The organism is Micrococcus sp. IITD107 (assembly GCF_041927415.1).
GTDB lineage: Bacteria > Actinomycetota > Actinomycetes > Actinomycetales > Micrococcaceae > Citricoccus > Citricoccus terreus.
Map to the genome: position 1 here is coordinate 1 of NZ_JBHFFN010000007.1, position 57,671 is coordinate 57,671.

Below are 57,671 nucleotides of genomic sequence, written 5' to 3' on the forward strand. Positions count from 1 at the left end.
AGCACACTGCGTCCTGCGGCGCCGAGCACCACCCCGGTCGCCAACATCACGGGCGCACGCTTCTCCGCTGCGGGCATGATCTCGACGTACCACGTCCGGGCCCAGGGCATCGACTACTCCAAGCCGGTCGGAGCACTGTTCTACTTCGACGGCGACTACTACGGCAGAGCGGCCTCCATCACCGAGAATCCCACGAGCCAGGACTTCACCGCCCTGGCAGCCGAGGCCAACCGGCGCAATCTGGTCTTCATCGCCCCGGTCACCCCGTCATCCGCCACCTCGGCCAACGGCTACACCTGGTGGGAACGGGTGAATCAGAACGGCGACTGGCAGCGCGCCTTCGCCCGGGACATCCTGGGCAGGAACCCCTCGATCAGCCCCGACCGGATCCACTTGATGGGATACTCCGGAGGCGCCGAATTCATCTCCGGTGAGCTGTCCAAGGACCGCCCTGAGACCTGGATGCGCACCGGCTCGGCGATCATGGTCGCCGGCGGCGGCCACTTCAACGGGCCGATCCCCTCCACCACCCCGTCCGCAACATTCCGTCAGAGCGTGGACCTGCGCTGGTACGCGGGTTCGCTGGACGTGGCCGGACAGACCAATCCACCCACCTGGTCGGCCCTCAGCGCGGCACAGAAGGGGTCCGCTGCCTACCGCGCCGCAGGATTCTCCCGTGCCCGGCTGGTCACCCTGCAGGGACTGGGCCATCACGACTACGTGCTGCACAGCATCATGGCCCAGCACTTCAACGCGATCGGGGTCCAGCGCCTGCGCTGATCAGTCTGAACGCCGGACTCGGGTCTCAGCGCGCGAGCGGGAACCGTCGCGGGTCCAGCGCCTGAGCCGCCCATGCCGGGCACCAGTCCCCCACGGCACCGTCCACCAGCAGGTCGGTGGCCACGCGGGCCAGTGCCGAACAGGTCTGGAAGCCGTAGCCGGACTGACCGGCCAGCCAGAACAGCCCGGGCACCTCTGGGTCCCGTCCCACTACGGGCACGCCGTCCGGGGATTCGGTGCGCAGCCCGGTCCACGCGCGCTGAACGGGACCGATCTGCAGCGTGGTGTCCTGGCGGATCAGCTCGATCACCGCCTCCACCTCGGCCAAGATCGGCTGGGCGTCCTCCGCAGGCGAGGGGACCGCCTCAGACGGGGAGATCAGCAGGTGCTCCCCTTCAGGCCGGTAGTAGTACGCCTCATCGGCTCGGTCCAGCAGCGGATGCTCCGGCGCGAGTGGCTCCGCCAGGGTCACGACGGCGGCCGTTCGCCTCAGCGGGGTCAGCTCCAGGGGCGCTGCGCCCGCCAGGGAGGCCACGTGGTCCGCCCAGGCGCCGGCCGCGTTGACCACGACGCGTGCGTGGATCCGCTCAGTGCTGGTCTCCGTCTGCACGGTCACCTCGAACCCGTCCCCCGCAGGACGCGGCTCGATTCCGGTCACCCGCGCACCGGTCCGCAGCTGTGCGCCGGCGGACCGGGCCCGTTCGGCGTGCCAGTGGATCAGCCGCGGGGCGTCGCTGCGCACGGCGGTGGTGTCCAGTCCGGCGGCCTCGAACCGTTCGATCCGCAGCTCCGGCGCCAGCTCAGCCAGCTCATCCAGGCTGATCCGCCGCATGACCTCTGAGGCTCCTGCAGCGACCTGCTCCTCGGTCCCAGCCATCAGGAACCCACTGGGCCAGACCACGGGATGCGCCAGCTCTGCCTGGGTGCGATCCAGCTCCTCCAGTGTGAGCCGCGTCAGCTCGCGCACGGCATCGGGTCCGTAGGAGGGGATCAGCTGCTGGGCGGACCGCCCGGAGGTGTGGTGGGCCAGGATGGGTTCGGCCTCGAGCAGCAGCACGTCGGCCCGCTCATCGGCTGCCCGCTCACGCTCAGCCAGGTGCGCGGCCAGACTCACCCCGGCCACGCCTCCCCCGATGATCAGGTGCTCCACCCTGGTCGTGCTCACGCCCGGGCCTCGATCACTCCGCACCCTCCCGCGCCGTGATGAACGCCTGCACACAGGCCTCGATGTCCTCCTCGGTGTGCGCCGCGGAGAGCTGGACCCGGATCCGGGCCTGTCCCTTGGGCACCACCGGGTAGCTGAATGCGGTCACGTACACGCCTTGGTCCAGCATGCGGTCGGCCACCCGGGCGGCCTCCACGGCATCGCCGAACATGACCGGGATGATGGCGTGCTCGCCGTCCAGCAGCTCGAAGCCCTCCTCGGTCATCCGGCGGCGGAACAGGGCGGCGTTGGACTCCAGCTGCGCGCGCAGGTCCGCCGAGCCCTCCAGCAGGTCCAGAGCGGTCAGCGTGGCGGCCACGATCGAGGGGGCCAGCGAGTTGGAGAACAGGTACGGCCGAGCCCGCTGCCGCAGCATCGCCACGATCTCCGCCCGTCCGGACACATAACCGCCGGAGGCACCGCCCAAGGCCTTGCCGAAGGTGCCGGTGTAGATGTCCACCCGGTCCGTGACACTCGCATGCTCCGGCGTGCCCGCTCCGGTCTGCCCCATGAATCCCACCGCGTGGGAGTCGTCCACCATCACCAGGGCCCCGAACTCCTCGGCGAGATCGCAGATCTCCTGCAACGGCGCGAGGTAGCCGTCCATGGAGAACACGCCATCGGTGACGATGACCACCCGACGTGCCCCGCCGCCGTCGTGCAGGGCCGTGGTCTTCTCCAGCTGGGCCCGCAGGTCGGCCATGTCCCGGTTGGCATAGCGGAACCGGGCCGCCTTGGACAGCCGGATGCCGTCGATGATCGAGGCGTGGTTCAGGGCATCGGAGACGATGGCGTCCTCGGGGCCGAACAGGGACTCGAAGACACCCCCGTTGGCGTCGAAGCAGGAGGAGAACAGGATGGTGCCCTCGGTGCCCAGGAACTCGGAGAGTCGGCGCTCCAGCTCCAGGTGGGTGTCCTGGGTGCCGCAGATGAACCGCACGGAGGCCATGCCGAAGCCGCGCTCGTCCAGGGCACGCTTGGCGGACTCGATCAGCCGGGGGTCATCGGCCAGGCCGAGGTAGTTGTTGGCGCAGAAGTTCAGCACGTCCCGGCTCTCTCCGTCCACGGGTCCGGCCTGGATGCGGTTGGACTGCGGGGAGTCGACCCGGCGCTCGCGCTTGGTCAGGCCGTCGGTCTCGATCTGCGCCAGCTCGGCGACCAGCTGGTCCTTCACGGTGTACATCAGATGTTCCTCCAGTCCAGGACGACCTTGCCGGTGCTGCCGGACCGGGCCGTCTCGAATGCCCGCTCCCAGTCCGGGGCGGGGATGACGTCGGTGACCACTCCGGCCACGTGTTCGCGCAGGGTGGGGTTCGAGGAGAGCATGGCGCTCATGGCGTACCAGGTCTCGAACATCTCCCGGCCGTAGATCCCCTTGATGGTCAGCATGTGAGTGACCACCTTGGTCCAGTCCACCTCGATGGGCTGATCCGGCAGGCCCAGCAGGGCGATCTTGCCGCCGTGGTTCATGTTGTCGATCATCTCGCGCAGAGCGCTGGGCCGGCCGGACATCTCCAGCCCCACGTCGAAGCCCTCCAGCATGCCCAGCTGCCGCTGCGCCTCGGAGATCCGGGTGGTGGAGACGTCCACGGCCAGGTCGGCGCCGATCGCCCGGGCCAGTTCGAGCCGTTCGGGGGAGACATCGGTGATGGCGATCTTGCGCGCACCGGCATGACGGGCCACGGCAATGGCCATCAGCCCGATCGGCCCGGCACCGGTGATCAGCACGTCCTCGCCGACCAGTGGGAAGGACAGGGCGGTGTGCACGGCGTTGCCGAAGGGGTCGAAGATGGCGCCGAGCTCGGCGGTGATGCTCGGATCCTGGTGCACCCACACATTGGACTCGGGGATGACCACGTACTCGGCGAACGCCCCGTCCCGCTGCACGCCCACGGAACTGGTGTTGATGCACATCTGGCGGCGTCCGGCCCGGCAGTTCCGGCACATCCCGCACACCACATGGCCCTCGCCGGAGACCTTGTCCCCCACCTTCACGTGGGTGGCCAGGTAGCCGACCTCGACGACCTCCCCGTAGAACTCGTGCCCGGGGATCATGGGGGCCTGGATCATGGCCTGCGCCGCAGGGTCGTAGGCGAGGATGTGCAGGTCAGTGCCGCAGATCCCGGCGGTGTGCACCCGGATCTTGACGTCATGGGCACCGCATTCAGGCTCGGGCCGGTCGGTGAGCTCGAACCCGGCGTGGGGTCCGGACTTGTACAGGGCCTTCATGGGGCGGCGGTGCCTCTCCGCAGGGGCGCCGCCGGGGTGGTGCAGCGCCGGGATACAGGGAACGACGACGGCCAGGCAGGTGTGTGCCCGACCGTCGCCTTCACTGTAACCGCCTTCACACACGCGCTACGAGTCAAGGACCTCGAGCATGCGTCCTCCGGCGCGGCGCAGCTCCTCCGGACGGTGGGGGTCCAGGTAGATCAGGGCATAGTGCACAGCCCAGCCACGAGCACGGGTCCAGAGCGCCTGGTCGTCCTCATCCGTCAGCTCTCGAGCCTGCCCGTACGCCGCCCGGAACCGTTCCCGTCCAGCACTGGTGAAGTGGTCCCAGGACTGCCCCAGATCAGAGGCGGGGTCTCCGACGCAGAGGTCACCGAAGTCCACCAGCTGGGGGCTGCCTGGGCCCTCATCCTGAGGGGCCGCGGTCAGCACGGTGTTCCGCGGGTGGGGATCGCCGTGCAGCCACCGGGGCGGTCCTTCGTGCGGTCTCGCGTCCAACGCCTGCTGGATCAGGTCACCCAGGTGTCCCACCTGTCGTTCTCCCAGCTCGGCGGTCCGGTCCCGGAGTCGCTCCCGCACCCGGTCCAGGACGGTCTCGATCCCCTGGCCCCGCCCCACGGGACTCACCGGGGCTCCCGCAGCTCCGGGCACATGCAGGGCGGCCAGCGTCCTCGCGAACGGCTCGGCATAGGCGTCTCTGGTCTGCGTGAGCAGCTCCCCTGCGGATCGGCCGGCCGTCCACGGCACCACCGCCCAGCGGTACGGATAACCGGGGCCGTCCGGGCTCGTGGCCAGGGGCACCCCGGTCCACACGGCAGCCGGCACCCGCACACCGGTCTGCAGCCCCAGCACTGGAAGCCACTGGATCTCCTGCCCCAGCAGTCGCTCCCCCATCTCGTGTCGAGGCAGGCGCAGGGCCAGCTCATCACCGAGGCGGACCATGGTGTTGTCCCATCCCTGGACGATCTCTCCGACCTTCAGCTCCCCCAGGTCCGGATGCTGCTCCTGAAGCAGCCTCCGGACCAGCGTCGGGGTGATGACCGGTTCACTGCCCACTGCTGGGCCTCCGGGATCCGCCGACCAGGTTCTCGGCGGCGCGGATGACGCCCTCGATCGGCCCGGCCGACCACGGTGCACGGCGCACCCCGGTCCGCCACAGCAGCGCGACCATCACAGCTCCCAGCATCAGCGTGCCCAACACGAGCCAGGAGTCGTCGTATCCCCCGCTGACCTGCCACGGCCCCGGATGGCGCGCCACCCACCCCAGGAACGCCGTGTGGGCCACGTACAGGGTCAGCGTCATGGACCCGGGCACGGCCAGCAGCCGAGTCAGCCCGAGCGGCAGCAGCGGCACCACAGCGGCGCACCCGGCCACCACCGCCACCACGAGCGCAGTGTTGAACACCACCTCCGCCTGCTCACCGGTGTAAGGCACCAGGAAGCTGCCACGCTCCCACCGGATCCACACCATCACGACGACGGCCACAACGGTTCCCGCTGTGCAGACCACCAGGGCGCGGGGCCGGGAGGCCTTCCCACCGCGTCCGTGGGTGAGGCTGTCGAGGACCAGGCTGCCCACCAACGCCCAGAGCAGCAGGCTGGGCAGTCGGTAGTACGGCCCGGCGGCCAGATCCTGGATGCCACTCGCCAGCGCAGGATCAAGCCCCGACTGTGTCAGGGACAGCGCCAGTCGGCCGGCTCCCCAGGTCGACTGCAGCAGCGGGACAACTGCCATCAGGAGGGCGGCGAGGCCCGCTCGGACCATCCAGGGCAGTCCTGCCAGCAGCGCTGCAAGCAGCGTGACGACAGCCAGAAATCCCAGGATGTCCACCACGCCGGCACCGAACTGGACGTTGAGCAGTGTCAGTGCCACCAGCACGGCACCGCGCCACAGCGACCTCAGCAGTGCTGGGCCGAGACCGGTCCTCCCTGCCTCCAGCCGCGCGGAGACCCCGATGAGCGCGGCGAACAGTGCCGCGGTCAAGTGCTCGGTGAGGTTCAGGACCCCGGCCGGGCCACCGGACGGCGCCGTGTGGGCGACGAACATGGAGAACAGGGCCACGCCGCGAGCGGCATCGATCCACTCGATGCGCTCACGGCGCGGCCCTGTACGGGTGCTGCCCATGTCAGCGGGCGGCTGTTGCCGAGGTCACTCCTGGACGCCCAGCTGCTCCAGGACGATCTCGCGCACACGCGCGGCATCGGCCTGGCCTCGGGTGGCCTTCATGACCGGGCCGATCAGTGCGCCGACGGCCTGCAGCTTGCCGCCCTTGATCTTCTCCACCACACCGGGGTTCTGCTCGATCGCCTCCTGTACGGCGGTGGTGAGGGCGCCGTCGTCGGAGACCACGGCCAGACCCTTGGCCTCGACGATCTGACGAGGAGTGCCCTCCCCGGCGACGACGAACCCGAGCACCTGCTTGGCGATCTTGTCGTTGATGGTCTTCTCACCGATCAGCGTCTCGATCTCCACGACGTGCTCCGGAGTCACGCCCAGGTCGGCGATGTCCTTCTCCGCGACGTTGGCCAGGCGGGCGATCTCACCCATCCACCACTTGCGGGCGGCGGACGCGGTGGCGCCGGCCTCCACGGTCGCAGCGATCTCCTCGGTCACACCGGCGTTGACCACGTCGCGGAACTCCTCGTCGGAGTATCCCCACTCCGCCTTCAGGCGCTTGCGGCGCTCGGCGGGAGGCTCGGGCAGCTCGGCGCGCAGTCGCTCGATCCACTCGGGCGTGGTGTGGACCGGCACCAGGTCCGGCTCCGGGAAGTACCGGTAGTCGTCGGCATCGGACTTGGGACGACCCGAGGTGGTGGTGCGGGTGTCCTCGTGCCAGTGACGGGTCTCCTGGACGATGCTGCCGCCGGACTGCAGCACGGCGGCCTGACGCTGGATCTCGAAGGTGACCGCGTGGGCCACGGCCCGCGTGGAGTTCACGTTCTTGGTCTCGGTGCGGGTGCCGAAGGTGGTGGAGCCCTTGGGCATCAGCGAGACGTTGGCGTCGCAGCGGACGTTGCCGCGCTCCATCCGGGCGTCGGAGATGTCCAGGTTCTTCACGATGTCCCGGATGGCGGTCACGTAGGCACGGGCCAGCTCCGGGGCACGTTCACCGGCGCCGACGATCGGCTTGGTGACGATCTCCACCAGGGGCACACCGGCGCGGTTGTAGTCCACCAGGGAGTAGGCGGCGTCCTGGATGCGGCCGGAGGCACCGCCCACGTGGGTGAGCTTGCCGGCGTCCTCCTCCATGTGGGCGCGTTCGATCTCCACGCGGAACACGGTCCCGTCCTCCAGCTCCACGTCCAGCCAGCCGTCGAAGGCGATCGGCTCGTCGTACTGGGAGGTCTGGAAGTTCTTCGGGGTGTCCGGGTAGAAGTAGTTCTTCCGCGCGAACCGGCAGGTCTCGGCGATCTGGCAGTTCAGGGCCAGGCCGAGCTTGATGGAGTACTCCACGGCCTCGCCGTTGACCACCGGCAGGACGCCGGGCAGGCCCAGGCACACCGGGGAGACGTTGGTGTTCGGGACGTCTCCGAAGGCGTTGGGCGCCGGGGAGAACATCTTGGTCTGGGTGTTCAGCTCCACGTGCACCTCGAACCCCAGGACGGGGTCGAAGGCGGCCATGGCCTCGTCGAAGCTGAGCACTTCGTCGGTGACGGCTGCCATCAGCGATCTCCTCCTGCGGTCTGAGAGTGGTCGGTGGCGGCGAGGCGTTCGCTCTGCTGCCAGATCGGTCCGCCCCACTGCTGCTCGAGACGGGACTCCAGGGCTGCTGCGGCGCGGTACATCACGGCGTCCCCGCGAACGGGCGCCAGGAACTGCACGCCCACCGGCAGGCCCTCGGAGAGGCCACCGGGCACCGAGATGCCCGGGATGCCGGCCAGGTTCGCCGGGATGGTGGCCACATCATTGAGGTACATGGCGAGTGGATCGTCCAGCTTCTCGCCGAAGGCGAAGGCGGTGGTCGGCGAGGTGGGTGAGATCAGCACGTCCACCTGATCGAACGCGGCCTCCAGGTCACGCTGGATCAGGGTGCGGACCTTCTGCGCCGAACCGTAGTAGGCGTCGTAGTAGCCGGCGGAGAGGGCGTAGGTGCCCAGGATGATGCGGCGCTTGACCTCTTCACCGAAGCCAGCCGCACGCGTGGCGCCCATGACCTGCTCAATGGTGCCGCCGCCGTCGGGAACCACCCGGTTGCCGTAGCGCACGCCATCGAACTTGGCCAGGTTGGAGGAGACCTCCGAGGGCATGATCAGGTAGTAGGCGCCCAGGGCGTAGCCGAAGTGCGGGCAGGAGACCTCCTGGACCACCGCACCGGCATCCTCCAGGACCTTCACGGCCTCCTGGAAGCGCTCCAGCACGCCGGCCTGGTAGCCCTCGCCCTGCAGCTCCTTGACGATGCCGATCCGCAGGCCGGTGATGTCCTGCTGCTGGGCCGCGGTGAGCAGGCCCTCCAGCGGCTCGGGCAGAGAGGTGGAGTCGCGGGGGTCGTGTCCGCCGATCAGCTCCTGCAGGGCGGCGGAGTCCTGGACGGTGCGGGTCACGGGTCCCACCTGGTCCAGGGAGGAGGCCATGGCGATCACGCCGTAGCGGGAGACGCCGCCGTAAGTGGGCTTGGCGCCGACCGTCCCGGTGACGGCACCGGGCTGGCGGATGGAGCCGCCGGTGTCCGTGCCCAGGGCCAACGGGGCCATGAACGCCGCCACGGCAGCGGCTGAGCCGCCTCCGGAGCCACCGGGGATCCGTGCCGGGTCCCAGGGGTTCAGCGTGTTGCCGAAGGCGGAGTGCTCGGTGGAGGAGCCCATGGCGAACTCATCCAGGTTGGTCTTGCCCAGGATCGGCAGCCGGGCCGTGCGGATCTTCTCCACCACGGTGGCGTCGTAGGGGCTCATCCAGCCCTCGAGCATCTTCGAGCCCGCCGTGGTGGGCTGTCCGATGGTGACGATCAGGTCCTTGACGGCGATCGGTACACCGGCCAGCGGGTGCAGGGCATCGGCCTCGAGTCCGCCGGCGGCGCGGATGGCGTCCACCTCGGCGGCCACGGCCAGTGCCTCGTCCGTGTTGACGTGGAGGAAGGCATGGATGCCGCTCTCTCCCCCGTCTACCTCGGCGATCCGGTCCAGGTGCGCCTGGGTCAGCTCCACTGAGGTGATGGTGCCGACCCGCAGCAGATCGGCCATCTGCAGGGCGGAGAGCCGGATCAGCTGGTCAGGGGTGCAGTTCTGCTCAGTCATGTCTGCTCCGCTCACTCGCCGTCCAGGATGGCCGGGACCTTGAACTGTCCGTCCTCGGCATCGGGGGCCATGGCCAGGGCCTGCTCCTGGGTGAGCATCCCGTGGGGGGTGTCCTCGCGGAACACGTTGTTCAACGGGATGGGGTGCGAGGTGGCCGGCACGTCCTGCGAGGCGACCTCGCTGACGGAGGCGATGGCGTCGACGATGACATCGAGCTCACCGGCCATCCGGTCCAGCTCCTCACCGTCCATCTGGATGTGGGCGAGCCGCGCCAGGTGGGCGACGTCCTCACGGGTGATGGCAGACATAGATCTCCTGTGGTCTCCTGCTGCGGATGGTGTGGTTCGGTGACTCAGTCTAGTGCCGGTGGGTCACACCGGACGCCGGTAGACCGGGAAGCACTTGTCCGGTTGACCGGGGGTGAGGGTCATGATCTCGGAGAGGCACCAGTCGCGCTCCGGGGTGCGCACGAATCCCTCGGACTCGTAGAGCCGGTGGGCTCCCAGCATGGTCTCCATGGTGGTGAGCACGACGGCGGAGATCGCCTCGTGCGCCTCGGCGCGGGCGATCACGGTGCGCACCAGGGCGCGGGCCACTCCCTTGCGGTGGTGATCCGGGTGGACGGCGAGCATCCTGAACTCCAGCTCCCCGTCCTGGGCGAGCTCGGACATCTCCATGCCGGGCAGGCTCAGGACCACGGATCCGGCCACCACGGGGGTGCCGTCCGGTCCGGGGACCTCGGCGACCAGCACCCGGGCAGCGGCCGCACGCGTGGCCACATCGGCCAGGTTCTTCAGGTAGTGGTCGCCCTCCTGCAGGTGTCCGCCGTCGAGGTAGGCGCGGACGGTGAGCTCACCGATCGCCCCGAAGTCCGCTTCCACGGCGTCACGGACGGTGACGTGTCCATGCTGCAGGATCGACTCGGTGGGACGGGGACCGTGCAGGTCGATGGGTGTGCTGTTCATGCTCTCTCGGCGGGGGTGGCGGTGCGGATGGTCTCCACGGCGGCGGCGGTGTCGGTGGCGACCACGTGACCGGCGGAGGTGACGAGGGTGGGGACGGTCTCGTTGCCGTCGTTGTAGCCGCGCAGGCGTTCAGCGGCCTCCGGCTCATCCCAGATGTTCACCCAGTACGGGCTGTTGCGCAGTTCAGGTCCCAGGGCTCGGATCAGTGCGCCGCAGTAGGGGCAGCCGGGCCGCCAGTAGACGACGGCTCCGCCCTGGGCGAGATGGGCGTCCACCCCGGCGACGGGGCGGGATTGGATGGTGGCGTCCACGAAGTACCTCACGGTGAAGAAGATGAACAGTGCCGCGATCAGCCAGCTGACCCAGTCACCCTGCAGGATGGCCTGGGCGAGGAACAGCAGCGCCCCGGCCGCGAACGCCATGGGGAGCAGGGCTGGAACCTTCAGCAGCCGTCGCATCACCCCAGTCTGTCACGCGGTGGCCCCACACCCGCACGCCCCACCCCCTTGGATCACGTGCCCAGCAGTTCGTGCGACACGCCGTGCCGGAGCCGAGTTGGCGTGATCGTGATCAGGGGTTGGGAGGGGTGAGGGGCGGCAGCAGGGACAGGTCGATGTCCCCGGCCACGGACCAGTCGGGGTGCTCGTTTCCGTTGGGGTGGGCCGGACGGTGCACGGGCACCCCGGCCTCCTCGGCGATGAGCGCTCCCCCGGCCCAGTCGTACTCCATGGTCCCGATCTCCGCATAGGCGTCCAGGGTGCCGTCGGCCACCATGCACAGGTCCAGGGCCGCCGAGCCGATCCTGCGCACGTCCCCGAACGCCGGCATGATCTGGGCCAGCACCCTCTGCTGGAAGGCGCGGCGCTCGGCGTCATACCCGAAGCCGGTGCCCAGCAGCCGTCCGGAGCGGCCGAGCACGGGACCGGCGAGTCGCACCGGCTCCAGGGGCTCACCGTCCTCTCCCGTCACCCCCAGTGAGGGGTCCAGCGCGGTGAAGGCACCCTGACCGGCGCTGGCCCACCAGATCCGACCCAGCACGGGCGCGACGACGGCACTCGCCAGCCAGCGCCGCTCACCGGTGTCCTCGGCCGGGCCTTCCACGGCCACGGAGGTGCAGAACTGCGGGATGCCCCGGATGAAGTTCGTGGTCCCGTCCAGCGGGTCGATCGCCCACCGGTACCCGGAGGGGTGCTCGGGGGCGGTGTGCCCGTACTCCTCGCCGCTGATCTCATCGTGCGGACGGTAGCCGGTGATGACCTGGCGGACGGCGTCCTCGGCCCGGCGGTCATAGTCGGTGACCCAGTCGGAGCCGGAGGTCTTGGTCTCAGCACCCAGTTCGTCCCGGGTGGCCGGGACCAGGGTGACCGGACGCTGGGCCAGCACGGCGGCTCCGGCCTTCGCGGCGCTCTTGGCCACCACCAGCAGCCCACTGAGCGTGCTCATGAGGTCTCCTCCTGCACCTCAGGCGAGGCGCCGTCGTCGGGAAGGTCTTCGTCTGTGCGGCCGCTGACCGCCTCGGCCCCGCCGGCCAGCAGAGCCTGGAACCCGGCCTCGTCCAGCACCGGGACGCCCAGGGACTCGGCCTTGTCCAGCTTGGAGCCGGCGTTCTCCCCGGCCACCACGAAGTCCGTCTTCTTGGACACCGAGCCCGAGGCCTTGCCGCCGCGCAGGATGATGGCCTCCTTGGCGGAGTCGCGGCTGAAGCCCTCCAGCGAGCCCGTGACCACCACGGTCAGGCCCTCCAGGGTGCGGGGCATGTCCGGGTCCTGCTCGTCCTCCATCACCACACCGGCCGTGCGCCAGCGCTCCACGATCTGCCGGTGCCAGTCCTCGGCGAACCACTCGATGACGGCGTCGGCGATGATCGGGCCCACACCGTCCACATCCGCCAGGCGGGTGCGCGCGGCCTCGGTGTCCTCCTGGGTGACCAGCTGGACCAGGGCGTCCATGGATCCGAACGCGGTGGCCAGCGAGCGCGCGGCGGTGGGACCCACGTGCCGGATGGACAGGGCCACGAGCACGCGCCAGAGCGGCTGGGTCTTGGCCTTGTGCAGCTCCTGGAACAGGCGCCGGGTGTTGGCGGTGGGCTCGGAGGGCTTCTTGGCGGTGCCCTGGGTCCAGAAGTAGGGCTTGAGCTCCCACTGCCCCGAGGGGACGAGCTTCCCGGTCTCCGGGTCCTTGGTGCGCTTCTCCCGCCAGACCTGGACCGCGGCGAGACGGGCCTGCAGTTCGTTGAGGTCCTCAGGGGTGTGGGGAGCCTTGGGGTCCTTCTCCTCCGCATCGGCCAGGTCGAACACCTGAGCGTCAGAGGTGATCACGCCGGGGCCCTCCGGCTGGACGCGTCCGCCGTTCTCAGCAGGGTCCGGGCCGGGGCCGTTGGTCAGCCAGGTGGCCGCCTCCTCGCCCAGGGCCTCGACGTCGAAGGCACCGCGGGAGGCCAGGTGCTCCACGCGTCCGGTCAGCTGTGCGGGGCAGGACTGGGCGTTGGGGCAGCGCAGGTCCACGTCGCCCTCCTTGGCCGGGGCCAGCTCGGTGCCGCAGGAGGGGCAGTGGGTGGGCATGACGAACTCGCGCAGCTCGTCTGCCCCCAGCGGGCCGTCTCCGGTCACGGTCTTCTTGCCCTCGCGCAGGGGCAGCACCGGCCCCACGACCTCGGGGATCACGTCCCCGGCCTTGCGCAGGACCACGGTGTCCCCGATCAGCACGTTCTTGAGCTTGACCACGTCCTGGTTGTGCAGGGTGGCCATGGAGACGGTGGATCCGGCCACCACCACGGGCTCCATCACCGCGTAGGGCGTGACTCGGCCGGTGCGGCCCACGTTGACCTCGATGGAGAGCAGCCGGGTGTGCACCTCCTCCGGCGGGTACTTGTAGGCGGCGGCCCAGCGCGGGACGCGGGAGGTGTGGCCCAGAGCGCGCTGCAGGGCGAAGGAGTCGACCTTGACCACGATCCCGTCGATCTCGTGGACCAGACCGTGGCGCTGCTGTCCGTACTGCTCGATGTACTCCAGGATCCCGGGCTTCTTGGCGGTGCCCTCGAGCGCGGTGAGCAGGGAGGTGTACGGGCTCACGGGCAGTCCCCAGGAGGCGAGCAGCTCGTAGGTGGCGTGCTGGCTCTGGGCGTCCAGTCCGGTGTGGGCGCCGATGCCGTGCACGAACATCTTCAGCGGACGCTTGGCGGTCTCCGCGGGGTCCTTCTGGCGCAGGGACCCGGCGGCGGAGTTGCGGGGGTTGGCGAACGGGGCCAGCCCGGCCTCCACGCGCTGTTCGTTGAACGCCCGGAAGTCGGCGGTGGAGATGTAGACCTCGCCGCGCACCTCCATCTCCTCCGGCCAGCCCGAGCCGCTCAGCTGCTGCGGGATGTCCCCAATGGTCATCACGTTGTGCGTGACGTCCTCACCGGTGGTCCCGTCACCGCGAGTGGCCGCGCGGACCAGCCTGCCCTCGCGGTAGAGCAGGTTCACGGCCAGTCCGTCGATCTTGACCTCGGCCAGCCACTGCGGGGTGGTACCGGGCGCGATGTTCTCGATCGACGCGGCGGTGCGCTGGTACCAGGTGCGCAGCTCCTCCACCGAGAACACGTCCTCCAGGGAGTACATCCGGGCCAGGTGGGTCACGGGCGCGAAGGCCTCGGACACCTCACCGCCGACCTCCTGGGTGGGAGAGTCGTTGGCGACGATCTCCGGGTGCATCGCCTCCAGGTCCTCGAGCCGCCGGTACAGGGCGTCGTACTCGGCATCGGAGATCTCCGGGGCGTCGTTCTGGTAGTAGGCCGTGCGGTGACGGCGCACCTCATCCACGAGGTGCTCGTACTCCTCCCGCAGGGACCCGGTGGGGATCTCCTCGGCATCCGGCTGGAGGTCCGGGTCCACGGCAGGGTTGACGGCGGCCGGTGCGTTCTTCGAGTCAGCGCGAGTCTGGTCTGTGGTCACCCGGTCAGCCTAGTGCTGGGCCCGGACACGGGAGGAGTCGCCGGGGCCCTCCGGTGAGCAGAACCATCCGTTCCCCTCCGAGAGTCCACGCGCTTCCGTTCAGCACAAGAGGTGGACCGCCCACGCTCGGACAGGAGTCCTCCAGTGGAGCTCAACACCGTGGAGATCATCGTGCTGGCGATCTGGGCGGCAGGGATCGTCTGCGGGCTGATCGCCGTCCGTCGGTTCGACGCAGCCTGGCGCGGCCCTCTGGTGTTTGCCGCCGCTCACGGTCAACGTGGGGCTGAATATCCGGGGTTGCGAGGCCGATGAACCCCCGATTCTCGGCCACACGTTAGAGGGCGAGGGCGAGGGGAGGCCAAGGGCAGGGACAATGGCGGGGGCTGCCCGTCCGGTCCAGTCAGACCCAGCGCACCCCGGGCCCCTCAGTCCTCTTCGTCCACCTGCTGGTCCAGCAGGGGCAGGTCCTCCGGAGTGATCAGGTGTGAGGTCACGGCGTGCTCCACCAGGCGGGCCCGGCGATTGGTGGCCAGTTTGCCGCCGCCGCCGCGCAGCCCGGCCACACCCACACGGTCCAGCTTGTCGCAGACATTGTCCAGCTTCCGGTTGAACCGGGTGATCGGCCAGCCCAGACGTTTGGCGGCATCGGCCGAGGATGGAACTGTGGAGAACCCGGTGCCGCCACGGCGAAGGATCGGTTCGGCCAGGGCCACGATCACCGCCTTCTGGGACGGGGTGAACACCACGGGCCCGATGGTGGTCTCCCCCACCGCGTCACTGCCGCCGCCCTGCTGCAGAAAGGACGGGGTCTTCAGATGCACCGAGAACTCATACGTGGTGGGGCCGGCGGTGAAGACCACGTTCAGCTGACCGAACACCAGCGGGATCCGGGACCCGGGCGAGACCCAGGCCTGCATGCCGCCGGAGGAGTCGGCCACCGTCGCCGAGATCATCGATCCCACATTGGAGAGCCACCAGATCCCGCCGAGCTCCTGGATCTCCATGAACCGCCGGTGCAGGTACGGGTTGTCGTCGATCTCCAGATCGCCCTCACGCCCGATCGTGAAGGTGGACCCCGGTTCGACCTCGTACCACTCCCCGCAGAAGTCGATGGAGAGCTGGCCGGCAGCCTGCTCCGGTGTCGTCTGCTCTGTCATGGACGTTCCCCCGCCTCTCGTTCTGTCCTGTTCACCATCTAGTCCACGCAGCCCACGGCCGGCTCCGACTGCTTGCCGTTGGACCGCACCACCACCACCTCGACGCAGGTGCGGTCATCCTCCAGCACGGGCGTGGTGGCAGTGGGCTCCTCCACCCCGGTGATCCGTCCCTTGCCGGTGGCGGTGGTGGTGCGCCACAGGTAGGTGTCGCCCTCGCGCTGCTCCGGATTCTCCCAGGTGAACACGGCCTCGTCCCCGGAGACCTCAGCGGTGATCCCCGCGGCGGGCTGGACGGGCTTCTCCGGTTCGGGCAGCGGCAGGGCCGGAGTCTCACTGATCAGACCGCCCTCCGGCGAACGGTCCGGCCCAGACCCGCCCAGGGTGTTGGCCAGCCAGATCGCGGCCACCACCCCCAGCACGAGCACCACCACCGAGGCGATCACCCCCACCCGGTTCTCCGCGAACCAGGCCTGGGCGCCACCGCTCTTCTCGCGCACCTCGACCCGCTGGGCGGTGACGCCCGAGGTCTCCCAGGTGCCGTCGTCGGGAACTCGCTGCGCGGGACGCGACCGGGACCGCGAGCCGGCCAGGGCACCGCCGACCCGTCCACCCATGATGGTGGGGTCGTCATCCGGTCCGCCCGGAGGCTGCGGCGTCCAGGGCTGCGCAGGTCCGCGGGAGGGACGCATGACGGTGGCGTCGTCCGCGTCCGTGTCCAGCTCCGTGCCCGCCCCGGGAGGCGACGACGGCGGCAGCGGCGGGAAGCGATGGGAGCCTCCGGTGGCGCCCTGCTCGGGATCGATGGAGACGATCTGCCGGACCCGAGTGGCGTCCCCGCCCAGGTCCTCAGCCTCGTCCTCGGCCTCCAGGGCACCGGACTCGTCCATCACCTCGAAGGGAGTGACGGACAGGCCCAGCTCGGTCTGCACCCGCTGCAGGGCCAGGGCCAGGGCGTGCGCGGAGGGGAAGCGCGAGGTGGGCGTCTTGGCCATGGTGGTGGCCAGCACCTGTTCCAGGGAGGCCGGCACGTCCGCCCGGTTCAGCGGAGGCAGCGGGTCTTTCCCGATCCGGGCGATCAGCGCCTTCTGCGAGTTGTCCGCCCCCGGCCGCACGAACGGAGACCGCCCGGCCAGCAGCGTGTACAGGGTGGCGCCCAGGGACCACACGTCCATGGCCACCCCGTCCGGGGAGTCCGAGGTGAAGGCCTCCGGGGCGGACCACGGAATGGACATGCCGGCGTCCTCGTCCAAGGCGTCCGTGGTGCCGGAGATGCCGAAGTCGGTCAGGGCCGGACGGTTGTAGTCCGTGGTGAGCACGTTGGCCGGCTTGATGTCCCGGTGCACGATCCCGGCGCGGTGGGCCGACTCCACTGCGGAGGCCACCTGGATCCCGATCGCCAGGACCTCGTCCACGCCCAGCCGGGAGCGGCGGTAGCGCACATCCAGCGAGGGACGCGAGCAGTACTCCATGGCCAGGTAGGAGTGCCCGTCCTCGGTGATGTCGGCCTCGTAGATCGTCACGATGTACGGGTGCGAGGAGAGCTGGGCCATCAGGTTGGCCTCGGACTCGAAGGAGCGGCGGGCCCGTTCGGTCTTCAGCCCGGAGAGCAGCACCTTGATGGCCACCTTGCGGCGCGGACGGTCCTGCTCATACAGGTACACGTCCGAGAATCCGCCCGATCCCAGCAGGGAGACGTACTTGTACCCCGGGATGTGCGGCGGCGGTGCGGGAGGTCTCTTGGAGCTCATCGGCGGCTCACCACAGGCCTTCGAAGCGCGCGGACACGCCGTCGCCCAGGTCCGCGATGTCCCCGTCCAGCAGCATGATCTGCTCACCCTGGCCCAGGCGGCGCGGCGGGCGACCCTCCCGGATCAGCACGGTGCCGTTGGTGGCCTTGAGGTCCTTGAGCTGGACATGCCAGCCCTCCAGGACGACCTCGCAGTGGTTGCGGGAGATGTCCCCGTGGGGGCTGCGCACCTGGATCATCCGCGGCATGGTGCCCGGACCCACCCGGTGGGCCTGCGGCTGACGTCCGATCACCACGGGACGGTCCAGCTCGATCACCTCTCCGGTGGACATGCGCATCCGCCCCAGGGAGGGCCGGCGCACCTGCGCGGCCTCTCCGTCCAGGGTCTGTCCGCACACCGCGCATTCGGTGCTGGTGGGCGGGTTCGCGTGACCCTGCGCGCAGGAGCGCGCCAGGACCATGGGGCCGGTGGAGGGCGGCGCGGGTGCCGGGGCGGCCGGCGGTTCAGGGGCAGTCCCGACGCCGGCCAGGTCACCCAGGTCTGACTTCATCACGGTGTGCCCGTCATGGTCGGCCTCGTCCAGACCGTCCGAGCCCTGGGGACCCGGGGGCATGGCGGGTGACGCCGGTGGTGCGGACGGAGCGGGCGGGACGGATGCCGAGCCGGGGCTCATCACGGTGTCGGCGTCGTCCGGGTCTTCGGATGGAGCCGGGGCCGGTGCGGGGACACTGAGCACGGTGTCCTGATCGTCGGCGTCCTGATCATCAGCGTCCTCGCCCGGGGCTGCACCGTTCTCGCCACCGGCGCCGGTCTCGGAGGTGTCCCCGGAGCCGTCGTGGTCGGGGCGGACCGTCTGGTCGAGATCGGCGGGCATCTCCAGCAGTTCGGGGACCTGGGTGGCTGCATCGTCCGGGTCCTCAGTCTGACCTGGTGCCGGGTCGAGCTGGGTGGCCTGGCGGGCGGCGGCCAGCCACGGCACGGAGTCGATCAGCTCCTGCGGCCCGGGGACCGTGGTGCGCGAGGCCTCCTGCTGCGCCTGCTGCCCGGCGGGCGAGATCACCGTGTGCTCGTCGTCGGGGTCGTCCTGAGCCTCCGGAGCCGGGACCTCGCCTGGACCGTCTGGAGCGTCTAGGTCGTCGGTGTCGTCGCTGTCGTCGCGATCATCCTGGGCGGGCTCATCCTCGGGATCGACCGGCGCCACGGCGGTGTCCGCGTCCCGGAGAGTGGACGTCTCATCGGCCTGCTCGTCAGCGGACTCGCGGCTGTCAGCGGAGTCCTCGACGGGCTCCTCAGCGATCTCCGCCTCATCGCCAGCCTCCGGTGCCGGTGTGGTCTCCGGTTCAGCCGCTGGCTCGAGCTCCACCTCCACCGGTTCCGGCGCCGACTCCGGTTCCATGTCCGGCTCCGGTTCCAGAACCCGTTCTGAGTCCGGCTCGGCCTCCGCCTCGGACTCCGCCTCCTCTGCCGGCGCGGACTCGGTCTCGGATTCCGGGGCCGGCTCCGGATCGCGCTGCGGCGGGGCCGGCTCGGACACGGGCAGGGGGGCGGTGGCCGGAGCCCGCGTCCCCACTCCCCCGCTCACGCCGCCCGCCGCCTCAGCCGCGGGCTGTGCAGACGGTGCGTGGCCGTCGTCGGGAAGGTCTGCCTCCAGGGCGCTCAGACGCACCGCGCCCTGCAGCAGCGGGAGGGTCTCGGAGTGGAACTCGTCCTCGTCCACGGCGAACCGCAGTGCCGTGACGCCGCCGAGCATCCGCTCGTTCCAGGTGGCCACACCGGTGCCCCGCAGGGTCTGCTCGGTGTCGTCGGCCAGGGTCACCTGCAGGCTGACCGGACCGCGCAGGATCGAGTGGACCTCACCGCCGCGGAAGGCCACCAGTGCGAAGGAGGGCAGACCGGTCAGGTCCAGGCGCCCGGAGAGGATCGTGGCCAGCAGCCGGTCCACACCTGGCGTCTCTGCCATCAGGTCCCAGACGATCGCGGCCGTCTCCTCGCTGGCGTCCGCAGGAAGGGCCACCAGGCAGTCGCCCCGCACCATGCCCAGCCAGGGTCCGGCCGAGTAGCGGATCAGGGTGGAATCGCTCATGACGGGTCCTCCGTGGGCGTGCTGGTCGGTGCGACCTCATGGTCGCGGGGTCGAGTGGTGCCACGCTCCTCCCCATCGCGCGGGGAGGTGTCATTCCGCTCCGACTCGGCGGCAGAGTCCTCCACATCCACCACGACGACGGTGATGTTGTCCCGGCCGCCCCCGCGCAGGGCCAGTCCGATCAGCCCGTCCACCGCATCCTGGGCGGTGTGACGGGACTGCAGCTCCTGCCGGATCCGCTCGTCCTCCACCTCAGTGGTGAGTCCGTCCGAGCAGATCATCAGGCGGTCCCCGTCATGCACCGGGAGCATCCAGAAGTCCGCGTCCGGGGCCTCCCCGGTGCCCAGGGCACGCGTGATGACATGGCGCCGAGGGTGGTGCTGGGCCTCGGCCTGGGAGATGTACCCGCGGTCCACCATCTCCTGGACCTCAGAATGATCCACGCTGACCTGGCTGAACTCGTCCTCGGAGAGGCGGTAGACCCGCGAGTCCCCCACGTTGAAGACCATCCAGTACAGGCCCTGGTGCTCCCTGACGATCGCCACTCCGGCCAGGGTGGTCCCGGCACGGGCCCCGGAGGCCTCCCGGATCGCCTCATCGGCGCGCACCATCAGGTGCTGCAGGTCCTCGGCCGTGAGGTCGTCCTGGACCTCCTTCACACCAGCGGCCAGGGTCTCCACGCAGATGCGGCTGGCGACCTCACCGGCCTCGTGTCCGCCCATGCCGTCCGCCACGGCGAAGAGGTTCCCCGTCACCACCAGGGAGTCCTCGTTGAGCTGACGGCGCAGCCCACGGTGCGAGCCGAACCCGTAGTTCAGCCGGAAGGGACGCGGTGCCGCTGCTTCGCCTGTCATGCAGCAGCCACCGTGAAGTGGCGGTCACCGAAGTGCACCGTGGCCCCAGGGGCGGCCAGGACCGGCTGTCCCGGTTCGAGCCGCTGACGCTCGCCGCCCTTCGGGGTGAGAGCCGATCCGTTGGTGGAATTGCGGTCCGTGACCCAGACACCGGAGGAGTCCACGGTCAGGTGCAGATGGGTCTTGGACACCGAACGCCCCATGTCCGCGAAGGGGATCAGCTCATCGACGGTCTCCCCGGCTGCTCCGGCGGGGTTGCGTCCCACCAGCACGACCCCGGAGATCGTATGGACCTGTCCGTCGTCGAAGGTCAGCTTCATGGCGCGCGGCCGGGCGACCTCGCTGCGCAGCTGGGTGCTTCCCATCTCACGGTCCGGATCCGCGTCGGCGGGATCGGCCGCGCCGCCCACCATCACGACCTGCCCGTCCTGGAAGCCGGTGGAGCTCCCGGACCGGGCCGGAGCATCCTGGGACGGCTGCGGTGGGGCGGCGACCGGGTTCTGCGGAGCAGCCGGGGCCGGCGTGGATGCGGGGGCCGGCTGGGCCGCCGGGCGCCCGGGGACCGCCGTGATGGGTCCGTCGGCCACAGCGGCATTGAACTCGGGCCAGCGCGATCCGGCCGGCACCGCCTCCGTGCCGGTGTCCGGGTGGCCGGGCTGCCCCGGCTGGAGCATGCCGCCGGGAGCGAACGTGGATGGGCCGAACAGCCCGCCGGTGGTCAGCGGGTTCCGTCCGGCCTTCACGTCCACCACGAGCGTGTGTGCGACCTTGTCGTGCCAGCCCTGGCGCTGATGATGCGGGTCCCAGATGTTGGAGATCATCATCAGGATCGGTCCCACCACCGGGATCAGACCGCTCAGAGCGATGATCAGCCCGCGCAGGAAGATCGCGCCCCAACCGGCCGGCAGTCCGTCCTCCGAGGTGGTGCGGATGCCCATGATCAGGTTGCCGGGGGTCTTGCCGGCGGTGGCCTCCCAGCCCCACAGCCACACGGTGTAGGCCAGCGAGACCACGGAGGCGCCCAACAGGGCCATCCAGAAGGTGAAGAGGGCGTCGTCCTGGGCGCTGCCGGCGGTCTCCAGCACCTCCGGCAGGGTGATGCCGGTGGCCAGGCCCACGGCCAGCGCGGGTACGATCCGGTCGATCAGCCAGGCCGCCAGTCGTTTCCCGGCCGTGGCGTTGACCAGATTGAGCGTCTTCTGCACGGTGTCCTGTCCCGTCCTGTTCCTGGTGCTGCGATCGTCGAAAGTGGTGCGGCTGGGTCAGTCCCGGCCGGAGGTGTCCGGTCCAGTCGCCGTGTCCGTGGCCTGCTGGTCCACTGTACGGACCTCCGAGCCGCCTCCGCCACGCCGTGTGGCTCGGGCGGCACGTTCCAGGGCACGGCGCTGCTCGCGGGCCTCGGCTCGGCTCTGCCGTGCAGCGTCCCGCTCGCGCCGGCGCTGGGCCTGCTTGAGCCGGCGCCGGTGCTTGGCCTCCACCATGAGCGAGCGCGGCGAGTACTTGGCCCGGAGCCGTCTCCAGCCGGACACCGATCCGCGCATGTCCTGCAACTGGGACTCCACCATGGTCCAGTAGTCGGCGACCTGCGCCTCGGTCGGCTCGTCCGGACCGAACACGGCTGCGTCGGCCCGCCGGGCCAGCAGCGTGGTGCCGGCAGCCGCCGGGAAGGTGCTGCTCAGCGCCCCGGCGTGCTCCTTCCGGGTGCCGGAGCGCAGGGGCTCGGCGCCCAGATCGGTGGCGTAGCTCATCACCTCGGACCAACCGCCGGAGACCTGGTCGGACGGGGTCTGGGCCTGGCGGCGGCGCTTGCGGCGGCGCAGTTTGAGCCAGGCGATGATCAGCAGCGGGATCAACAGGATCAGCAGCGGGATCAGCGAGTAGATGATCGCCCGGATCAGTCCGCCCCAGATCTCCCAGAAGTCCCGTTCACGCTGTTCTGCATCCTGGGGCTCCGGCGCGGTGTCCGGGGGCAGGTCGGCCTGCTCCTGCGGCGGGGGCGGGGGCTGCAGCACCTGAGGCTTGGGTGTGGACTTGGGCTCCTGCTGGGGCGGCGTGGGCTCGTTGTCCTTGTCCGGGGTGGGGTCCAGCGGCACCCATCCGATGTTCCCGAAGTGGACCTCCACCCAGGCGTGCACGTCCTTGCCCTTGATCTGCACCGGGCCGCCGTCGGCCGGCAGGTTCTCGGGGTAGAAGCCCATCACCACGCGTGCGGGGATGTCCAGGGACCGGGCCATCAGGGCCATCGCCACGGCATACTGTTCGTCGTCGCCGATCATCTGTTCGGCATCGAGCAGCGCCGAGATCCGGCCCGCGTAGTGCCCGGAGAGCGAGGTGACCTCTCCCTCACGTCCATTGGAGAAGGCACCGGACTCGTGCAGCGTGGAAGCCAGTCCGCTGACCCGTTCCCAGGGCTGCTGGCGGTCGCCCACCAGTTCCTGAGCGCGTTCGGGGACGATCTGCGGGACGTTGAGCAGCTCGGGCATCACGATCCGCCCGAAGTCCTGCCCCTCGAGCTCACCGGGATCGATCTGCACGGGGAAGACCACATCGGCCACGTACGAGTCCCCCTCCTGCAGCGGGATCGTGGACAGCGCGGTCTCGTTCTCGTCGTTGTAGTACAGGCTGCGGGAGAGCTGGTCGGCTCGAGGACCGGAGGCCTCCAGGCCGCGCAGCCGCCCGCCGCCGGGCAGCCAGACGCCCTCGTAGCCTTCGATCGTCACCTCCAGGGTGCCGGCCTGCCGGTGCTCGGGCAGGTTCTCGTCGGTCCCGGTGAGCCGGGAGGCGTCTCCCACGGGCGAGAAGTTGCCTCCGACCATCGGATTCACGTTGTAGACCATGCCGTCGTAGGCGTCCAGAGCCGCCAGGCGCACTCGTTGGCCCTCACCCAGTCCGTCCACGGTGAACAGCACGGTCTCGTGCTCGTCCTTGACGTACTGACGGAACTTCATCAGCGGGCTGGCGTAGTCGAAGAGCTCGATCGGCGGCTCCACCACATCGCGCAGCACCCGCCGGTCCTCGGCCTGGGTGAGCAGAGGTGCGGCCGCCGCGGTCAGCAGGGTGGCCACGGCCAGCACCGCCGCTCCCATGCCCACGCGGCGCAGCAGCAGCCGGCGTGCCGACTCCGGGCTGGAGACGGTGGCGGTGTCCTCCTGGACGCGGGTGCCCCGGGTGCGCATCATGTGCCGCCGCCAGGCCAGCCAGGCCACGGTGGCCATGACCAGCACGGTGCCCCGCAGCAGCGGCATGGGGGCGTCCTTGGTGCCGAACATGATCCCGACCACGAACATCATGGTGATCGGCAGCACGGTCCAGTACGGCTGTTTCACCCGCCAGGCCAGCAGGCCGGCCACCAGGGCGGTCACCAGACCGGACAGATAGGGAGCCACCAGCATTCCGCCGTGCACCCCCACCGGGGCGGCCACGGTCAGGATGTCCTTCCAGGTGGTCACCGGCCCCAGGGCCAGCACCTGCAGGGCTGGCAGGGAGGGGAGGAATCCTGCTGCGGCCTCGAGAGGCGCAGCCAGGGCCGAGCCGAAGAGCAGGTACCCGACGACGGTCAGGCCGGCGGTGAGCCAGGCGTTCAGCCGCCAGTGAGCCGAGGCCACGGCGATGGCCAGTCCCAGCACGATCCCGCCGAGGCCGGCGACGAGGTACCGGATGTCGCCACCGAACGTGGCGTGGAAGCCCAGCAGGCCCAGGGTGAGCAGCACCAGCAGGACGGCGGCGTCCATGCCCACATGGGACCAGGGCTGGCGCAGTCCGCTCTCTCTGCGCGCCATCATGCTGCCGCCTTCCTCAGGGCCAGGCCCAGGTCCTGCAGGTCCCCGACCGAGACGACGGTCAGGTCCCCGATGTTCGCGCGGGAGGTCTCCACACCGTGGGCACACCGGATGACGAAGGCACGCACTCCGGGAGGCACGTGGTTGGTGGCCTTGCGCAGATCCGTGGCGGTGGGCTGGTCTCCGGTGATCAGGAAGAACACGGAGGCGTTGGGCACGTTGTCAGCGGTGGACCGGGCCACGTCGATGCTGGTCTCCCGCAGGACCTTGCCCTCCACCCGGGTCAGGTCATCGAGCATGTTTCGTCCCGTCTCGGTGTGCACCGGCCCGGCGTGGGTGCGGATGGAGAGGTTGCGTTGCTCCTTGAAGGCCTCCAGTCCGATCGAGGCGGCCACGGACACGGCGAGCTCGAAGTCGTGGTCGGTGGCGTACTCCGCGGTGTTGGTGGACAGGGCGATCGCCAGGTGGGCCCGGCGGGTCTCCTCGAACTGGCGGACCATGAGCTTGTTCGTGCGGGCCACGGTCTTCCAGTGGATGTGACGGCGGTCGTCCCCGGGAACGTAGTCCCGCAGGGCGTGGAAGGAGACGTCGGCACTGGAGAGGTCTTTGGTGGGCAGGCCCTCGAGATCGCGGATGAACCCGGCCGAGGAGCCCTGCAGGGCCACCGTGCGGGGGTGCACATAGAGGTCTTCAGGATCGGTCCACTCCAGCTGGCGGCGCAGCAGCCCGAGCGGATCCTGCCGCACCGAACGGACCGGCCCGACGACGATGACCGCGCGCCGGTGCGTCGGGATCGTGAACAGGTCCTCGTGCGTGGCCGCTGCACGCATGCGGGGCAGCTGGAACACCGCGGTGGCCCGGCCCACGGGCAGCTCCATGGCGGCTGGCATCAGGGTGCGGTCGGAGGAATTGGTGACTTCGATCCCGCCCACGGCGCGGTCTCCCACGGCCACGCGGGTCCGGGCCAAGTCCAGGCGCACCTGGTAGGCCGAACGGCCCAGGATGAACCCGATGCCCATCAGCAGCAGCAGCACGCCCATGAATCCGGCGATGCGTGCCTCGACCCATCCCAGGGCCAGCCCGGCGATCCAGGCGCAGACGGTGATGACGATGACCAGCCAGCCGAGCGGGCTGATGATGGACAGCGCCGGGCGCCCGGTGGCCCTCCACCAGCCCTGGGTCGATTCCCGTGCCGGTGCGGTGGCCACGCTCCCCCACTCGGAGAACTCTCGCCAGAGCTGTTTGGGGTGGGTGCGCACGCGGGCGGTCCGGCGCTCACCCGAACGCTGGCTGCGGTTGGTCGAGTCCGATGTGGGCCGCTGTGCCGGATCCGGGGTCGGACCGGGTCCAGGCGCGGCCGTGCCGGGTGCGGACTGTTCAGTGGACATGGATGCGCTGATCCTCAGGACTCAGTGGTTCCGGCGGAGGCCGGCGCCGCGGAACGCTGCTGCGGTGCAGGGACCTGGGCGAGGACTCGAGTGATCACCGCAGGCGCGGTGGCGCCGGCGAACTCGGCCTCCGGGTCCAGCACGAGTCGGTGGGTCCACACATGCGGGACCAGGTCCTTGACGTCGTCGGGAAGCGCATAGTTCCGCCCCTGGGAGGCGGCCCAGACCTTGGCGGCGCGCACCATGGCCATGGCACCGCGCACCGAGACGCCGAGGCGGGTCTCATCGGCCTCACGGGTCTTCTCCGCCAGTTCGGCGATGTAGTCCAGCACCGCTCCGTCCACGTGGACCGTGGTCCCCAGATCGATCATGTCCCGCACCGCCTGAGTGGTGATGATGGGGCTGAGCGCACCGGAGCGGTCCTTGGTGGCGGCACCGGAGAGCAGCTCGACCGTGGAGCTGCGGTCCGGGTAGCCGATGGAGGTCTTGATGAGGAAACGGTCCAGCTGGGCCTCGGGAAGCTTGTAGGTGCCGGCTTGCTCGATGGGGTTCTGGGTGGCGATGACCATGAACGGGCGCTCGTTCGTGTGGGTGACACCGTCCACGGTGACCCGGCCCTCCTCCATGACCTCCAGCAACGCGGACTGGGTCTTGGGTGAGGCGCGGTTGATCTCGTCGGCCAGGACGATGTTGGCGAAGATCGGGCCCTGGTGGAACTCGAACTCCTGGGTCTTCTGGTCGTAGATCGTCACACCGGTCACGTCCGAGGGCAGCAGGTCAGGGGTGAACTGGATACGCGAGTGGGTGCCCTTCACCGTGGCGGCCAGGGAGCGGGCCAGCATGGTCTTGCCGGTGCCCGGTGCATCCTCGAGCAGCACATGGCCGTCGGTGAGCATGGAGGTGAGCACCAGGGCGATCACGTTCTCCTTGCCCAGGATGGCCTGGCCGACATTGTCCGAGATCTTCTCGAAGGTGCCGGCAAACCATTCGGCCTGTTCGGTGGTCATGGTCATGGTCAGATGTCCCTCTGTCTCTGGTGGGTGGAGTGATGTGTGGTGGTGCCAGGTGCGCCGGTCACCAGGGGTTGCGGATCTCGTTGGACTTCACGCCGTTGATGACCACCCAAAGGCGGTCGACGTAGTCGCCTTCGATCATGCAGCCGGTGGAACCGGAGAACGAACCATTGGAGCCCACCCGGATGCTATTGGCGGTGGAGAAGCGGTGGTCCTGGTTCGGGTACTTCCAGGAGTTGTGGTACCAGCATTCGACCGTGTAGGTCCCCGGGTCCATGTTCTGCACGGTCGCGTTGATCACCGAGCAGCCCCGGTCACCTGAGCACTGGCCCGGACGATCGATCGGGGCACCCCGGGAGATCCGCACGCTCGGCGGAGTGGGCGGCGGCGGAGCCGGGTCGGAGGTCGCGCTGGCGGTCCAGGTCCGGGTCTGCCCGGCCGAATCCCGAGCGGTGACCGTGACGGTGCGCTGGGTGTCGTGGCCCACCGAGACGGACTGGGAGCCGTCATTCGGGGTGCTCGAGCCGTTGATGGAGACCGAGAGAGTCACCGGGCGGCCGTTAGCGTAGTCGGCGGTGTTGGCGTTCCAGGTGAAGTCGACCTTCTCCTTGCCGCCGGTGGCGGTGACATTGGCGGCATCCCGGATCGGCCCGTAGGCGCTGGTCTGGTTCGAGGCCGCTGAGGGGTCGCCGGCGCCGGCGGCGTTCATCGCCCGGACGCGCACGGTCACATTGGAGCCGTTGCTGCCCACGTTGATGGTCGAACCGGGTCCGCCGGGCAGCTTCTGCCAGGAGCCGCCGCTGACGGAGTACTGGTAACCGGTGATCGGCGATCCGTTGGCCGAACCTGCGGTGAAGTCCACGCTGAGCGTGTTGTTCTGCCCGGTGGCGGCCAGCTTCGGCGTGCCCGGGGCCTTGGGCCGGCCGTACGGCGTCACCGCGGTGGAGCGTGCCGAGGCCTCCGAGGAGCCGACGCGGTTGGTGGCGATCACGGCGAAGGAGTACGCCGAAGTCGTCTTCAGATCGGTGACCTGCTGGGAGGTCCCGCTGATGCCGCGGATCGTGCGCACCAGGGATCCGCTTTCGAAGACCTGGAGGTCATACCCGGTGATCGTGGCCCCGTTGGCATTCGGAGCCGACCAGCTGACGTTGGCCACGCCGCCGTTGACGGCGGACTCAGCGCGTGAGGCTGAGGGGGCCAGCGGCTGCAAGGGCTTGCCGGCCGGGGTGATCGACGAGGACCACCCGGAGAACTCCGACGGCCGGTCAGCATCGTTCACGGCCTGGACCCGGAACTGGTAGGCGGTGCCGTTGACCAGCCCGTCCCAGCTCACCGAGGTGCCGCCGGTCTGCCGCTGGGTGATCCCGTTCGGCGGGGCCGGGGAGATCTCCACCGTATAGGCGGTGATGGGTGAGCCGCGGTTCACCGGCGGGGTCCAGGTCAGGTCCACCTTCCGGTCTCCGTCGGTACCCCGCGGCGGCGCGGGCTGCTCCGGCTCCACGTCCGGACGGGCTGGCGCCGAGGCCGCAGAGGGCTCGGATTCGCCGACGTCGTTGGTGGCGGTGACGGTGAAGGTGTACTCGATGTTGTTGGTCAGCCCGCTGATGGTGCAGGTGGTGGCCGGGCACGCCTGGTTCACCCCGGAAGCCTTGACGGTGTAGCCGGTGATGGGTGATCCGTTGTTCGCCGGGGCATCCCAGGTCAGCACGACCTGACCGTCCGAGACGGACTCCACGCGAGGCACACCCGGGGCATCCGGGCGACCCTTCACGTTCAGGGTGACCATGCCGGTGACATCACGGGCCGGATCCATGGAGGCATCGCCCACTGTGTACTGCACGCGCATCTGACCGACATAGTCCTCACCCGGGGTGATGACCAGGCTGGACCCGGAGACCTCGGCCACGCCCTGTCCTTCGGCCATGTCCGCCGCGAGCAGCCGCAGCGGACCGACGTCCTCGAAGAAGTTGCGATCGTTGGCCAGCACATCGACCGTCACCGGCTCACCCTGGCGGGCCTCCGCCACGGTGTCCGGATTGGCGATCGTCAGCGGACGGTCCGAGGCGTTGACGGTGACCGTCACCTGGGCGTTGACCGGATCGGACTTGCCGTCGGTCACGGAGACCGGCAGGTTGCCGCGGCTGCCCTTGGGCGTGTCGGCATCGGCCTGAACGGTCAGGATCGAGCCCTCCAGCGAGGCGCTCACCCCCTCCAGCTCCTGCTCTCCGAGGGCGAAGTCGAGCAGCTCGTTGTCACCGGGATCGGGGTCGTTGGCGGCCTGGCGCAGATCCAGCCGGGCGGGATCGCCGCCGGCCGAGACCTCGAGGGTGTTGGACTGCAGGGTCGGGGGCTTGTTCTCCTCGGGACGCGGCAGCACGCGGATGGGCTGGGTCAGCACGGACTTGAGCCCCTCGGGGTCGTCCGGCCCGCTGCCGTCGGTGACCTCGAAGGTGACGGAGGCGGCACCGGCGTAGTCATCGGCGGAGGTGAACGTGAGCTCGGTGGCCGAACCGACCAGGGATCCCTGCGACTGCGGGGAGGAGGTGACCCGAGACTCATCGGTGATCCGGGGCGAGCGCCCGTCCCGGACCACGACCAGATCCGACAGCGCCATGGTCAGGGTCTCCCCCGCCATGATCTCCAGGGGCGTGTCCGAGGCCAGGGCCGGACGAGCCTCTCCCGCACCGGGAACCACCACGAAGCCGTAGGTTCTCAGATCGTCCACGTCGGTGAGCTGGTAGGTGATCACCTGCGGGTTGGAGGTCACCGGCACCACCAGCTGGCGATCATCGGTCAGCTCCACGCCGTCCGGTGCGTCCGGCAGGGAGACCTGCAGGTCCTCCACGGTGCCGTCCGGGTCCTCGTCGTTCTTGAGGATCTCCACGGTGACCTCATCACGGTCCACGGTCTCCTGGAAGGACACCCGGTCGTCGCGGGCGATCGGCGCGCGCAGCGGCGCCTCGGGGTCGGACTCCACGGTCAGTGTGGCCGTGTCCTGTCCACCTCGGCCATCGGTGATCTTGTAGGTGACCGAGACGAAGCCGGGCTCGGCGGGAGCGGTGAGCAGGATGCGGCCGTCCACCAGGGCGGCGTCGGAGCCTTCAGAGGCCTCCAGCCAGTCCACGAAGCTGAGCTCGTCGCCATCGGCGTCGGTGTCGTTGGAGAGCACGTCCACCGCCACGGGGCGGTCCGGGCGGACGCGGATGGAGTCGTTGACGGCCACCGGCGGGGTGTTGCGTGAGGAGACCGGTGCGATGCCCACCTGGATGGTGCCCACAGCACGGGCGCCCAGCCGGTCCTCGACCACATAGCTGAACGAGTCCGTCCCGGAGCTGCCCTCGGAGGCGGAGTACTCGATGGAGTCTGCGGTGACCTTGGCGGTGCCCTGCGTGGGCGGGGTCTCCAGCTGGACCAGGGAGACGGAGTCCCCGTCCGGGTCGATCCCGTTCAGCGGGATCGGGACCGCCACGGTGTTGCCGGCGAACACGCGGGCCTCCACGCGTTCGGGGGCCGGCGGGGAGTTGTTCTCCAGGTCCTCCGGCTGGATGTGGAACGTCACCCGGGCCGAGGCCTCCTGCCCGTCCGGACCGGAGACGGTGTACACCGCGGAGACGGTCTTGGCCTCCTGGCCGGCGCGGAAGCGGATGGTGTCGTCGGCCACGGAGATCAGGCCGTCCTCCGCGTCCACGGTCTCGGCCAGCTCCGGCTCCAGGGTCAGCTCGGCCCCATTGGGATGGACGTCGTTCTCCAGGACAGGAACCGTCACCATATCCCCGGCGCGGACCACGGCGGTGTCCGGGTTGGGACGGGGCGGCTCCAGCTTCTCGGGGGCGGGGATCGGAATCACCGTCACCTCGCCCACCGAGGTCGCCGACCCGTTGGTGACCGTGTAGGTGAAGGTCAGCGGCTCGCGCAGACCCTGCTGATCGGTGACCCGGATCAAGGCATTGCGTTCCACGGCCACGGTCACCGGGGACTCCTCCGGCAGGCTCACCTGTTGCACCACCAGCACGCCTCCAGCGGGATCGGAGTCGTTGCCCAGGACATTGACGAGCACGTCCTCGTTGGCCGGCAGCAGAGCGACGTCCCGCACGGCCACGGGGGCGCCGGTGTTCTTCTCCGGGTCCTTGACGTCCACCCGGATCAGCCCGGGAGCCGAGGCCGGGCCGTTGGTGGCCACGTACTTCAGGTAGTGGGTCTTCTCCTGGTCTCCCCGGAACGTGACCGTGCCGGTGTCGGCGTTCAGGGAGACGTCGGCGTCATTGGGCTGGTCCACGTGGGCCAGCCGCAGGGAGGTGCCGGTGGGGTCGAAGTCGTTGGTGAGCGGGGAGAACTGGGCCTCCTCTCCCACGTTGACCGTCACGTGGTCGGTGGCCGTCACCGGTGGAGCGGAGCCGCGCGGCAGCACCTCGACCATGACGCGCCCGGTGGTGGACTCGCGCCGGTCTGAGACGGAGACCTCCAGCTCCTTCATCCCCGTGGTCTTCCCGACGTCCTCGAAGGTGAGGACGCCGTCCGGGCGGACACGGACCACGTCGCCGTCCTCGGACGTGGCGCCGAGCAGCTGAAGGTCGTCCCCATCCGGGTCACGCCAGTCCGTGAGGATGTTCTGGGAGACCTCGGTGCCGGCCTGGACCCGCAGGGTGGTGACCCGTTCCTGCTTCGGCGGGGTGTTCTCGTCCTCGGGCACCACGCGCAGGTTGACCCGTGCGTCGTCGGTGCCGGTGCGTCCGTCATCGGCACGGTAGGTGAAGCTGGCCCGCCCCGTGGCGTCGTCGGGGACCACGATCTGGAAACCGGTGCCGTCATAGATGGGCTGGACGGTGCCCAGCTCAGGCTGGTCCCCGCGCAGCGTGGCGGTGAGCAGGTCGCCGTCCGGGTCCACGTCGTTGAACAGCACGGGCAGCGCGGTGGTGCGCCCGGCCCGCACGCCGAAGCTGTCATCCCGGGCGATCGGCTTCTGGTTCTCCTCCTGACGGTCAGGCAGCTCGATGGCGTCGGTGACCTCGTCGGACTCCTCTTCCTCCTGCTCGCCCTCGCCCTTGGGCGGTTCCAGATCGGCCCAGTTGTTCACGATCTTCATCGCGTCCTGCACCAGCCAGGTGTTGCCCTCGTTGATGTCGTTGAGCACCACCACGTCCCGGTTCACCCGGAACACCAGCTGGGCTTCGGCAGGCAGCTCGGGGATCTGCTCGGTGGTGTCCTGGGAGTCGTCGTCGCAGTCCCGCAGATAGGTCCCGGATCCGGTCCACGCCGAGTGCGTGCAGGAGCCCACGCGCACCGGCTGGACGGGGGTGCCGGTGCTCTCCACCGGAGCGTACTGCGGCTCGCCGCCGCCCAACGGCACCAGGGCGTTCTTGTTCGCCAGGGAGATCACGGCCAAGTCGGCATCCGGACCGGGGGCCTGCAGCCTGCCTTCAGCCGGGTCGACGACGGCCGAGGAGTTCCCCTCGGAGGTCACCACGGTGCCACTGGCCGGATCGAAGACCACCGCGGTGTCCCCCACAGCGGTGATCTGCGGTTCGGTCAGGCCCTGAAGCCCGTCCACCTCGGTGTCGGCGATCTGACGGAACCCGGCAGGATCATCACTCCCATCCTCACCGGATGCCGAGCCGTCCTGCTCAGGCGAGGAGCCGTCGTCGGGAGATCCGCCGTCTCCCACCTGCTCGGTGCCCTCCTGCTGACGCTCCTCATCGGTGAGGGGGCGGAAGCCGAGGATCCGGTTGCCGTCCAGATCGGCCACCCAGACGGAGTCGTCCCGGCCGACGGCAGAGATGACCCGGCCCTCGCCCTCGAAGATCGGCTCGGCGCCTTCGGCCGCCAGGCTGCCCAGAGCACTGGACTCGGCGGCGTAGACCCGTCCCTGTCCGGTGTCCGCCACAGCCACCACGTCCTGGCCGAAGGAGAAGCTGCCGTTGCTGGGGAGCATGTTCTCGTCCGTGAGCTCGAACGCGGCCGGGTCCACGGTGGTGAGGGCGGCCTGCTCGAGGTTGCGGAGGTAGACCTGGCTGCCGTGCTGGGCGAGGTCGTACTCCGTCATGGTGGTGGTGACGCCGCCGTCCAGGGTCCCCGACTGATAGTTCAGATGGGCGACCTTGTTCTCCTGGGCGTTGACCACCCAGACGCCGCCGTCATTGAGGTCCACATCGGCGGTCTGGAACCCGGGGTAGAGGACGGCACCGGTGACAGCGAGCGCCGAGACGCCGACGGCCGCCGTGGTCTTGACCGTGCCTGAGCGTGCTGAGAGGCGTGCTCCCACCGTGTCCCTCACTTCCCCTAGTTCCCCCTCCTGTCCACCACGCTCCCCGCCTCGGCGGCGGTGCACAGGTCAGGATGGCACTCCGGCTCAGAGACGCCGGAAGCTCCCGTCCAGTGTACCCAGTGGCCGGATGCATCCGGCGCGTTCGAGATGGGCAGTGGTCCCCTTGACGGGGCCGGTCACTGCCACCCGGCGTTGGCATAGACGACCTGACCGGTGTATGTGGGTCCGGGAACGCCGAAGGGAACGCCGTCGCCGAAGTCCAGCATGTCACTGGAGGCGGGCATGCGGTCCGGATTCCCCTCGCAGACCAGTGCGTAGACCATGCCCCGGTCATTGGTGGTGACGGCATCGGTGATGTAGTACATCCCGGAGCTGGGGAAGCAGTCGATGTAATAGGTGGTGTTCGGAGCGGCGTTCTCAATGGAGAGGAAGGCTGATTCCCGAACACCGTCGATCACATCCCACCGCGCGCGCGGACCTGCGGGCACTGTGGGGGTCGGTGTCGGGGTGGGTTCCGGCGCCGTGGTCGGCGGCGGCGGTGCCGGCGCCGTGGTGGGTGGAGGCGGTGCCGGGGCCGTGGTCGGCGGCGGGGTCGGGGCCGTGGTCGGCGGCGGGGTCGGCGTGGGTGCGGGCTCGCCTCGGGCCATGCCGGTTCCCGTGAACGTGAGGCAGGGAGTGTCCTGCGCACAGACCGTCACCGCCAGGGTGTGGGTCCCGCCGCTGGGTGAGTCGATGGTGGTGGAACCGGAGTTGGCCACCGTGCGGCCGTCAGCGGTGCCCTTCATCGAGGTGATCGGACGGCCATTGGCATAGTCCGTGGTGCGCGAGTTCCACCGGAACGTGACGGACCCGGTCCCCGTGGTGGAGGTGATGGAGGAGGCGTCCCGGATCGGCCCGTAGGCCGTTGCGGTGGTGACGGCGGCCGAGGGCTCCCCCGGGCCCACCGAGTTCATGGCCCGCACCTGCAGGCGGTAGGTCGCCCCGTTGGCGGGGACGGTGATCACCTGGCCGCTGGCGCCCAGAGACTGCCAGGCGCCCCCGTCCAGGGCGTACTGGTACCCGGTGATGCGGCTGCCGCTGCCGGTCACGGCCGTGTAGCTGACGGTCAGCTGGCGGTCGGTGCCGGTGGCCCGCGTGCTGACACCGGTGACCGCCTGGGGGCGGCCGTAGGGGGTGACCACGGCGGATCGAGGCGAGGAAGGTGATGCTCCGACCCGGTTGCTGGCTCGCACGGAGAACGAATAGCTGCCGTTCGGGTCGAGCCCGGTGAACCGCAACGAAGTGGTAGCACCGTCCACGGTCCGGGACTCGGCCACGGCACTGCCCTGATGGGCGGTCACCACATAGGACTCGATCGCCGCCCCGTGGGTCTCCGGCATGGACCAGTCCACCTGGACTGCCCCACCGTCCACCACGGAGGTGATGTGGGTGGCCGTGGGCGCAGCGGGTGCCGCGGGGGCTCCGGCCGGGGCGACGGCGGCCGAGAACGGCCCCCAGTCGGAGGGTTCGTCCGCATCATTGATCGCCTGGAGCCGGAACTGATAGCGGACCCCGTTCTGCAGGCCGTCCCAGCGCAGCCCGCCAGCCGGACCCACTGTACGCACGGTGCCGCCGCCCGGTGCGGCCGGGGAGATCTGCACGCGATAGCCGGTGATGGGGCTTCCCGGGTTCTCTGGAGCGGACCAGGTCAGGTTCACCACGCCGTCCCCCGGGTCAGTCGCGGGGGCGGCGGGGGCATGGGGGCGCACGTCTGGCGTGATCGGCGCCGAGGGCGCGGAGGGCTGGGACTCACCGATCTCATTGACCGCCGCTGCGGTGAAGCGGTGCTCCACCCCATTGCGCAGTCCGGTCACCGTGCAGCTGGTCGCCGGACACTCGATGGTGCGCCCGGACCCGATCTCGCGCAGGAGGTAGTGGGTGATGGGTGAGCCGTGGTCCGTGGGGGCAGACCAGCTCAGCACGGCGGTGCCGTCGTTGACGCCGTCGGCTTGGGGCACCCCGGGTATGCCGGGCACGCCGGCCACCACCACGGTGATGACCGCAGTGGAGGATCGCGCCGGGTCCCCGGAGGCGTCGCGGATCTCATAGGTGGCCCGCAGCCGACCGGAGAAGCCTGCTGCAGGGGTGATGGCCACCTGGTCCCCCTGGACCGTGGCAGTGCCCTGGCCGGCCACCACACCGGTGGTCATCAGGCGCAGGGGCTCGTCATCCCCGGCGGGATTGATGTCGTTGGCCAGCACGTCCACCAGGACCTGCTGTCCGGCACGGGCGTCCTCCACCAGGTCGTCCACCGCTTCAGGCGGGTCCACCTCGTCGCGGATCACCGTCACCTCCACCGTGACCGGGACCGGCTCGGCGGACCCGTCCGAGACGCTGAGGCCGATCTCCTCGGTGTGGCCGGCAGACGTGTCCGGCCCGGCGCTCACCAGCAGCAGCGCGCCGGACAGGTCCGCCTGGATCTGGTCCCCGGGTTCCTCGACCCGGAAGGACAGCTCGTCCCCGTCCGGGTCCTCGGCCAGGCGTGAGAGGTCCACGGGGGTCGGCTCGGCGCCGGCGGTCACCTCGACGGCCGTGGAGCGCACTCGAGGCGGCGAGTTCTGCTCGGGACGAGACAGCACGGTGATCGGCAGGGTCAGGGTGGAGGTCAGCCCCGTGGGGTCCTCGGCGCTGGAGCCGTCGGTGATCACCATGTTCACCGACGCCGAACCCCAGTAGTCCGCCGGTGCGGAGAAGGTCACTGCCGTGGCCGAGCCGATCTGGACCGAGGCGGTCGAGGGTGAGGCGATCACCGCGTCGTCCCGCAGCAGCCGCGGCTGGCGCCCTTCGCGGACTCCCACCAATGCTGTCAGGTCCAAGGCCAGCGATTCCCCGGCCATCACCTCGCGCGGTGTGCTGTCCAGCAGCCACGGCGGCGTGGACGAGGTTCCCGGAACGGTGATGAAGGCCGTGGCCGTTTCGCCGTCCGGATCCGTCACGCGGTACGGGATGATCTGCGGCGCATCGGTCAGCTGGATCTGGACCTGACCGGTGTCCGTGACGGAGGCGGTGGAGGCGACCCCTGAAACGGACGGGACGCTCACGGTCAGATCCTCCACAGAGCCGTCCGGGTCCTCATCATTGGCCAACACCGAGACGTCCACTGCCGTCTGACCGCGGGCCTGGTCCATGCTGATGTGGTCGTCGCGGGCGATGGGCGGCATCAGCGCAGCCTCGGGATCCACCCGCACGGACAGGGTCCCCGTGTCCGTGGCGCCCAGCGGATCGGCGATCGTGTAGCGGATGTTGAGATGGCCGGGCTGATCCGGCGCGGTGACAGCCAGGCGCCCGTCTCGCAGCTCGACCTGCACGGCGGGATCCTGGCTGGAGAATCCGCCCTCGACCAGGGCGACGGGATCCCCGTCCGGATCGGCGTCATTGCGGAGCACATCCACGGTGAACGTTCGCCCAGGTCGCACGGTGAGGGAGTCGTCCACTGCCGTGGGCGGGGTGTTGCTGGTGGGCGGCTGAGCTATGCCCACAGAGACCGTTCCCACGGACTGTGCACCCAGACGGTCCTCAGCCAGGTAGGTGAAGCTGTCCGTGCCGGTGGCCCCCTCCGAGGCGGTGGAGACCAGCTGGCCGGCATCGATCTGGACGGTGCCCTGGGCCGGCGTTCCCTCCAGGCCCGTCAGGGACACCCAGTCCCCGTCCGGATCAGTGCCTTGCAGTCGCACCGGGATCCTGACCGTCTGCCCGGCCAGCACCCGAGAGGTCACCTCCGGCAGCACGGGCGGGGAGTTGGTCTCCCGGTCCATGGGGACCACGGTGAACTGCACGCGTGCTGAGGCCTGCTGGCCATCCGGCCCGGTCACCGTGTAGGCCACCGACGTCCGTCCGGGTCGCTCCGAGGCCAGGAAAGCCACGCGACCGTCAGACACGGTGGCGAATCCATGCTCCTCAGGCACGGTCTCGGCCAGCTCCGGCTCCAGGGCCAGCTCAGCCCCCTGGGGGTGGAGGTCGTTGGCGAGCACGTCCACGCTGACCATGTCCCCCACTCGCACCACGGCGGTGTCCGCCACGGCGATCGGGGGCTGGAGGGTCTCGGGCTCTGGCAACGGGATGACGGTGATCTCGCCCCGCGTGGTGCCCTGGGCGTTGGCCACGCTGTAGTGGAGCGTCAGCGGAGCGCTGCGGGCGCCCGTGTCCACCACTCGCACGACGGAGTACCCCTCGACGGAGGCCTTGACGAGTGGCCGTGAACCGTCAGCGGTGGCGGGGACCTGGACGCCCTGGACCACCAGCACGCCTCCCCCCGGATCGGTGTCGTTGGCAGTGACGTCCACCAGGGTCTGTCCACCAGCCGGCAGCAGCGCGATGTCCCGCACGGCGATCGGCAGTCCCTCGCTGCCGTCCTGGCCCATGACATCCACTCGGATCAGTCCGGGTGTGGAGTCAGCCTCGTTGGCCGCCACATAGTCCAGGTAGTACGTCCCCGGCGTGCGTGAGGCGAAACTGACGGTCCCGGCCTCGGTGTTGAACTGGCTCTGGGTGTTCGGCGCCGTGCCCACGTAGGCCAGACGCAGGGTTCCGCCGAGCGGGTCTTCATCGTTGGCCAGGGGGCGGATGACGGTCTCCTGGCCGGCCACGGCCACCACGTGGTCGGCCACGGTCACCGGTGGTGTGGCCAGGCCGTCGATCACCTTCACCTGCACGGTGCCCTGGGCTGTCTCTCGCCCGTCGGTGACGGTGATCGCGACCGTTCGCGTGCCCGTGACCCCCTGTCCGTCCTGGAAGGTCAGCTGGCCGTCCGGTCGGATCCGGACGCTGTCCGGGTCCTCGGCCACGGCATCGACGAGCCGGACGTCGTCTCCGTCCGGATCCAGCCAGTCCGTGACGACCTGGCCGGTGACGGACTGTCCCGCCCGGACGGTCAGGGTGGGCACCCGGAGCTGTTCGGGCGCTCGGTTGATCTCGTCCGGCACCACTCGCACCGTGACGGCGGCGTTGTCCTTGCCGCCCCGACCGTCATCGGCGGTGTACTCGAAGCTCGAGTCGCCGGTGGCGTCATCGGGGACCACCAGCTGGAACGCCACTCCGTCGTGGGTGCGTTGGACCTCGCCGACGCTGGGCTGGGGCCCGGTCACGGACACCGTGAGCACATCCCCATCCGGATCGGAGTCGTTCAGCAGCGTCTGGAGCGGGACGGTGCGGCCGGCGCGCACACCGAACTCGTCGTCCACGGCGACGGGGTCCCTGTTCTCCTCCCGCCGCTCGGGCGGAGCGGTGTCGCGGGTGATCTCCTCGGATTCCTCCGCGTCCCGCTCATCCTCAGACGACGGCGGTTCCAGATCCTCCCAGTTGGTCACCATGCGCATGTCCTGGGTGACGATCCACGAGGTGCCCTCCTGGACGTCGTTCAGGACCACAGCCGTGCGATTGGTGCGGAAGACCAGCTCGGCGTCAGCGGAGAGTCGGGGCACGGCTTGGAGGACGTCGTCCGTCTCATCCGGGCAGTCGCGCAGGTACGTGCCTGTGGCGGCTGACGCCGCATGGACGCACTCGCCCACCACCACGGGCTCGGCAGCGGAGGTCCGCGAGCCGGACTGGGACTGGGCCTGGGCGGGATCGGTCAGGTCGGTGGCCTGGATCTGACCGCGATCCAGCGAGACTGTCAGGTGAGTGCGCGGTCCTGTCAGGGCCACCTCCGGCCTCTCGGGGCCCGGAGCCTGGAGACGGGCTCCGCGCAGGGACTGGTCCTCCACAGATCCCCCGGGCCAGACCAGGGTGCCCCGTGAGGGGTCGAGAACGACGGCGGTCCCGCCCACCGCGGTCAGCTGCGGCTCGTCGAGGTCCGCGACTCCAGCGAGGGGCTCCGGCTCGGAGGCGACCAGGTCAGCGGCGGGCGAGTCTTCTCCGCCCGACGGGGCGAAGCGGTGCAGGGTCTGCTGCTCCACGTCCACGGCCAGCACCACTCCGTCCACCGTGGTGGTGGCCAGCACGGGACCGTCGACATTCAGCAGCGGCTCGACGCCGTCCACCTCCGGCACCGGATCCGCCCGCATCCCGAAGACCTCACCGGTCTGGGGGTTCGTGGCCGAGAGGGTTCCCCCGCCCAGCCGGAAGCCGTGGGTGGCCGGCAGGATGGCCTGTTCGGCCAACACCATGCCCGCCGGGTCCACGCGGGCCAGTACGCCGGAGGCCGGCTCGAGCAGCAGGACCTGTTCCTGGTCCTGGTGAAGTTCGTAGTCGGTGAACGGGGAGGCCAGTCCTCCGTCCAAGGTGCCGGACTGCACGTTGAGGTGGCCCACGGAGTCGTCCTGGGCAGAGGTCACCCACACACCGCCGTCATGCAGGTCCACCGTGGTGCTCTCGAATCCGGGGTACAGCACCGCCCCGGTCACCACCAGGCCGCTGACCGCAGTGAAGGTCGCGCTGGTACGCCAGGGACGTCGTCGGGATGCGCCCGGTCGCTGACCGGATGCCGCCTGTGTCCGTGGTGCCCTGCTCACGTTGCCGTACTCCCCTGCACTGGTCGCGCCCCTACGCGGTTGACCGCAGTGTAGCCGCGCCAGGTGACGTCACCGTGACGTGTGACACCGTGATGGCGGCTCAGTCCAGGACTAGGCCCTCCCCGCTGCCGCTCATCAGGATGGAGGGCCGGATCTCGCCGAAGCCACGGACCAGCCGTGGGGGCTGCGGGATGAGGATGAACCGCTCGTCATCGCCCAGGGCGGCGGCCGTCAGGGCGTCCACCAGGACGGTGCCGGGATCGGCCAGCGAGGTCAGGCGGGAGGCCAGGTTCACGGTGGGGCCGTAGATGTCCCCGAGCCGGGAGAGCACCCGGCCCCACACCAGGGAGACGCGGGCCGAGGGCAGCACCGGATCCTCGGACATGGCCCGGGCCAGGGCCAGGGAGATCTGGGCACCGGCCTCCGGGGTCTCGGCGTTGAAGAGCACCTCGTCGCCGATGGTCTTGACCAGGCGTCCGCCGCCGATCGAGATGATCTCGGCGCACTTGTTCTCGAAGCGCTGGACCATCTGGGCCAGGGTGCGCTCGTTCATCTGACGGGACAGGGAGGTGTAGGAGACCATGTCCGCGAAGCCGACGGCGCGGGCCAGGGGCAGCGGTGCGTCATCCTCGGTGCCGTCGCGCAGGTGGTCTGAGGCGGCCAGGCCGGCCTCCACCCGCACGGCCAGGCGCTGCAGTGCGGAGTTGAGCTGACGGCGGTAGGAGTAGGCCATGACCTGTTCGAGGGGCTCGACGATGCTGTTGAGCATCTGCACCACCTCGCGCCGGGCCTGGGGGTCGGTCATGCCCTGGCTGCTGATCTTGTCCTCCACCAGGGCCTCGATCTGCCAGACCACCATGCGGTCGGTCATCTGCCCGATCGAGCGGGTCAGGGAGATCGCGGTCTCCTCGTTGAGCACCCCCTGGCGGACGAGGTCGATCATGGTGTCCATGGCGGCCACGTCCTGGTCGTTGAACACCTTCTCCCCCTCCGGCACGTTGGGGAAGCCCAGGGCACGCCAGAGCTTGCGGGCGGAGACCATGGAGACGCCGAGCTCGGCGGCCATCTCACGCCGGTCCAGGGAACGCGGTCCGCCCAGCAGCTCCTCGTCCAGCACGCGGATGGCCTGGGTCCAGGTGGCCCGTTCGGCGCCGGTCAAGGGGACGGGGTCGGTGGAGTCCGTGGTGTCGGCGGGATCGACCAGGGCGCCCAGGGACTCGTCGGCACCGGCCGGGCCGGCACTGACGGCGGGGATGGTGCCGGTGGCGATGTCCCCTACGGGCAGGTCGACGGGAAGGTCCAGGGGCAGCGTGCGCGGTCCGGTGTGGAACCCATCCGGTCCGGGCTCGATCTCGGCCTCGGGCCAGTGCTCGGGATCGTGGTGCTCATCTCGAGGGGTTCCGCCGGTCATCGGGCGCTGGTCCATGTGGCCTCCTGTCGGTACGGTCCGGCGGCTCGGGCGGCCTCAGCAGTGCCGTGCGGCGGTGCTCCGTAGGGCTGGGCCTGCTGCGCGATCTGCCGGCGCAGGGTCCCCAGTTCGGCGAGGATCAGGGCGCGGAAGCGTTCGGCCTCGGGCATCTCCGTGAGCACCCATCGAGTCCCGGTGGCGTGGTCCAGGAGCAGGTCCCCGGATCCGGCCCGGCGCTGCCCGCGGCGCTGCCGCACGCTCACATCCGCCAGGGAGAGCAGGTGCACGGTGCGCTCACGGGACCGTCCCCATCCGGCCCGCTGGATCACCCGGTGGGTGGTCAGCAGGGTCTTTCGCGTCAGCCACCGCACGAGTGGACGGACGGTGCCCAGCAGCAGGGCCAGGCCGGCCAGCGCCCACACCAGGGTCACCAGCCAGGGCCGGGCCTCGATCAGCGCCGGCTGTTCATGCGGACGGGCCAGCAGCCCCTGCAGGTACCCGGTGGCGGCGGCGACCAGCAGCATCCGGACCATGGGCAGGGTCAGGGCACGCGGATGGGATCGAGTGCGCACCCGCACCTGCTCCCCCGGGGCCAGCTTGACCGCCACGTCTCCTCCTGAGTGCTCCTGCCGCGTCCACCTGCCGTGTCATGCCAGGTCACCGGCCGCTTCAGCGCGGCCGCAGATGCACGACGTCGGCCGCCGAGATCTCCACTCGCCTCACCTCAGCGGGGCGCGAGGGTGCAGAGTCAGCGGACTCCTCCATCATTCCATGCTCGGGCTGTGCGTGACCTGCGCGCTCGCTGGTCGGTGCGTGACCGTCGTCGGGATGCGCTGTGTCCTGCCCCGTCTCCAGCAGCAGGGTGCCGCCCGCCCCCAGCCCGACGGCACGGCCGGTGAGGGTGGATCCGTCTGGCTGCTCGGCTCGGACCTGTTGGCCGAGAGTGGCGAGTCGGTCGGCGATGTGGCGGACGGCGGGGTGGGATCCGTCCACGGGCTCGGGCTCGTGGGCGAGGCCGTCCTGCAGCGTGTCCACAGCGGCCACCACGGCGTCGCGCAGACGCTGGGCCAGGGTGGGGCGGTCCAGGGTGGCGGCATCGGCCCACCAGTGGGTCAGATCGGCGGCGGTGGGCACGGGCGGTCCGGCGGGGCCGAAGTCCAGGTTCAGGCCGATGCCCAGCACGAGGCCGGAGCGGTCCGGCAGGACGGTGGCCAGGATGCCGCTGACCTTGCGGCCGCCCTCCACCAGGACGTCATTGGGCCACTTGATCTGCGCCGGGACGCCCTGTTCGCGCAGCAGATCGGTGAGGGTGGCCGCCGCGGCAAGGGTGATCCAGCTCCAGTGCGCCGGTGCGACTGTGGGACGCAGGAGCACCGAGAGGGCGAGCGCGCTGCCGGCGGGAGCCATCCACGTCCGGCCGAGCCGACCGCGACCAGAGCGCTGGTCCGCTGTGGCCGCTGCTGCCCCGTGGGGCCACGTCTGGGGGTCCTGGGCAGCGCCGTCCAGCACCACCTGCTGCGTGGAGTCGGTGTGCTCGAGCCAGGTCAGATTGGAGTCCGGAGTCGTGTTGCTCTGCGCGTCGGTCATGTCCTCAGGTATACCCCTCGCCGCGGACCCCCAGAGGCCTGGGGGATCTCGACGGGCAGTCTGGCTGCGCCGCGCTGTGATTCCGGCGAGGACCGCAGCTCCGTCCCCGAAGGTCAGGCGTGGCGGTGGATGCACTCGGAGGCTCGGATCAACAGGGCCTGCAACGGAAGCCGGCCGAGGGAGATCAGCTGGAACTTCCAGGGGCGGTGGCGCCAGCGGCGGGCCATCACCAGATTGCCCGGGAAGACCGCCAGGAACAGCAGGGTGGCCACGCGCCCGCCGAGACGCCGAGTGGCCGGCACGGCCAGGAGTGCAGCCGTGCCCAGCTCGGCCACCCCGGAGGCGTAGGTGTAGGTGCGCGGTGAGCCCGGCAGCTTCCGCGGGATCAGCCCGTCGAAGGGGCGGGGCTTGGCGAAATGGAGTACTCCCATGCCGGTGAGAAAGGTGGACATGACGCGGGCCGAGGCGTGGGCGCGGCGCTGCTGTGAAGTCTGCATCACCTGATCCTGCCCTACCCCTGAGAATCCACCGAAGTTTGTGCGGTTCCTACAAGCGCGGCCCCCGCCAGCCTCAGTAGAGTGATCTTCTGCGCGCGGAACTGTGCGCTGACGATTGCGCGCCCTTGTGCGAACCATCCAAACGCATCGCCTGACCGGGCGGCGGATCGGAGGAGCCATGACCCCCTCACCCCAGGACCTGACCGGAGAACCCGGCCGGCCGTCGTCGGGAAGCTCTGCCTCCTCCGCGCCCACCGGCCCGGACCTGACCACCACTGCCGGCAAGCTCGAAGACCTGCGCGGCCGGCTGGCCGAGGCGGCGCTGCCCTCCGGCCAGGCTGCCGTGGACCGCCAGCACGACCGCGGCAAGCACACCGCCCGCGAGCGGATCGAGATGCTGGTGGACGAGGACTCCTTCGTGGAGTTCGACGCGCTGGCCGTGCACCGCACCTCGGCGTTCGGGATGGACAAGAAGCGGCCGCTGGGCGACGGCGTGGTCTCCGGCTACGGCACCGTGGACGGTCGTCTGGTGGCTGTCTATTCGCAGGACTTCACCGTCTACGGCGGCTCGCTGAGCAAGGTCAACGGCGAGAAGATCGTCAAGGTCCAGGAGTTCGCCGCGCGCAACGGCTGCCCGGTGATCGGGATCAACGACGGCGGCGGCGCGCGCATCCAGGAGGGTGTGTCCTCGCTGGCCATGTTCGCCGACATCTTCCGGAACAACGTGATGGCCTCCGGCGTGGTCCCGCAGATCTCCCTGATCATGGGTCCCTGCGCCGGCGGCGCCGCTTACTCCCCCGCGCTGACGGACTTCATCGTCATGGTGGACCAGACCTCCCACATGTTCATCACCGGCCCGGACGTGATCAAGACCGTCACCGGCGAGGACGTGGACATGGAGACCCTGGGCGGAGCGCGGCAGCACAACGCCTCCACCGGCACCGCCTCCTACCTCGCCGCCAATGAAGAGGACGCGATCGAGTACGTGCGGGAGCTGCTGGAGTTCCTGCCGGCCAACAACCTCGCCGAGGCCCCGATCGAGCCGTTCGTGGAGGAGCTGGAGGTGCTGGACGAGGACCTCGAACTGGACACCCTGATCCCGGACTCGGCGAACCAGCCCTATGACATGCTCACCGTGATCGAGCGCCTGGTGGACGAGGGCCATTTCCTGCAGACCCAGGAGCTCTACGCCCCCAACGTGATCACCGGGCTGGGCCGGATCGAGGGCCGGACCGTGGGCGTGGTGGCCAACCAGCCGCTGCAGTTCGCCGGGACCCTGGACATCGCCGCCTCGGAGAAGGCCGCCCGGTTCGTGCGGTTCTGCGACGCCTTCAACATCCCGATCATCACCCTGGTGGACGTGCCCGGCTTCCTGCCCGGCACCGATCAGGAGTTCTCCGGCATCATCCGCCGCGGGGCCAAGCTGATCTACGCCTACGCCGAGGCCACCGTGCCCAAGCTGACCGTGATCACCCGCAAGGCCTACGGCGGCGCGTACATCGTGATGGGCTCCAAGAAGCTCGGTGCCGACCTGAACCTGGCCTGGCCCACCGCGCAGATCGGCGTGATGGGTGCCCAGGGCGCGGTGAACATCCTGTACCGCCGCGACCTTAAAGCCACCGAGGAGGCCGGCGGCGACGTGGATGCCCGCCGCGCCGAGATCGTCCAGGACTACGAGGCCGAGCTGCTCAACCCCTACCAGGCGGCCGAACTGGGGTACGTGGATGCGGTCATCCCCCCGTCGGAGACCCGCGTCCAGCTGGTCCGCGCCCTGCGGGCCACCTTCCACAAGCGCGAGGCCCGCCCCGCCAAGAAGCACGGGAACATGCCGCTGTGACGGCTGCCCAGCACCGACCCGAAGGAACCGAGACCATGACCGCAGTCACCGAGACCACCGCTGCCGAGGCATGCGAACTGATGATCCGAGGGAACCTGACCCCGGAGGAGACCGCCGCGCTGACCGCGATCGTGCAGGCCGCCGTCGTGGAGGCCCAGCAGGCGGGCGGTGAGGACACCTCCGCCGTGGACCGCACCCTCGACCGCCGCCGTCGCCTGGGCCTGTGGGACCGCCCGGGCTCGGGTTCGTGGAAGAACTCCGCCGGCTGGAACTGAGCTCCTGACCCGGGCGGGTGACCGCTGGGCGTGCTGCTGACCCAGGGTTTCTGAGCTGCACTGATCGGCGCTACGTGGGTCTCGGTTGCACGGATTGCCGAGAGGCCAAGCCGTGATGCACAGTTCGACGGTTTCGACCCCGGAACTGGTCAAGTGGTGCAACAGCCCCTCGGATTCCGTCACACGGTGCAGCAGGGATCAGCGTCCTCCCAGCACCCTCCGCGCCGGACTCCCGTCCTGCACAGGAGTCCGGCGCTCTCGGCTGATCAACAGGATGCCCGCCCGCCCATGCGACCTCACGCCCCGCAGGGTCTGCTGGGGGCATGGCACCACGTTCGTCCCCACTGCTGTCCCTCGTCTTCACACTCGGTGAGGCCCGTGCCCACGGACTGACCGACTACGACCTCTACCGTGCTGGCTTGGAATCCCCGAAGCCCGGCCTGCGGATGACTGCCGGGCATCAACCGGACCCGTTGCAGGTGGCCGGCAAACTGGCCACGCGCGACCCCTCCCTCATCCTGACCCACCAGACCGCCGCGCACCTCTGGGGACTCTGGCTGCCCTCCTCCATGCGGGAGCCCACCATTCACCTGGCACGGAGGCGTGGTCACGGCGGGATTCCGCGGGTCGACGGCACCACCGGCCACCTCACCGCCGCGCAGGACCAGGACCTCCGCATGATCCGCGGCGTGGCCATCACCTCTCCTGCCTGGACCTGGACCGACCTGGCCTCAGAACGTCTCACGCTCCGAGAACTGGTGGCGGCGGGAGACTCCCTGCTCCAACGCCCCGATGGGCCACCCCGCTCTGGACGCCACGAGGGGATGAACCCGTTGTCCACCCTGGCCGAGATGCGCGAGCTGGTGGGGCGGCGTCCAGGAATCTGCGGCGCACCCCTGCTTCGCCAGGCACTGGAGCTCGTCCGCACCGGAGTGGATTCGTCGCCGGAGTCGTGGGTGCGGACCGGTCTGCTGGACGAAGGATGGCCCGAGCCCGAAGTGAATCCTCTGCTCTCATTCGAGGACGGGTGGTCTGTTCGCCCGGATCTGGCCTACCGCCAGTGGCGGATCGCCATCCAGTACGAGGGCCAGCACCATTTCACCGAGGCTCAGCAGTACGCCTCGGACATCCACCGGGACGATCGGCTGTCACAACGAGGCTGGGAGACCATTCGCCTCTCCTCCCGTGTGCTGACGCCGGTGGGGTGGGGCGAGTTCACCGACGGACTGCGTCGCGCCGTCCAGCGGCAGACCCGGTGAAGCAGCTCTGGTGGGGCCGCCCCGCGAGCACAGGTGGAACTCCTGCGGATTCAGCGGGACCCTGTCACACCGTTGGACGTTTCGCTGAGCTGCGTTGCACACCTCGGCGAGATCAGCCTCAGTTCCCGCCATGTCATGCAACATTGACTGCGCTGGCGCCGAATATTGCATCACAGAGGACCACCTCGACGATGCGTGCAACAGGGAATCGACGTTCCGCGATCAAGAGCGTCCGCACGAACCCTAGGATGGCCACCATGACTTCTACCGAGCGTCCTGACCAGGAAGCGGCCCTCACCCCGGCCTTCCCCTCCACCCGTGAGCCGTCACAGATCGATGCGCTGGCGAACCAGTACGTCAAGGACGTGCTCGCCCTGGACCCGGAGATGGCCACCTCCATGGGCCTGCCCGGGCACGAGACCGAGTACGGGGATTACTCCCCCGCCGGGGTGCAGGCCAAGGACGAGCTGAATCGCCGCCTGCTGGCTGACCTGGACTCCGCCGAGCCGCAGGACGACGTGGACCGGGTGACTGTGGCGGCCATGCGAGAGCGCATCGGTCTGGAGCGCGAGATCGTGGCCACCGGCCGCACCGAGCTGAACAACATCGCCTCCGCTGCCCAGGGCATCCGTGCCGTGTTCGACCTGATGCCCACGGACACCGCCGAGCAGTGGGAGCACATCGCCGGCCGGCTGAAGAACCTGCCCGCTGCCCTCACCGGGTACCGCGAGTCGCTGGAGGCCTCGCGCCAGGCCGGCCTGGCCCCTGCCCAGCGCCAGGTGGACATCGTGATCGAGCAGGCCCGTGCCCACGGCGAGCACCACGGATTCTTCCCCGGCCTGGTGGAGCGAGCCGCGGGGGCCGGCGTCGTGCCCTCCTCCCTGATGACCGAGCTGGAGGCCAACGCCATCAGCGCAGGTCATGCCTACAAGGAGTTCGCAGACTGGCTGCAGGACGATCTGCGCCCGCACGCACCGGAACAGGACGCCGTGGGCCGCGAGCGCTACGCCCTGGCCTCCCGCGAGTTCCTGGGCGCCACGATCGACCTGGAGGAGACCTACGAGTGGGGTCTGGAGGAGCTGCGCCGGATCGTGGCCGCCCAGCAGACCGATGCGGAGGCCATCCAGCCCGGAGCCAGCATCGATCAGGCCCGTCAGATCCTCAACCAGGACCCGGCCCGCCGCCTCGAGGGCACGGATGCGCTGCGCACCTGGATGCAGGGCAAGTCGGACATGGCCCTGACCGCCATGCAGGAGTACTTCCACATCCCCGCGCCCATGGACCGCGTGGAGTGCATGATCGCCCCCACCCAGGAGGGCGGCGTGTACTACACGGCTCCGTCCGAGGACTTCTCCCGCCCGGGCCGGATGTGGTGGTCCGTGCCGGCGGGTGAGGACTCGTTCACCACCTGGGGCGAGACCACCACGGTCTTCCACGAGGGCGTGCCGGGCCACCACCTGCAGATCGCCACCGCCATGCTCAACCCTGATCTGAACGACTGGCGCCGCCACCTGTGCTGGACCTCCGGCCACGGTGAGGGCTGGGCCCTGTACGCCGAGCGGCTGATGGAGGAGTTCGGCTTCCTGCAGGATCCGGGCGACCACCTGGGCATGCTGGACGGCCAACGGATGCGCGCGGCCCGCGTGGTGTTCGACATCGGCGTGCACTGCGGCTTCCGTGCCCCGCAGGAGTACGGCGGCGAGGTCTGGACCCCCGAGTCCGGCTTCGCGTTCCTGCAGCAGCACCTCAACGACTCCCCCGGCCAGGTCCGCTTCGAGTTCCTCCGCTACCTGGGCTGGCCCGGCCAGGCGCCGTCCTACAAGATCGGGCAGCGCCACTGGGAGCAGATCCGCGCCGACCGCCAGCGCCGTGCCGCTGACGCCGGCCAGGACTTCGACCTCAAGGCCTTCCACACGCGCGCACTGCTGCTGGGCTCCATGGGCCTGGACACCCTGCGCGAGGCCATGGCCTGAGGCGGCGGTTCCAGCATGGTCACCAGTGAGGAATTCCCGACGCCGGCTCCCTCACCGTCCAGCGCACCGCGCCTGATCCTGGCCTCGGCATCGCCGGCACGGGCCAGGATCCTTCAGGCGGCAGGCATCCCGTTCACCGTGCTGGTCTCGGACGTGGACGAGGATGCCGTGGCCGCACGGCACCCCGAGGCCACCCCGGAGCAGACGGCGCTGCTGCTGGCCCAGGCCAAGGCGCGGGATGTGGCGCAGCGCTCGGAGGCGGCGGATGCCCTGGTGGTGGGCTGCGACTCCGTGTTCGAGCTGGACGGGGTGCCTTACGGCAAGCCCTGGGAGCCCGAGGTCGCCGTGGAGCGGTGGCTGATGCAGTCAGGCCGGTCCGGGGTGCTGCACACCGGTCACTGGGTGGTGGACACGCGCAGCGATGACGCCCAGGCCGGCGGGACCAGTTCGGCCACGGTCACCTTCGCCCCGGTGGACGAGGACCAGATCCGTGCCTACGTGGCGACCCAGGAGCCGCTGCAGTGCGCGGGAGCGTTCACCATCGACGGCCGGGGTGCGGCGTTCATCGAGTCTGTCCAGGGCGATCCGAACGCGGTGATCGGTCTGTCCGTCTCCGCTCTGAGATCGGCGCTGGGCCAGCTCGGGGTGGATCTGACGGCCTACTGGGGCTTTGGAGGAAACCTACAACCCTGAGGGCGCGGCGCGGGGATGTGCCGCGGTTTCCTGTAGGAATCCCACCGAGGGGATAGTGTCGGCACGTTGAGTTCCGTTCCGAAGGAGTCCCTCCCGCATGACCGAGTCGACGCACCCGTCCTCCCCCGCCGCCCGCCCGTTCTCCCGGGTGCTGGTGGCCAACCGCGGAGAGATCGCCGTCCGGGTCATCCGGGCCGCCCATGACGAGGGCCTGACGGCCGTCGCCGTGTATGCCGAACCGGACCGGGACGCACTGCATGTGCGGATGGCCGATGAGGCCATCTCCCTGGGCGGCTCCACCGCCGGGGACTCCTACCTGGTGATCGAGAAGATCATCGAGGCCGCTCGCACCGCTGAGGCCGATGCCGTCCACCCGGGATACGGATTCCTCTCGGAGAACGCCGACTTCGCCCGTGCCGTGGAGGCGGCGGGCCTGGTCTGGATCGGACCTCCCGCCGAGGCGATCGAGCAGCTCGGGGACAAGGTCTCTGCGCGCCACCTGGCCCAGAAGGTCGGCGCTCCCCTGGTGCCGGGCACGGCAGATCCGGTCACCAGTGCAGATGAGGTCCTGGCCTTCGCTGACGAGCACGGTCTGCCCCTGGCCATCAAGGCCGCCCACGGTGGCGGTGGCCGCGGCATCAAGGTGGTCCGCGAGCGCGAGGACATCACCGAGCTGTACGAATCCGCCGTGCGTGAGGCCACGGCCGCGTTCGGCCGTGGAGAGTGCTTCGTGGAGCGCTTCCTGGACGCCCCGCGCCATGTGGAGACCCAGTGCCTGGCCGATGCCGTCGGCAACGTGGTGGTGGTCTCCACGCGTGACTGCTCCCTGCAGCGCCGGAACCAGAAGCTCGTGGAGGAGGCACCGGCCCCGTTCCTGACCGCCGAGCAGCAGGAACGGCTGTACAGCTCCTCCAAGGCCATCCTGCGCGAGGCCGGGTACCGCGGTGCGGGCACCTGTGAGTTCCTGGTGGGCGTGGACGGGACCATCTCGTTCCTGGAGGTCAACACCCGCCTGCAGGTGGAGCACCCGGTCTCCGAGGAGGTCACCGGACTGGACCTGGTGCGGGAGCAGTTCCGGATCGCCCGCGGCGAGCAGCTGGGCTATGACGACCCCGAGGTCCGCGGCCACTCCTTCGAGTTCCGGATCAACGGCGAGGACCCGGGCCGCGGCTTCATGCCCGCCCCGGGCACCCTGAGCACGTTCCGTCTGCCCGCCGGCCCCGGCGTGCGCGTGGACACCGGCGTTGAGGAGGGCGAGACCATCTCCGGTGCGTTCGACTCCATGGTGGCCAAGGTGATCGTCACCGGCGCCACCCGCGAGCAGGCCCTGCAGCGCTCCCGCCGTGCCCTGGCGGAGATGCAGGTCGAAGGGATGCCCACCGTCCTGCCCTTCCACCGCGCGGTGGTCTCAGACCCGGCGTTCGCCCCGCAGGGCGGTGCCGACTTCACCGTCCACACCCGGTGGATCGAGACCGACTTCCAGAACACCCTGGAGCCCTACCAGGGTGGGATCCCGACCGCACCGGATGCCCCCACCGCGGAGGAGCGCCGCACCATGACCGTGGAGGTCAACGGCAAGCGCGTGGAGGTGACCATTCCGGCCATCTTCGGGGCGATCTCCACCTCGGTGACCAATACGGCCAAGCAGGCCGGCCGTCGTCGTGGTGGGCGCGGACGCAGCCGAGGCGGCGCCGCAGCCGCCGCGGCCAACGGGGACACCCTGACCTCGCCCATGCAGGGCACCATCGTCAAGGTGGCCGCCTCCGTGGGCGACACCGTGGCAGAGGGCGACCTGATCGTGGTGCTGGAGGCGATGAAGATGGAGCAGCCGCTGACCGCGCACAAGTCCGGCACCCTCACTGAGCTGAACGCCGAGGCCGGCGCCACGGTGACGGCTGGTGCCGCCATCGCCACCATCGAAGACTGACTCCACCGGCTCCACCGGCGGGGATCTCTGATGCAGCCTTCGTCCCTGCGGTGATCCTGGTTGCACACATCGTCGACTCCTCTGCCTGAGTTGCACGGTTCGTCCTGATCCCCCCTGATCGTGGACACCTCGTGCAACCCATCGCCCCGAGTCGACCAGTGCTGCAACAGGGTTCTCCAACGCCACCGGCCGGGGATCGACCGCCCGCCCAGGCCAGCCCTTCGGCCTCCGCATGTCCACTATGTGGAACGAGTGGATCCGCATCGTGGACCCCGGTTTACGATCAATCGTCGCTTCGCACACGAACGACGATCAACGATCCTGACCTGGAGGGATGCCCCCGATGAGCACTGACCTGTCCACGCCGAGCACGGACGGCCGCCGTCCGGACGGGCGCCGCATCAAGGACGACGGCACCGCCGAGCTGGGGGTCCCCCGCTCGCGCATCGTGATCGCCTCGCTCATGGGCACCTCGATCGAGTTCTACGACTTCTACATCTACGCCACCGCCGCGGTCTCGGTGTTCCCGCTGATCTTCTTCGCGCAGGGCGACGACAGTGCGGCGCTGCTGGCCTCCATGGCCACCTTCGGCGCGGCGTTCGTGGCCCGCCCGGTCGGCTCGGTGCTCTTCGGCCACTTCGGGGACCGGATCGGGCGCAAGGCCACCCTGATCGGCTCGCTGCTGACCATGGGCATCGCCACTTTCCTGATCGGCCTGCTGCCCACGTATTACCAGATCGGCCTGTGGGCCCCGGCCATGCTGACCCTGATGCGCTTCTGCCAGGGACTGGGCCTGGGCGGCGAGTGGTCCGGGGCGGCACTGCTGGCCACGGAGACCGCCAAGGAGGGCAAGCGCGCCTGGGCGGCCATGTGGCCCCAGCTGGGCGCCCCCATCGGCTTCCTGCTGGCCAACGGCCTGTTCCTGGCCCTGACCCTGGCCTTCGACCACGACTCCACCAACCCGGACATGGACGGTGCGTTCCTGACCTGGGTCTGGCGCCTGCCGTTCCTGCTCTCCCTGGTGATGGTCGCGATCGGTCTCTACGTGCGCGTGAAGCTGGAGGAGACCCCGGTGTTCCAGCGCGCCGTGGACAATGACGAGCGCGTCAAGGCCCCGCTGGGCGAGGTGTTCCGCCGCAACTGGTGGGAGCTGATCCTGGGCACGTTCATCATGCTGGCCACGTACGTGCTGTTCTACCTGATGACCACCTGGATCCTGTCCTACGCGATCGGCTCTGCCGCCACCGGCGGTCTGGCGGTGCCCTACGCCGACTTCCTGGTCCTGCAGCTGATCGGCATCCTGTTCTTCGCCGCGTTCGTCCCGATCTCCGGCCTGCTCGCGGACCGCTTCGGCCGCCGTCCCACCCTGATGGTCATCACCCTGGGCGTGATCGCCTTCGGCCTGACCTTCGGCACCTGGCTGAACTCGGACTCGATCGGCTCGGGCGAGGGCCTGAACACCTTCCAGATGCTCGCGTTCCTGGCGGTGGGCATGACCCTGATGGGTCTGACCTTCGGCCCCATGTCCGCGGTGCTGCCGGAGCTGTTCCCCACCAACACCCGCTACACCGGATCGGGCATCTCCTACAACGTCTCCTCGATCCTGGGTGCGGCGCTGACCCCTTTCGTGGCGGCCTGGCTGGTCAAGGAGTACTCGGTGGCGTACGTGGGCTACTACCTGGCCGCTGCCTCGGTTCTGACGCTGATCGCGCTCTGGCTCTCCCCGGAGACCAAGAGCCGTTCGCTGGACTCGGACTCCCGCGTGATCGCCGAGGAGATCTCCACGGAGCCGTGATCCACCCGCTCTGACCGGCCCGGCACGACGACGGCCCGGCACCTTCCAGCATCACGCTGGCCAGGTGCCGGGCCGCTTCGCTGTCAGGACAGCAACCTCGACCTGCTGCTCCTCTACAGGTGCACGTGCAGGCGGCGGGCCGCCTCGGAGATCGATCCGCTGATCGAGGGGTAGACGGTGTAGGTGTTGGCCAGGTCGTCCACGTGGAGCTTGTGGGTGACGGCCAGGGCGAGCGGGTAGATCAGCTCGGAGGCGCGCGGGGCCACCACCACGCCGCCGATCACGGTCCCTGAGCCCTTGCGGGAGAAGATCTTCACGAAGCCGTGGGTCACGTTCATCATCTTGGCCCGGGGGTTGGTGTCCAGGTCGAGCTTGATCACATCGGCCTGGTACTTCCCGGAGGCCACCATCGCCTCGGTGACGCCCACGGTGGCGATCTCCGGCGAGGTGAAGATGTTGGAGGAGACCAGGTGCGGCTGGAAGGGCTTGACCGCATCGCCCATCAGGTGTGCCACGGCCGTGCGGCCCTGCATGGCGGCCACCGAGGCCAGCGGGAACACGCCCGTGCAGTCACCGGCGGCGTACACGGTGGGCACGGAGGTGCGGGAGACGCCGTCCACGGCGATGTGTCCGGACTCGGTGGTCTTCACCCCGGCGGCCTCCAGCCCCAGGTCCGCGGTGTTGGGGATGCCGCCCACGGCCAGCAGGCAGTGGCTGCCCTCCACCACGTCGCCGCCGGAGAGGGTCACCTTCACGCCGTTCTCGGTGCGCTCCACGGACTCGGCTCGGGTCTGGCTGAGCACGTTGACACCGTTCTGGGCGAACACCTCCTCCAGGACGGCAGCGGCGTCCGGATCCTCGCCGGGCAGCACACGGTCCCGGGAGGAGACCAGGGTGACCTTGGCTCCGAGCAGGTTGTAGGCCGAGGCGAACTCCGCACCGGTGACGCCCGAGCCCACCACGATCATGTGCTCGGGGATCTCGGTGAGCGTGTAGACCTGGGCCCAGTTGAAGATCCGCTCCCCGTCCGGTTGGGCGCTGGGCAGCTCGCGCGGGCTGGCACCCACGGCCAGCAGCACGGCGGTGGACTCCAGCTGGTACGGCTCGCCCTCGTCGGGGGTGACTTCCACGGTGGTCGGCCCCAGCATCGTGGCCCGGCCGATCACCACGGTCACGCCGCGGCGCTCCAGTCCACGCCGGATGTCGGCGGACTGCTGGGAGGCCAGGTCGAGCAGCCGCCGGTCCACCTCACGCATGTTCGCCGAGGGGGTCGCACCGTCCAGGTCCACACCCAGGGTCGGGGCCTTGACCACGCGGCGCATGGAGTCCGCCGTAGCGATCAGCGTCTTGGAGGGGACCACATCGGTCAGCACGGCGGAGCCGCCCATGCCCTTGGACTCGATCACGGTCACCTCCGCTCCGGCCTTGGCCGCCACCAGGGCCGCCTCGTAGCCGCCGGGGCCGCCGCCGATGATCGTCAGGACAGGTCGCTGGAGAATCTGGTTCGCGCTCACCGGTCCATTCTGACCGATCCGCCCCGCGCGAGCGAACGCCGTTCCGACGCCCTGCCCCGCCACCTGACCCACCGGTAGGATGACGCCCGTGACTGAGACCAACCAGACCTCCAGCCCATCCGCCGCTTCCGCCCTGCAGGGCGATCACCCCGGTTTCGAGCAGGCCCGTCAGGCCGCCGCCGCGCTCGCGCAGGCCACGGGTGTGGACCGCCACCGGATCGCCGTGGTCCTGGGCTCGGGCTGGGGCGGTGCCGCCGAGCTGATCGGCGAGACCACTGCCACCGTGCCCACCGCCGAGCTGCCGGGCTTCGCCGCTCCCTCGGTCCCGGGGCACAACCCCACGGTGCGCTCGGTCCGCCTCAAGGACGGCTCTCAGGCCCTGGTCTTCGGCTCGCGCACCCACTTCTACGAGCACCGCGACGCCCAGGCCGTGGCCCACACCGTGCGCACCGCGGCGGCGGCCGGGGCCGAGATCGTGGTGCTGACCAACGGCTGCGGCGGCCTGAACCCGGGCTGGGCCCCCGGCACCCCGGTCCTGGTGGCCGACCACATCAACCTCACCGGCGCCACTCCCCTGTCCGGCGCCACCTTCGTGGACCTGACCGATCTCTACTCCCCGCGCATCCGCCAGATCGCCCGCGAGGTGGACCCGGAGCTGCCGGAGGGCGTCTACGTCCAGTTCTCCGGCCCGCAGTACGAGACCCCGGCCGAGGTCAACTACGCCCGCACCATCGGCGGTGACCTGGTGGGCATGTCCACCGCCCTGGACGCCATCGCCGCCCGCCACGCCGGGCTGGAGGTCTTCGGCATCTCCCTGGTGACCAACGCCGCCGCCGGCATCAGCGGCGATCCCCTCTCCCACGAGGAGGTCGTGGAGGCAGGCCAGGCCGCCGGACCGCGCATCTCGGCCCTGCTGGCCGGCATCATCGAGAAGCTCTGAGTCCGTCTCTGATCAGCTTCCCCCGAAAGGACCGCACGGTGACCACCACACCTGCCCCCCAGTCAGAGCTTCCCGACGACGGCCTCCTCCTTCTCCTGGAGCAGGCCGAGGCCTGGGCCCGCCAGGATCCGGACGAAGCCGACCGGACCACCCTGGAGGCCGAGATCGCGGCGGCACGGGCCGGAGACGCCACCGCCTCTCGAACGCTGGCCAGCCGATTCTCCGGTCCCCTGGCCTTCGGCACCGCCGGGCTGCGTGCCGCCGAAGGACCGGGCCCGGCCCGGATGAACCGCGTGGTGGTGCGCCGCACCGCCGCTGGGCTGGCCCGCTACCTGCTGGACCAGGTGCCCTCCGCTGACGGTGCACCCAGGCCGCGTGTCGTCGTCGGGTATGACGCCCGCCGGGGGTCCCGGGGGTTCGCGCTGGACTCGGCCGCCGTGTTCACCGCAGCGGGACTGGAGACCATCCTGCTGCCCGGTCCCCTGCCCACGCCGGTGCTGGCCTTCGCGGTGCGGCATCTGGAGGCGGAGGCCGGAGTGATGGTCACCGCCAGCCACAACCCGCCGGAGGACAACGGCTACAAGGTCTACCTGGGCGGCCGTGCCACGGACGAGCACGGGCGAGGGGCACAGATCGTGGCCCCGGCGGACCGGGAGATCGCGGCGCGGATCGACCATGAGGCCACGGTGGCCTCCATCCCGCTGGCCGCCGAGGGCTGGTCGGTGGCCGGGAATGAGCTGCTGGAGGCCTACCGTCAGGCGGCGCTGGGCGTGCTGGATCCCGAGCACACCGCGCACCGGGACCTGCGGATCGTCTACACCCCGCTGCACGGCGTGGGCGGCGCGGTGTTCCCGGATCTGCTGCAGCTGGCCGGATTCCCCGCACCCACGGTGGTGACGGAGCAGGCCGAGCCGGATCCGGCCTTCCCCACCGTCACCTTCCCCAACCCGGAGGAGCCCGGGGCCATGGACTTGGCCCTGGCCACCGCTGAGCGCGAGGGGGCTGACCTGGTGATCGCCCATGACCCTGATGCCGACCGCTGCGCGCTGGCCGTGCAGGAGCGGGACGGGTCCTGGCGGATGCTGCGCGGGGATGAGACCGGGGTGCTGCTGGGCCATCATCTGATGCAGCGGCTCCAGCAGTCCGGAGCCGCCGCGGCCAACTCCGTGGTGTCCTCACGTCAGCTGAGCCGGATGGCGCAGGCCGCCGGCGTGGAGCACCAGACCACGCTGACCGGATTCAAGTGGATCTCGCGGGTCCCGGGGCTGGGCTTCGGCTACGAGGAGGCCCTGGGCTACTGCGTGGACCCGGAGAACGTGCGGGACAAGGACGGAATGACCGCCGCCCTGGTGGCGGCCGAGCTGGCCGCCACCCTGAAGTCCCAGGGCCGGAGCCTGCTGGACCTGTTGGACTCCCTGGCTGTGCAGCACGGACTGTACGCCACCGGGCAGCTGTCCATCCGGGTGGCGGACCTGTCCCTGCTGGACGCCATGATGTCCCGTCTACGCCAGGCACCGCCGTCCTCGCTGGGCGGTCAGCGGGTGATCGAGTCGGCGGATCTGGCCGAGGGGCACCGCGGCCTGCCGCCCACGGACGGGGTGCTGTACCTGACCGAGGGCGACTCCCGGGTGATCATCCGTCCCTCCGGCACCGAGCCCAAGCTCAAGTGCTACCTGGAGACCGTGCTGCCCGTGGAGGACGCCTCCCGGGTGGCCGAGGCTCGAGTGCAGGCACAGCAGGTGCTGGACCGGGTGACCGCGGACGTGGACCTGGCACTGGGCCGGTAGGCTCTCTGACATGGATCTGAGCACCGCCGAGCTGGCCAAGTACATCGACCACACCCTGCTCAAGCCCCAGGCGCGCCGGGAGGACATCCTCGCCCTGTGCCGCGAGGCCGCCCAGGCTCAGGTGATGAGCGTGTGCGTGAACCCCGTGTGGGTCTCCACCGTGCACACCGCACTGAAGGACACCGGTGTGCTGACCTGCTCGGTGGTCGGCTTCCCCCTGGGCGCCACCACCACCGAGTCCAAGGTGTTCGAGGCCCGCGGTGCCGTGGCGGACGGCGCGGACGAGATCGACATGGTGATCGACATCGCCGCCGCCCTGGAGGGTGACGAGGACGCGCTGGTCGAGGACATCGGCGCCGTGGCCGCCGCCGTCCATGAGGGCGGGGCCATCCTGAAGGTCATCATCGAGACCTGCCTGCTGGACGACGCCGCCAAGGAGCTGGCCTGCCGCGCTTCAGTGACCGCCGGCGCGGACTTCGTCAAGACCTCCACCGGCTTCTCCACCGGGGGCGCCACCGTGGAGGACATCGCCCTGATGCGCCGCGTGGTCGGCCCGGACCTGGGGGTCAAGGCCTCCGGCGGGGTCCGCTCCCGTCAGGACGCCCTGGCCATGATCGAGGCCGGCGCCACGCGCATCGGCGCCAGCTCGGCCCTTGCTATCCTGGGTACCGAGTAAGTCATCCGCGTCATCAGCTTTTCGTCGCACCACCTGTCACAGGCCTGAGGAGTTTCCATGATCGAGAACGGCAGAGTCAAGAACCACTCCGGAGAGGGTGCCTTCTGGGGCAACCTGATCGCCTGGGCTGTCTGCTTCATCGCGTTCGTCGCCTGCCTGTACGCCATGGGCTTCTGGTCCCTGGAGTCCGTGTGGATCCCGGGCGTGATCGCCCTGGTGCTGGCCGTGGTGGCCTTCATCATCCCCAAGGAGATCCTGGGCCGGGGTGACAGCGTGGACGAGGAGCGCATCCATGCCCGTCACACCGCTGTGCAGCACCACAGCCACTGACCCTCGGGGACCACGGAGCCACCATCCCCACCCCCGAAGCACAGCTTCAGCACACAGGA

Annotated in this window: 39 protein-coding genes and 1 pseudogene; 13 read left to right on the top strand and 27 right to left on the bottom strand. The window is 70.0% G+C overall.

Annotated elements, in window-relative coordinates; translation table 11 throughout:
* Window positions 1-780 (top strand): annotated as a pseudogene (locus ACEXHE_RS11715) (serine protease); the annotation flags it as partial.
* A 25-nt stretch (window positions 781-805) separates the two neighbouring features.
* Here the strand turns inward: ACEXHE_RS11715 and ACEXHE_RS11720 are convergent.
* From ACEXHE_RS11720 to ligA, 12 genes are all read right to left on the bottom strand, one after another.
* Complete coding sequence (locus ACEXHE_RS11720) at window positions 806-1,945, bottom strand: NAD(P)/FAD-dependent oxidoreductase (protein WP_374785912.1); 1,140 nt, start codon at window positions 1,943-1,945, stop codon at window positions 806-808.
* Between the two features lie 13 nt (window positions 1,946-1,958).
* Window positions 1,959-3,167, bottom strand: coding sequence for a glycine C-acetyltransferase (locus tag ACEXHE_RS11725; RefSeq protein WP_374785913.1), 1,209 nt, complete (start codon window positions 3,165-3,167; stop codon window positions 1,959-1,961).
* Window positions 3,167-4,213, bottom strand: coding sequence for an L-threonine 3-dehydrogenase (gene tdh, locus ACEXHE_RS11730; RefSeq protein WP_374785914.1), 1,047 nt, complete (start codon window positions 4,211-4,213; stop codon window positions 3,167-3,169). The genes ACEXHE_RS11725 and tdh overlap by 1 nt, the downstream gene beginning before the upstream one ends.
* Before the next feature lie 126 nt (window positions 4,214-4,339).
* Window positions 4,340-5,269 carry a phosphotransferase gene (locus tag ACEXHE_RS11735; protein ID WP_356969365.1) on the bottom strand — a complete coding sequence of 310 codons (930 nt, stop codon included), beginning with the start codon at window positions 5,267-5,269 and terminating at the stop codon, window positions 4,340-4,342.
* Complete coding sequence (locus ACEXHE_RS11740) at window positions 5,259-6,338, bottom strand: heparan-alpha-glucosaminide N-acetyltransferase domain-containing protein (protein ID WP_374785915.1); 1,080 nt, start codon at window positions 6,336-6,338, stop codon at window positions 5,259-5,261. The genes ACEXHE_RS11735 and ACEXHE_RS11740 overlap by 11 nt, the downstream gene beginning before the upstream one ends.
* A gap of 24 nt (window positions 6,339-6,362) precedes the next feature.
* Window positions 6,363-7,877 carry an Asp-tRNA(Asn)/Glu-tRNA(Gln) amidotransferase subunit GatB gene (gatB, locus tag ACEXHE_RS11745; RefSeq protein ID WP_374785916.1) on the bottom strand — a complete coding sequence of 505 codons (1,515 nt, stop codon included), beginning with the start codon at window positions 7,875-7,877 and terminating at the stop codon, window positions 6,363-6,365.
* Window positions 7,877-9,445, bottom strand: coding sequence for an Asp-tRNA(Asn)/Glu-tRNA(Gln) amidotransferase subunit GatA (gene gatA / locus ACEXHE_RS11750; RefSeq protein WP_374785917.1), 1,569 nt, complete (start codon window positions 9,443-9,445; stop codon window positions 7,877-7,879). The genes gatB and gatA overlap by 1 nt, the downstream gene beginning before the upstream one ends.
* 11 nt (window positions 9,446-9,456) lie before the next feature.
* Window positions 9,457-9,753, bottom strand: a complete 297-nt coding sequence (gene gatC, locus ACEXHE_RS11755; RefSeq protein WP_091697945.1) for an Asp-tRNA(Asn)/Glu-tRNA(Gln) amidotransferase subunit GatC — start codon at window positions 9,751-9,753, stop codon at window positions 9,457-9,459.
* Between the two features lie 63 nt (window positions 9,754-9,816).
* Entirely contained in the window at window positions 9,817-10,410 is a 594-nt protein-coding gene (locus ACEXHE_RS11760; protein ID WP_374785918.1) for a GNAT family N-acetyltransferase, read from the bottom strand.
* The gene (locus tag ACEXHE_RS11765) at window positions 10,407-10,868 is read right to left on the bottom strand and encodes a glutaredoxin domain-containing protein (RefSeq protein ID WP_374785919.1); all 462 of its coding nucleotides are present in this window, start codon (window positions 10,866-10,868) and stop codon (window positions 10,407-10,409) included. The genes ACEXHE_RS11760 and ACEXHE_RS11765 overlap by 4 nt, the downstream gene beginning before the upstream one ends.
* A gap of 112 nt (window positions 10,869-10,980) precedes the next feature.
* Entirely contained in the window at window positions 10,981-11,853 is an 873-nt protein-coding gene (locus ACEXHE_RS11770) for an inositol monophosphatase family protein (RefSeq protein ID WP_260061730.1), read from the bottom strand.
* Window positions 11,850-14,282: an NAD-dependent DNA ligase LigA gene (gene ligA / locus ACEXHE_RS11775; protein WP_374785965.1), complete on the bottom strand. Its 2,433-nt coding sequence runs from the start codon at window positions 14,280-14,282 to the stop codon at window positions 11,850-11,852. The genes ACEXHE_RS11770 and ligA overlap by 4 nt, the downstream gene beginning before the upstream one ends.
* Before the next feature lie 204 nt (window positions 14,283-14,486).
* Between ligA and ACEXHE_RS11780 the strand changes: the two genes are divergently transcribed.
* On the top strand, window positions 14,487-14,654 hold the full coding sequence (locus tag ACEXHE_RS11780) for a hypothetical protein (protein WP_374785920.1): 168 nt from the start codon (window positions 14,487-14,489) through the stop codon (window positions 14,652-14,654).
* Window positions 14,655-14,767: 113 nt separating this feature from the next.
* Here the strand turns inward: ACEXHE_RS11780 and ACEXHE_RS11785 are convergent, their stop codons facing one another.
* The 14 genes from ACEXHE_RS11785 to ACEXHE_RS11850 all read right to left on the bottom strand — a co-directional run bounded on the left by ACEXHE_RS11785 (window position 14,768) and on the right by ACEXHE_RS11850 (window position 42,606).
* Window positions 14,768-15,499: a hypothetical protein gene (locus tag ACEXHE_RS11785; protein WP_260061732.1), complete on the bottom strand. Its 732-nt coding sequence runs from the start codon at window positions 15,497-15,499 to the stop codon at window positions 14,768-14,770.
* 38 nt (window positions 15,500-15,537) lie between these two features.
* Window positions 15,538-17,247 (bottom strand): serine/threonine-protein kinase, encoded by a 1,710-nt coding sequence (locus ACEXHE_RS11790; RefSeq protein ID WP_374785921.1) that lies wholly within the window; start codon window positions 17,245-17,247, stop codon window positions 15,538-15,540.
* A gap of 7 nt (window positions 17,248-17,254) precedes the next feature.
* On the bottom strand, window positions 17,255-19,330 hold the full coding sequence (locus ACEXHE_RS11795) for an FHA domain-containing protein (protein ID WP_374785922.1): 2,076 nt from the start codon (window positions 19,328-19,330) through the stop codon (window positions 17,255-17,257).
* On the bottom strand, window positions 19,327-20,184 hold the full coding sequence (locus ACEXHE_RS11800; RefSeq protein ID WP_336703827.1) for a protein phosphatase 2C domain-containing protein: 858 nt from the start codon (window positions 20,182-20,184) through the stop codon (window positions 19,327-19,329). The genes ACEXHE_RS11795 and ACEXHE_RS11800 overlap by 4 nt, the downstream gene beginning before the upstream one ends.
* Window positions 20,181-21,389: an RDD family protein gene (locus ACEXHE_RS11805; RefSeq protein WP_374785923.1), complete on the bottom strand. Its 1,209-nt coding sequence runs from the start codon at window positions 21,387-21,389 to the stop codon at window positions 20,181-20,183. The genes ACEXHE_RS11800 and ACEXHE_RS11805 overlap by 4 nt, the downstream gene beginning before the upstream one ends.
* 57 nt (window positions 21,390-21,446) lie before the next feature.
* Window positions 21,447-23,966 carry a transglutaminase family protein gene (locus ACEXHE_RS11810; protein WP_374785924.1) on the bottom strand — a complete coding sequence of 840 codons (2,520 nt, stop codon included), beginning with the start codon at window positions 23,964-23,966 and terminating at the stop codon, window positions 21,447-21,449.
* Complete coding sequence (locus ACEXHE_RS11815; RefSeq protein WP_374785925.1) at window positions 23,963-25,351, bottom strand: DUF58 domain-containing protein; 1,389 nt, start codon at window positions 25,349-25,351, stop codon at window positions 23,963-23,965. Before ACEXHE_RS11815 ends, ACEXHE_RS11810 begins: the two co-directional genes overlap by 4 nt.
* A gap of 14 nt (window positions 25,352-25,365) precedes the next feature.
* Complete coding sequence (locus tag ACEXHE_RS11820; protein WP_374785926.1) at window positions 25,366-26,364, bottom strand: AAA family ATPase; 999 nt, start codon at window positions 26,362-26,364, stop codon at window positions 25,366-25,368.
* A 61-nt stretch (window positions 26,365-26,425) separates the two neighbouring features.
* Entirely contained in the window at window positions 26,426-32,623 is a 6,198-nt protein-coding gene (locus ACEXHE_RS11825; protein WP_374785927.1) for an Ig-like domain-containing protein, read from the bottom strand.
* A gap of 179 nt (window positions 32,624-32,802) precedes the next feature.
* Entirely contained in the window at window positions 32,803-38,994 is a 6,192-nt protein-coding gene (locus ACEXHE_RS11830; RefSeq protein ID WP_374785928.1) for an Ig-like domain-containing protein, read from the bottom strand.
* Between the two features lie 220 nt (window positions 38,995-39,214).
* Complete coding sequence (locus ACEXHE_RS11835; protein WP_374785929.1) at window positions 39,215-40,540, bottom strand: adenylate/guanylate cyclase domain-containing protein; 1,326 nt, start codon at window positions 40,538-40,540, stop codon at window positions 39,215-39,217.
* Window positions 40,522-41,130: a PH domain-containing protein gene (locus tag ACEXHE_RS11840; RefSeq protein ID WP_374785930.1), complete on the bottom strand. Its 609-nt coding sequence runs from the start codon at window positions 41,128-41,130 to the stop codon at window positions 40,522-40,524. The genes ACEXHE_RS11835 and ACEXHE_RS11840 overlap by 19 nt, the downstream gene beginning before the upstream one ends.
* Window positions 41,131-41,191: 61 nt before the next feature.
* On the bottom strand, window positions 41,192-42,109 hold the full coding sequence (locus tag ACEXHE_RS11845) for a biotin--[acetyl-CoA-carboxylase] ligase (protein ID WP_374785931.1): 918 nt from the start codon (window positions 42,107-42,109) through the stop codon (window positions 41,192-41,194).
* 113 nt (window positions 42,110-42,222) lie between these two features.
* A complete protein-coding gene (locus tag ACEXHE_RS11850; RefSeq protein ID WP_177227916.1) occupies window positions 42,223-42,606 on the bottom strand; it encodes a hypothetical protein in 384 nt (127 codons plus the stop codon).
* A 178-nt stretch (window positions 42,607-42,784) separates the two neighbouring features.
* Here ACEXHE_RS11850 and ACEXHE_RS11855 point away from each other — a divergent pair, with 178 nt between their 5' ends.
* The 7 genes from ACEXHE_RS11855 (at window position 42,785) to ACEXHE_RS11885 (ending at window position 52,365) form a co-directional block, all read left to right on the top strand.
* Entirely contained in the window at window positions 42,785-44,443 is a 1,659-nt protein-coding gene (locus ACEXHE_RS11855) for an acyl-CoA carboxylase subunit beta (RefSeq protein ID WP_374785932.1), read from the top strand.
* Between the two features lie 35 nt (window positions 44,444-44,478).
* Complete coding sequence (locus tag ACEXHE_RS11860; protein WP_091697976.1) at window positions 44,479-44,718, top strand: acyl-CoA carboxylase epsilon subunit; 240 nt, start codon at window positions 44,479-44,481, stop codon at window positions 44,716-44,718.
* Between the two features lie 323 nt (window positions 44,719-45,041).
* Complete coding sequence (locus ACEXHE_RS11865) at window positions 45,042-45,977, top strand: hypothetical protein (RefSeq protein WP_374785933.1); 936 nt, start codon at window positions 45,042-45,044, stop codon at window positions 45,975-45,977.
* A 257-nt stretch (window positions 45,978-46,234) separates the two neighbouring features.
* Window positions 46,235-47,950: a DUF885 domain-containing protein gene (locus ACEXHE_RS11870; RefSeq protein WP_374785934.1), complete on the top strand. Its 1,716-nt coding sequence runs from the start codon at window positions 46,235-46,237 to the stop codon at window positions 47,948-47,950.
* A gap of 15 nt (window positions 47,951-47,965) precedes the next feature.
* Window positions 47,966-48,643: a Maf family protein gene (locus ACEXHE_RS11875; protein ID WP_374785935.1), complete on the top strand. Its 678-nt coding sequence runs from the start codon at window positions 47,966-47,968 to the stop codon at window positions 48,641-48,643.
* A 97-nt stretch (window positions 48,644-48,740) separates the two neighbouring features.
* Window positions 48,741-50,570: a biotin carboxylase N-terminal domain-containing protein gene (locus tag ACEXHE_RS11880; protein ID WP_374785936.1), complete on the top strand. Its 1,830-nt coding sequence runs from the start codon at window positions 48,741-48,743 to the stop codon at window positions 50,568-50,570.
* 343 nt (window positions 50,571-50,913) lie between these two features.
* Entirely contained in the window at window positions 50,914-52,365 is a 1,452-nt protein-coding gene (locus ACEXHE_RS11885; RefSeq protein WP_374785937.1) for an MFS transporter, read from the top strand.
* A gap of 113 nt (window positions 52,366-52,478) precedes the next feature.
* On the opposite strand, the gene ACEXHE_RS11890 is transcribed toward ACEXHE_RS11885, so the two are convergent.
* Entirely contained in the window at window positions 52,479-53,879 is a 1,401-nt protein-coding gene (locus ACEXHE_RS11890; protein ID WP_356969311.1) for an NAD(P)H-quinone dehydrogenase, read from the bottom strand.
* A 79-nt stretch (window positions 53,880-53,958) separates the two neighbouring features.
* Between ACEXHE_RS11890 and ACEXHE_RS11895 the strand changes: the two genes are divergently transcribed.
* The 4 genes from ACEXHE_RS11895 to ACEXHE_RS11910 are packed head-to-tail and all read left to right on the top strand — an operon-like array spanning window position 53,959 to window position 57,612.
* On the top strand, window positions 53,959-54,819 hold the full coding sequence (locus ACEXHE_RS11895; protein WP_374785938.1) for a purine-nucleoside phosphorylase: 861 nt from the start codon (window positions 53,959-53,961) through the stop codon (window positions 54,817-54,819).
* Between the two features lie 38 nt (window positions 54,820-54,857).
* On the top strand, window positions 54,858-56,606 hold the full coding sequence (locus tag ACEXHE_RS11900; RefSeq protein ID WP_374785939.1) for a phospho-sugar mutase: 1,749 nt from the start codon (window positions 54,858-54,860) through the stop codon (window positions 56,604-56,606).
* A gap of 10 nt (window positions 56,607-56,616) precedes the next feature.
* On the top strand, window positions 56,617-57,282 hold the full coding sequence (gene deoC / locus ACEXHE_RS11905; protein WP_374785940.1) for a deoxyribose-phosphate aldolase: 666 nt from the start codon (window positions 56,617-56,619) through the stop codon (window positions 57,280-57,282).
* A gap of 57 nt (window positions 57,283-57,339) precedes the next feature.
* Complete coding sequence (locus ACEXHE_RS11910) at window positions 57,340-57,612, top strand: hypothetical protein (protein WP_356969305.1); 273 nt, start codon at window positions 57,340-57,342, stop codon at window positions 57,610-57,612.
* The last annotated feature ends 59 nt before the right edge of the window (window positions 57,613-57,671 follow it).

What these genes read in the sequence shown, in the direction of transcription:
- ACEXHE_RS11725 (WP_374785913.1), bottom strand. Translation starts at nt 3,167, where the DNA reads ATGTACACCGTGAAGGACCAGCTGGTCGCCGAGCTGGCGCAGATCGAG.
- tdh (WP_374785914.1), bottom strand. Translation starts at nt 4,213, where the DNA reads ATGAAGGCCCTGTACAAGTCCGGACCCCACGCCGGGTTCGAGCTCACC.
- ACEXHE_RS11740 (WP_374785915.1), bottom strand. Translation starts at nt 6,338, where the DNA reads ATGGGCAGCACCCGTACAGGGCCGCGCCGTGAGCGCATCGAGTGGATC.
- gatB (WP_374785916.1), bottom strand. Translation starts at nt 7,877, where the DNA reads ATGGCAGCCGTCACCGACGAAGTGCTCAGCTTCGACGAGGCCATGGCC.
- gatA (WP_374785917.1), bottom strand. Translation starts at nt 9,445, where the DNA reads ATGACTGAGCAGAACTGCACCCCTGACCAGCTGATCCGGCTCTCCGCC.
- gatC (WP_091697945.1), bottom strand. Translation starts at nt 9,753, where the DNA reads ATGTCTGCCATCACCCGTGAGGACGTCGCCCACCTGGCGCGGCTCGCC.
- ACEXHE_RS11760 (WP_374785918.1), bottom strand. Translation starts at nt 10,410, where the DNA reads ATGAACAGCACACCCATCGACCTGCACGGTCCCCGTCCCACCGAGTCG.
- ACEXHE_RS11765 (WP_374785919.1), bottom strand. Translation starts at nt 10,868, where the DNA reads ATGCGACGGCTGCTGAAGGTTCCAGCCCTGCTCCCCATGGCGTTCGCG.
- ACEXHE_RS11770 (WP_260061730.1), bottom strand. Translation starts at nt 11,853, where the DNA reads ATGAGCACGCTCAGTGGGCTGCTGGTGGTGGCCAAGAGCGCCGCGAAG.
- ACEXHE_RS11785 (WP_260061732.1), bottom strand. Translation starts at nt 15,499, where the DNA reads ATGACAGAGCAGACGACACCGGAGCAGGCTGCCGGCCAGCTCTCCATC.
- ACEXHE_RS11790 (WP_374785921.1), bottom strand. Translation starts at nt 17,247, where the DNA reads ATGAGCTCCAAGAGACCTCCCGCACCGCCGCCGCACATCCCGGGGTAC.
- ACEXHE_RS11795 (WP_374785922.1), bottom strand. Translation starts at nt 19,330, where the DNA reads ATGAGCGATTCCACCCTGATCCGCTACTCGGCCGGACCCTGGCTGGGC.
- ACEXHE_RS11800 (WP_336703827.1), bottom strand. Translation starts at nt 20,184, where the DNA reads ATGACAGGCGAAGCAGCGGCACCGCGTCCCTTCCGGCTGAACTACGGG.
- ACEXHE_RS11810 (WP_374785924.1), bottom strand. Translation starts at nt 23,966, where the DNA reads ATGATGGCGCGCAGAGAGAGCGGACTGCGCCAGCCCTGGTCCCATGTG.
- ACEXHE_RS11815 (WP_374785925.1), bottom strand. Translation starts at nt 25,351, where the DNA reads ATGTCCACTGAACAGTCCGCACCCGGCACGGCCGCGCCTGGACCCGGT.
- ACEXHE_RS11820 (WP_374785926.1), bottom strand. Translation starts at nt 26,364, where the DNA reads ATGACCATGACCACCGAACAGGCCGAATGGTTTGCCGGCACCTTCGAG.
- ACEXHE_RS11835 (WP_374785929.1), bottom strand. Translation starts at nt 40,540, where the DNA reads ATGGACCAGCGCCCGATGACCGGCGGAACCCCTCGAGATGAGCACCAC.
- ACEXHE_RS11845 (WP_374785931.1), bottom strand. Translation starts at nt 42,109, where the DNA reads ATGACCGACGCGCAGAGCAACACGACTCCGGACTCCAATCTGACCTGG.
- ACEXHE_RS11850 (WP_177227916.1), bottom strand. Translation starts at nt 42,606, where the DNA reads ATGCAGACTTCACAGCAGCGCCGCGCCCACGCCTCGGCCCGCGTCATG.
- ACEXHE_RS11855 (WP_374785932.1), top strand. Translation starts at nt 42,785, where the DNA reads ATGACCCCCTCACCCCAGGACCTGACCGGAGAACCCGGCCGGCCGTCG.
- ACEXHE_RS11860 (WP_091697976.1), top strand. Translation starts at nt 44,479, where the DNA reads ATGACCGCAGTCACCGAGACCACCGCTGCCGAGGCATGCGAACTGATG.
- ACEXHE_RS11865 (WP_374785933.1), top strand. Translation starts at nt 45,042, where the DNA reads ATGGCACCACGTTCGTCCCCACTGCTGTCCCTCGTCTTCACACTCGGT.
- ACEXHE_RS11870 (WP_374785934.1), top strand. Translation starts at nt 46,235, where the DNA reads ATGACTTCTACCGAGCGTCCTGACCAGGAAGCGGCCCTCACCCCGGCC.
- ACEXHE_RS11875 (WP_374785935.1), top strand. Translation starts at nt 47,966, where the DNA reads ATGGTCACCAGTGAGGAATTCCCGACGCCGGCTCCCTCACCGTCCAGC.
- ACEXHE_RS11880 (WP_374785936.1), top strand. Translation starts at nt 48,741, where the DNA reads ATGACCGAGTCGACGCACCCGTCCTCCCCCGCCGCCCGCCCGTTCTCC.
- ACEXHE_RS11885 (WP_374785937.1), top strand. Translation starts at nt 50,914, where the DNA reads ATGAGCACTGACCTGTCCACGCCGAGCACGGACGGCCGCCGTCCGGAC.
- ACEXHE_RS11895 (WP_374785938.1), top strand. Translation starts at nt 53,959, where the DNA reads ATGACGCCCGTGACTGAGACCAACCAGACCTCCAGCCCATCCGCCGCT.
- deoC (WP_374785940.1), top strand. Translation starts at nt 56,617, where the DNA reads ATGGATCTGAGCACCGCCGAGCTGGCCAAGTACATCGACCACACCCTG.
- ACEXHE_RS11910 (WP_356969305.1), top strand. Translation starts at nt 57,340, where the DNA reads ATGATCGAGAACGGCAGAGTCAAGAACCACTCCGGAGAGGGTGCCTTC.